We start from the raw sequence: 56,946 nt of genomic DNA on the forward strand, positions 1-56,946 counted from the left end.
GTCTCATCCTGTGAAATCAATGCGTGCTGAGCACGCCGTGGCCTTCGGCTACGGCAGGTTGTTCAGACCATCCTTAGGGTGCAGCACGATCTTGAGCTTGCCGCCAGTCGCCTTGTCGACGTCGTTGGCCATCTGCTGCAGGTTTTCGGTATGCAGGTTGCTCGCCGGGTAGCCGGTGGGCAGGTCCCACTTGGTATCCGCCTGTACCGTTATGGCGGCCAGCGCCAGGCCAGCCGCAACGATTGCCTTGACTCGCATCTCGATCTCTCCTGGTGTGCGCGCGGGGCGCGGTTGTACAGCTGTCTGCGTACTACCTGGTGCCTTCCGCGGCGTGGGCCGCGGTCAGCGCAAGATCAACGGCGCGGCGGCGGTCTCAGTCGTCGCGCGAAGACGGTTGCACGATCCGTTCCAACGCAAGGGCCGTGCCCAGCAGTTCGGCATCGCGCATCGGGCCGTGCGACAGCATCAACCCGACCGGCAGCTCGTCCTGCGCGTGGCAGGGCAGCGAAATCGAGCAGCCGTCGAAGAAGTTGAAGGCCGAGGTGTTGCGCAGCAGCAGGGCATTGACGCGGAAGAATTGCGCGTCATCGGTGAGCAGCGGCGCGATCTCGGGAGCGACCATCGGCACGGTCGGGCACACCACCGCGTCGAAGCTGGCCAGGCGCGCTTCCATGCGGGCGATCCAGTCGAGGCGGGCGCGGCCCAGGTCGATATAGTCGGCGGCGCTGACCGTTGCGCCGCGGTCGATGCGCGATGCCACGCGCGGGTCGTACAGCTCGCGCTTGCCGGCCAGCACATGGCGGTGGATGGCATAAGCCTCGGGCGCGCTGAAGCCGCCCTGTGCGTTCAGGGCGGCGAGTTCGCCAAGCTCGGGCAGGTCGACATGTTCCAGCTGCACGCCGGCGGCGGACAGCCGGCCGAGTGCGCGGTCGAAGGCGTGGGCAACGACGGGGTCGAGGTCGTCCAGCAGGTACTGGCGGGGAATTGCCAGCCGCGTGGCCGACGGGCCGGTGACGCGCGGCAGCACCGCCTGGTCGGCGATCACGGCATCGACCGTGACGCAGTCGCCGACCGTGCGCGCCATGGCGCACGCGGTGTCGAGGGTGTACGACAGCGGGAAGGCACCGGTCAGCGGCACGCGCCGGGCAGTCGGCTTGAAGCCCGTGATACCGCACAGCGCGGCCGGGATGCGGATCGAGCCGCCGGTATCGCTGCCAAGCGCCGCGACCGCCAGCCCGAGCGCCACCGACACTGCCGCGCCCGACGACGAGCCGCCGGGAATGCGCGGAGTGCCGGGCTCGCTGGCCGGGTTGACCGGCGTGCCGTAGTGTGGGTTGATGCCGACGCCGGAAAAGGCGAACTCCGTCATATTGGTGCGGCCGACGATGGCTGCGCCCGCCTGGCGCAGGCGCGCCACCACGGTCGCGTCCATTGTCGCCGGGGCGGCATCCTGGCGTACGACCGAGGCCGCGCGCGTGACTTCGCCCGCGACGTCATAGAGGTCTTTCACCGAGACTGGCAGGCCGGCCAGCGGGTGCAGCGTCTTGCCGGCGCCGCCGGCGGCATCGGCGGCGCGAGCGACCTGCGCGGCGGCCTCGAAGGTGCTGTGCAGGAACACGGCTTCGGCGGCGGGCGCGGCTGCCGCGGCGGCGACCTGCTCAAGGACCGCTGCGCGGCTGGTGGCGCCCTCGCGCAGGCGGGTGTTCAGGGTGTCGAGATCGGGAAGCATGGATGGCATTGGGCGCGGTGGTGCGGTACCGGGGGTGGTGACCATGCTCATAATTCGCGAATCAAGTGTCAAGCTAAAAATGCCGAATGACGCGCATAAGCGTTGACGGCAGCGCACTGCGGTGGTCGACGCCCGCAGTAACCGAGAACATCACTCGGGCGATAAATTGCGCAAAGTGATGCATAAGCATTATCACGAATCCCTGTAACACGGCGCCGCCGTGATGGCGCAATGCAAAATCCCCCGCCCGGCAAGGTACAATAGCGGTTTCCCGCCAGCCGGACGCCCCATGCAGCGGTGCCGGCCAAGCAGCAGCCATTACCCAGGCCCGTTACCCAGGCCTTTGTTAGCCTTTACCCAGGCCTTACCTCCACGCCTCCCTGACCGCTACGATCATGGCGCATTTCTCGTGCTTCCCCGGCGCTTTGGCGCTTTCCGCCTTCCGTCAGCAACGCCTGCTCACCGCCCTGCGGCAAATCGATGCCGATATCGAATCGGTGCACGGCCAGTTCCTGCATTTTGTTGACGCGCAGATGCCGCTGTCGGCCGACGACCAGTCGCGCGTGGCGGCGCTGCTGACCTATGGCGCACCCTTCGCCGAGCAGCCCGAGGGCGACCGCTTCGTCGTGATCCCGCGCTTCGGCACGATCTCGCCGTGGGCCAGCAAGGCGACCGACATCGCCCACAACTGCGGCCTGACGCATATCCACCGCATCGAGCGCGGCATCGAGATCACCGTGGTCTGCAAGAAGGGCCTGCTGCGCGGCCGCAAGTCGCTGGATGCGGACACCCGCGCCGCCGTCGCCGCGCACCTGTTCGACCGCATGACCGAGACCGTGGTCGCCTCGCGTGACGATGCCGCCGGCCTGTTCCAGGAACTGCCGGCCAAGCCGCTGCGCTTTATCGACATCGCCGCCGGCCGCAGCGCGCTGGCCGCGGCCAACGTCGAGATGGGCCTGGCGCTGTCCGAGGACGAGATCGACTACCTGGTCGATGCCTACGCAAAGCTGGAGCGCAACCCGACCGACGTCGAGCTGATGATGTTCGCGCAGGCCAACAGCGAACACTGCCGCCACAAGATCTTCAACGCCACCTGGACCATCGACGGCGTGCAGCAGGACAAGTCGCTGTTCGCGATGATCCGCAATACGCACCAGCTCAATCCGCAAGGCTCGATCGTGGCCTACTCGGACAATTCGGCGGTGATGGAAGGCGACGTGGCCGAGCGCTGGTTCCCGCGCGGCGATGACCACAAGTACGGCCGCCACGAGGCGCTGACGCACACGCTGATGAAGGTGGAGACGCACAACCACCCGACCGCGATCTCGCCGTTCCCGGGCGCTTCGACCGGCGCCGGCGGTGAAATCCGCGACGAAGGCGCGACCGGCCGCGGCGCCAAGCCCAAGGCCGGGCTGACCGGCTTCACGGTGTCCAACCTGATGCTGCCCGACGCCGTCGAATCGTGGGAAAACGACCGCGACGCCGCCCAGCCGGTGGCGCACCGCAACCCCGACGACAAGCCCGGCGTCACCGGCAAGCCGGACCGCATCGCCTCGCCGCTGCAGATCATGATCGACGGCCCGCTGGGTGGCGCCGCGTTCAACAACGAATTCGGCCGCGCCAACCTGGGCGGCTACTTCCGCGTCTACGAGCAGAACGTCGGCGGCACCGTGCGCGGCTACCACAAGCCGATCATGATCGCGGGCGGCATCGGCAATATCGACGCCTCGCACACGCACAAGAACCCGCTGCCGGCCGGCACGCTGCTGATCCAGCTGGGCGGCCCGGGCATGCGCATCGGCATGGGCGGCGGCGCCGCCAGCTCGATGGCGACCGGCACCAATACCGCCGACCTGGACTTCGATTCGGTCCAGCGCGGCAACCCCGAGATGGAGCGCCGCGCGCAGGAAGTGATCAACGCCTGCTGGCAGCTCGGCGACGCCAACCCGATCCTGTCGATCCACGACGTCGGTGCGGGCGGCATATCCAACGCGTTCCCTGAACTGGTGGACGGCGCCGACCGTGGCGCGCGCTTCGACCTGCGCCAGGTGCACCTGGAAGAGTCCGGCCTGTCGCCGGCGGAGATCTGGTGCAACGAGTCGCAGGAGCGCTATGTGCTGGCGATCGCGCCGGACAGCTTCCCGCAGTTCCAGGCCATGTGCGAGCGCGAGCGTTCGCCGTTCGCGGTGGTCGGCATTGCCACCGAGGAAAAGCAGCTGCAACTGGTCGACGCCAGCGTCGACGCCGCGCTCAAGGAACACTACGCCGTCAACATGCCGATGGACGTGCTGCTGGGCAAGCCGCCGCGCATGCACCGCGACGTCAAGCGCGTCGAGCAGCCGCTGCCGGCCGTGGACGTGACCGGCATCAGCCTGGAGCAGGCCGTGCGCGATGTGCTGCGCCATCCGACCGTGGCCAACAAGTCGTTCCTGATTTCGATCGGCGACCGCACCGTGGGCGGCATGAACGCGCGCGACCAGATGGTCGGGCCGTGGCAGGTGCCGGTGGCCGACGTGGCCGTGACCACGCTGGACTACAAGGGCAATGCCGGCGAGGCGATGACCATGGGCGAGCGCACCCCGCTGGCCGTGATCGATGCCCCGGCTTCGGGCCGCATGGCGATCGGCGAGGCGCTGACCAACCTGGCTGCCGCTCCGGTCAAGGACCTGGGCAAGGTCAAGCTGTCGGCCAACTGGATGGCGGCCTGCGGCGTGGAAGGCGAGGACGCAAAGCTCTATGACACCGTGCATGCGGTCGGCATGGAACTGTGCCCGGCACTGGGCATCAGCATCCCGGTCGGCAAGGATTCGCTGTCGATGCGCACCAAGTGGCAGGACGACGGCGTCAACAAGGAAGTGGTGGCGCCCGTGTCGCTGATCATCTCGGCCTTCGCCGCGGTGGACGACGTCAACCGCACGCTGACGCCCCAGTTGCGCACCGATGCGGGCGACACCGTGCTGATCGCCGTCGACCTGAGCCGCGGCAAGAACCGCATGGCCGGGAGCATCCTGGCGCAGGTCACGCAACAGGTGGGCGACAGCGCACCGGACGTCGACAACGCCGAAGACCTGAAGAACTTCTTCAATGTGATCCAGCGCCTGAACCGCGAGGGCAAGCTGCTAGCCTACCACGATCGTTCCGACGGCGGCTTCATTGCCACGCTGGCCGAAATGGCCTTTGCCGGCCATTGCGGTGTTTCGCTCAACGTTGACATGCTGGCCCTGGATCCGCAGCAGGAACAGGACTACGGCGATGCCAAGAACTGGGCCCAGCAGATCGCCGAGCGGCGAAACGACCAGACGTTGCGCGCGCTGTTCTCGGAAGAGCTGGGTGCGGTGGTGCAAGTGCGCATGCAGGACCGCGACGAAGTCTTCGCGGTGCTGCGCGAGGCCGGCCTGTCTGCATGCAGCCACGTGGTCGGCAAGCCTAACACCACCGACCAGGTCGAGATCTACCGCGATGCCAAGAAGGTGTTCGGTGCGTCGCGTACGGACCTGCAACGCAACTGGAGCGAAGTCAGCTGGCGCATCGCGCGCCTGCGCGACAACCCGGCCTGCGCGGATAGCGAATACGACCGCCTGCTGGATGCTGCCGATCCTGGCATCAGCCCGGTGCTGACGTTCGATCCGGCCGAAGACATCGCCGCGCCGTTCATCGCCACCGGCGCGCGTCCGCGCGTGGCCATCCTGCGCGAGCAGGGCGTCAACTCGCAGATCGAGATGGCTTACAGCATGGACCGTGCGGGTTTCGACACGCACGACGTGCACATGAGTGACCTGATCGCCGGCCGCGCCAACCTGGCTGACTTCAAGGGCTTCGTGGCCTGCGGCGGCTTCAGCTATGGCGACGTGCTCGGCGCTGGTGAAGGCTGGGCCAAGACCATCCTGTTCAACGCCCAGATGGCCGAGCAGTTCGCGGCGTTCTTCAACCGCCAGGACACCTTCGCGCTGGGCGTGTGCAATGGCTGCCAGATGATGAGCAACCTGGCCCCGATCATCCCGGGCGCGGGCGCGTGGCCGCAGTTCACGCGTAACCAGTCGGAGCAGTACGAGGCGCGTTACGTCACGGTGGAGGTGCAGTCGTCGCCGTCGATCTTCTTTGCTGGCATGGAAGGCAGCCGCATTCCTATCGTGGTTGCGCACGGTGAAGGCTTTGCGGATTTCTCGCAGCAGGGGAATATCGGTGAGGCCAACGTCGCGCTGCGGTTCGTCGACAACTACGGCGCGGTGACGCAAACCTATCCGCTGAATCCCAATGGTTCGCCCGAGGGTATCACCTCGGTGACCACTGTCGACGGGCGCTTCACCGTGCTGATGCCGCACCCGGAGCGCGTGTTCCGGGCTGCGACCATGAGCTGGGCGCCGGATGCGTGGAAGCAGGTTGGCGATGGTGCCAGCCCGTGGATGCGGATGTTCCGGAATGCGAGGAAGTGGGTGGGGTGAGGGCCTGCCTCAATGCTTAGTGCCTTCGCGGCTGATGAGATGTTGTTGGCCGTTGAACCGCCCAGGAGGGCGGAACCAGGCGGTTCAACGGCCAACAACATCTCATCAGCTGCGAGGGCCAGACAATCTACGAAAGCCGATTCATCCCAAATCCGGCGCTATCAACCGCGAACTCCACGACGCATATGCATAAGTGAGCATCCGCCCCGCCTCAAATCCAGGAGGCGGCCTGATCTCACCCCGAGCCTCCTTGTACGCCACCACGGCATGCAGGATCTTCTCAGGCGCATAACGGTCACGCAGGGGAAGGTAGGAATGGAGCTGGCGCCAGCCTGGAGCGGCGCCGTCCAAAGACGCCCAGGCCAACGCGCAATAGCACATGCCCCGGGACGTGAGATGCCACAGTTGCCAGTAGGGGGCGGTCGTCTCCACACGCTGCATCGTTCAACCTTGCAGAACCGGTGGGGGCGACCGGTCCGTGATTACTGGATTTTCGCCTTGTCCTTCAGCGACTTCATCATGGCCTGGAACTGCTCGCGTTGCCAGTTCTGGTCGCCCATCAGCATCTGCATCAGCTGCGGCTTGACCTCTTCGAACGACGGGATCTTGGCTTCGCGCACGTCCACCAGCTCGATGATGTGCCAGCCGAACTGGGTCTTGACCGGCGTATCGGTCATCTGGCCCTTCTTCAGGCCGGTCATGGCCGCCGAGAATTCCGGCACGTAGCTGCTGCTGTTGGCCCAGTCCAGGTCGCCACCGTTGGCGGCCGAGCCCGGGTCCTTCGACGCGGCCTTGGCCTGTTCCTCGAACTTGGCGCCGCCCTTGATCTTGGCAATGATCGCCTTGGCGTCGGCTTCCTTCTCCACCAGGATATGGCGGGCATGGTATTCCTTGCCATTGCCGAATTGCGACTTGATCTTGTCGTACTGCTTGCGCAGCTCGGCGTCGCTGGCGCCGTGGGTCTTGACGTAGTCCTCGAACACCGCGCCGGCCAGCACGTTCAGGCGTGCCTGTTCCAGTTGCTCCTGCACGTCGTCGCGCTGGGTGATACCGCGCTTGTTGGCTTCCTGCACGAGCAGTTCGCGGTCGATCAGCATGTCGCGGCCACGCTTGCGCAGCTCCGGGTTGTCGGGCTGGCCGGTGCCGGCGATCAACTTGTCCAGCTTTGTCGACGGAATGGCCTTGCCATTCACGACGGCGGCATTCTGGGCGATGGCCGGCAGGCTGCCAGCTGCAAGCACAGCCGCCAGGCTGAACGAGAGGACGGTGGTCTTCATGGAATCAGGTCTGAGAGTTGCTGGAAGAAGCGCGCTCCTGGGCGCGCGATTGGTACTCTTGGTCGGTGTACGCAGTCACGGCCAGGGCGTGGATCTGCGTGGGGAACAGACTGCGCAGCGCATCATACACCATGCGGTGTCGCGCAACCCGGCTGTGACCTGCAAAGCGCTCGCTGACGATTGTCACGTCGTAATGTCCACCGCCGGATGCGGCGCCGGCGTGTCCGGCATGCAGTGCGCTGTCGTCGCGCACGGCGAGGTGGCTGGGGGCGAGCGCTTCACGCAGCAGCGCCTCGATCGTGGCGGGATTGGCTGCCATCGGTAGTTTCCTTCTCGGAGATAAGACGGCCGGGAGCGTCAGTCCTGGCTGTTCTCAGGCATATGACGCGACAGCCAGACGCTCTGCGCGACGATGAACGCCAGCATCAGCCCCATGCTGCCGAACAGCTTGAAGTTGACCCAGACGTCCGTGGAAAACTGGTAGGCCACGTAGAGATTCAGCACGCCCATGACGGCGAAGAAACCGGCCCAGGCGGCATTCAGGCGCGTCCACACCGGATCGGGCAGCGTGACCTGCTTTTCCATCATCGCGCGGATGAGGTTCTTGCGCCAGACCATTACCGAGCCCAGCAGCGCCACGGCGAACATCCAGTAGAGCACGGTCGGCTTCCACTTGATGAAGGTTTCGTTGTGCAGCACCAGCGTGGCGCCGCCAAAGACCGCGATGATCAGCAGGCTGACCCACTGCATCGGCTCGACCTTGCGGTGGCGAAACCAGACCCAGCCGATCTGCACCACCGTGGCGGCAATGGCCACGGCGGTGGCGGTGTAGATGTCGGCCAGCTTGAAGGCGGCGAAAAACAGGATGACCGGGAACAGGTCGAACAGGAATTTCATGCGGTACCAGGTTGTTGCCGGCGCGATGGCCGGGGCTTGTCAGCGCTGCGGGTCGCGCCGGGGCTCATTGTCGCTGCCGGCGTCGTGGGCATGATCCGCCTCACGCTGCGCCGGGTCGCGATCATCGAATTTTAACGCAGCCGAGTTGATGCAATAGCGCAGGCCGGTCGGGGCCGGTCCGTCCTCGAACACATGGCCCAGGTGGCTGCCGCATTCCTTGCAGCGGACTTCCACCCGCACCATGCCGTGGGTGTGGTCGGCGTGTTCGGCAATGACCTCGCCGTTGATGGGGCGGAAATAGCTGGGCCAGCCGCAGCCGGCGTCAAATTTCGTGGCGGACTCGAACAGCGGCGTGCCGCAGCCGACGCAGTTGTAGATGCCGCGTTCCCAGTGGTCCCAGTAGCGGCCGGTGAAGGGCCGCTCGGTCGCGGCTTCGCGCGTCACGCGATATTCGATGTCGGAGAGATGTTCACGCCATTCGGCGTCGGTCTTGGTGGTGGTCATTGTCGTTTCCTCGCGGTCTTGCCCGGGGTCATGGCCCCGGAACCTTCGTTGGTCGGGGCACTGGCGCGAACCTTACACCGTACTGCGCCGGCGTGCAGGCTCCGGCGCATGCGCAATCCGGTCATGACGAGCAGCTGACTTCCAGCCCGGCTGCCCAGTCGGGCGGCAGCGCAGCGTAGTGCTCCGCCTCGGGCTGCTCGTCGAATGGGCTCGACAGCACCGCCAGCAGGCGCTCGACCTCGCTGAAATCCTTTTCGCGCGCGCGCCGGATCGCGGTTTCGGCAAGGTGGTTGCGCAGCACGTATTTGGGGTTCACCGCCCGCATTTCCAGTTCGCGCGCGGCGTCGTCCGATTGCTCCGCACGCAGCCGCGCGCGGTAGTCGGCGGCCCAGGCGTCGAAGGCGGCGCGGTCCAGGAACAGGTCGCGCACCGGCGCATCGCGCGAGGCATCCTGCGACGAGATGCCGCACAGCTTGCGCCAGAACAGGGTGTAGTCGACACGCTGCCCGTGCAGCAGCTGGAACAGGCTGGTCAGCAGCGGTTCGTCGGCCTTGTCGTTCGCAACCCCGTCGCCGCCGGCCGGCGGGCGCAGGCCCAGCTTGGCGCGGTAGTGGCGGAAGAAGGCGGCGGCATAGCGGTCGCGGAACGGGTCGATGGCTGCGCGCGCCGCCTCGATGGCGGCATCGCGGGCGGCTTCCTTGTCGGCGTCTTCCCGCGGCAGCCACAGCGGCAGCAGCGCCTGCGCCAGGCAGTGCAGGTTCCAGAACGCGACTTGCGGTTGCTGGCTGTAGGCGTAGCGGCCCTGCGTATCGGAGTGGTTGCAGATATGGTTGGCGTCGAATGCATCGAGGAAGCCGAACGGGCCATAGTCGATGGTCAGGCCCAGGATCGACATATTGTCGGTGTTCATCACGCCATGGCAGAAACCGATGGCCTGCCAGTGCGCGACCAGGTCGGCGGTGCGCAGCGAGACTTCGCGCAGCAGCGCCTGGTAGGGCTGTGCATCGTCGCGGCAGGCCGGCATGAAGTTGTCGATGACGAAGTCCGCCAGTTGGCGCAGCGAGGCCACGTCGTCATGCGCGGCGAAATGCTCGAAATGGCCGAAGCGGACAAAGGTCGGCGCCAGGCGCGTGACCACCGCCGAGGTCTCGATGGTTTCGCGCCGCACCGGCGCGTCCGAGCCGACGATGCTGAGTGCGCGCGTGGTCGGCACGCCCAGCGCGGCCATCGCTTCCGAACACAGGTACTCGCGGATCGACGAGCGCAGCACCGCGCGGCCATCGGCCATGCGCGAGTAGGGCGTCAGCCCGGCGCCCTTGAGCTGGATTTCCCAGGGGCCGGCAGCCGTGTCGGCCTGCGCCAGCCGGATCGCGCGGCCGTCGCCGAGTTGCCCGGCCCAGATGCCGAACTGGTGTCCGGAATAGACCGTGGCAATCGGATCGGCCCAGCGGGGCACCTGGTTGCCGACAAAGGTCTCGACAAAGCCTGGCGCGGCACCGGCGCCGGCATCCCAGCCGAGCAGCGCCGCGGCGGCCGGCGCCACGCCGACCAGGTAGGGCGATGGCAACGGCGTTGGCCGCAGGCGCGTAAAGAATTTCTCGCCAAGCATGGAGAAGCCGGGTGTGGTGGAGAAGGGTACGGCGAGCGCCGCGTCACCGTTGGTGTCGGAGTCGTTATCGGAGACGTGCAGGGCGTTGGGCTGGGTCGTGTCTGGCATCGCGAAAGAGGGCGCGCGGCAAGTGCAATCCGCGGGTCGGGCGCGGCGCGCAGGGCCGCTTCCGGGGCGGGGCGACGCCGCATGACGAGGGCACGGGAATGCGTAGATGGCTAGGGAAAACGACATGTTGAGGTGCAACATGCCACGCAGTATTGTACGTCCTCAACGGCTCACATCTGGTGAGACCGCCAGGCACCGCGCAGTTATTTCCCTCCTTCAGTGCGCACATGAATCCGGTGCATGGATTTCGCAGAATTGCGGCCCCGATGACCACGGCTTGACTACGGCTTCACCTCACGGCTTCACCCAGCAGTACGGCAATGCACAACAGAATCGCAGTAACGCTGTTTCGAGGCACGCGGACAACCGCCAAAAAATAGTACGGTTGTTCGTTTTTTAGACGAATCCACCAGACTTCAGGAGGCAGTTTCATGGCATTGATGGGTCAAATGATGAGTGCGCCGCTGCTCATTTCCTCCATCATCAAGCACGCCGCCCGTTATTACGGGTCTACGGAAATCGTTTCGCGCCGCACCGAGGGCGACCTGCACCGCTATACCTACCGCGATTGCGAACTGCGCGCCCGCAAGGTGGCGCAGGCGCTCGGCGCGCTGGGCGTGCAGCAGGGCGAGCGCGTCGGCACGCTGGCGTGGAACGGCTACCGCCACCTCGAGGTCTACTACGGCGTATCGGGCATGGGCGCCGTCTGCCATACCATCAACCCGCGCCTGTTCCCCGAGCAGATCGCCTATATCGTCAACCATGCCGAAGACAGCTACGTCTTTTTCGACCTGACCTTCCTGCCGCTGGTAGAGGGCGTCGCGCCGCATTGCCCCAATGTGAAAGGCTGGGTCGCGATGACCGATCGCGCCCACATGCCGGCCGAGTCCAAGGTGCCGCTGCTGTGCTACGAGGAACTGGTCGAAACGCAGGACGGCAATTACGAATGGCCGCAGTTCGACGAGAACCTCGCGTCGAGCCTGTGCTACACCTCGGGCACCACCGGCAATCCCAAGGGCGCGCTGTATTCACACCGCTCCACCGTGCTGCACTCGTACGCGTCGGCGCTGCCCGACGCGCTCGGCTGCTCGGCACGCGACGTGATCCTGCCCGTGGTGCCGATGTTCCACGTCAACGCCTGGGGCCTGCCGTACTCGGTGCCGCTGGTCGGCGCCAAGCTGGTGTTCCCGGGCGCCAAGCTTGACGGAGCCTCGCTCTATGAGCTGTTCGAGCAGGAGAAGGTGACCTTCTCCGCCGGCGTGCCGACGGTGTGGCTCGGCCTGCTGCAATACGTGCAGTCGAACAACCTGAAGTTCTCCACCTTCCGCCGCACCGTGATTGGCGGGTCGGCCGCGCCGCCGGCCATGATCCGCGCGCTCGAGGCGCTGGACGTGGATGTCATCCACGCCTGGGGCATGACCGAGATGTCGCCGCTGGGCACCTCGTGCAAGTTGCTGGCCAAGCATGATGAACTGTCCGATGCCGACCGCCACAAGATCCAGGAGAAGCAGGGCCGCGTGATTTTCGGCGTCGACATGAAGATCGTCGACGGCGAAGGCAAGGAACTGCCGTGGGACGGCAAGGCCTTCGGCGACCTGATGGTGCGCGGGCCATGGATCATCGACCAGTACTACCGCAACGGCAGCAACCCGCTGGTCGACGGCTGGTTCCCGACCGGCGACGTCGCCACCATCGATGAAGACGGCTTCATGCAGATCACGGACCGCAGCAAGGACGTGATCAAGTCCGGCGGCGAATGGATTTCGTCGATCGACATCGAGAACGTCGCCGCCGCGCACCCCGCGGTGCATATGGCGGCCTGCATCTCGGCCTACCACCCCAAGTGGGACGAGCGTCCGCTGCTGGTGGTGGTGAAGAAGCCCGGCGCAGAGGTCACGCGCGAGGAACTGCTGCAGTTCTTCGAGGGCAAGGTCGCCAAGTGGTGGATCCCGGACGATGTGGCCTTTGTCACCGAGATTCCGCTGACTGCCACCGGCAAGATGCAGAAGCTCAAGCTGCGCGAACAGTTCAAGGACTACAAGCTGCCTGCCGCCTGAGGCGGGCAGGGCAGCAGCCGGTGCGCCGTGCCTGCTTGCGGCACGGCGCTGCCGGGGTCCGGCTGCATGGCGCGAACAGGAGGGCGCCACGCCGCCGGCCGCAATCAATGACAAGCCAACGACAAGAGTGAAGGAGACAGTATGACCAAGATGCGTCCGCTGGTGGCTGGTGTGGCCATGTTCGCCGCAATGGGTTCTGCGCTGGTTTCGGGTTCGGCACTCGCGGATACGGTGAAGATCGCCTTCATCGATCCGCTTTCGGGGCTGATGGCCCCCGTTGGGCAGAACCAGCTCAAGAGCTGGCAGTTCGTGGCCGACGTGGCCAACCAGAAGGGCTGGGCCGGCGCGCACAAGTTCGAGGTGGTGGGCTTCGACAACAAGCTCTCGCCGCAGGAAAGCCTGACCATTTTGAAGCAGGCGATCGACCAGAACATCCGCTATATCGTGCAGGGCAACGGCTCGTCGGTCGGGCTGGCGCTGCAGGATGCGGTGGCCAAGCACAACGAGCGCAACCCCGGCAAGGAAATCATCTACCTGAACTACGCCGCGGTGGACCCGGACATGACCAATGCCAAGTGCAACTACTGGCATTTCCGGCTCGACGCCAACTCGGACATGAAGATGGAGGCGCTGACCACCTTCCTGGCCAAGGATCCCGGCGTCAAGAAGGTTTACCTGATCAACCAGAATTACTCGTTCGGGCACCAGGTGGCCAAGGCGGCCAAGGACTACCTGAAGCGCAAGCGCCCGGACATCCAGATCGTGGGTGAAGACCTGCACCCGCTGGCGCAGGTGAAGGACTTTGCGCCGTATGCGGCCAAGATCAAGGCCTCGGGCGCGGATACCGTGATCACCGGCAACTGGGGCAGCGACCTGGCGCTGCTGATCAAGGCGGGCAAGGACGCCGGCCTGACCACCAACTACTACACCTACTACGCCGGCACCACTGGCGTGCCGACCGCCATGGGCGCGGCCGGTGCCGAGCACGTCAAGTACGTGGGCTACTACAACCCCAACAACAAGGGGTTCAAGGGCTCCGACGTCATCGAGGGCTTCAAGAAGAAGTACAACGATGACTTCTACGTGATGGCGTCCTACACCGGCATCGCCATGCTGTCCAAGGCGTTCAAGGATGCCAACTCGACCGACCCGGTCAAGGTGGCCAAGGCGCTGGAAGGCATCAAGGTCGAGAGCATGAACGGCCTGGTCGAGATGCGCAATACCGACCACCAGGCCCAGCAGCCGCTGGTGGTGGCTACCTGGACCAAGATCGACGGCAAGGAGATCAAGTACGACCAGGAGAACACCGGGTACGGCTGGAAGACCAACGCGCAGATGGACCAGTACGTGTCCGCGCAGCCCACCTCCTGCCAGATGAAGCGGCCGGGCTGATCCTGTCCATGGCGGGCCGGCCACGATGACACGCGGCGTGACAAGGCGTGACAGCGAGCGTGACAGCGTGGCGGCCCGATCCTGCATACTCTCGGTCTTTCTGGATCGATAGCGGTAGCGTCCGGGGCGCCATGCGCCCTGCGGAGGGGGACGCTCACCCCCCATCCAGCCGGACGGATGCCGGCCAAACGTGACTGCGGCCACTGCGGCGGCACCAGCTTGAAGGACACGCTGTGGAATTTTTCGTCATCTCCCTGCTCAACGGCATCAGCTACGGGCTGCTGCTGTTCATGCTGTCGTCGGGCCTGACCCTGATCTTCAGCATGATGGGCGTGCTCAATTTCGCGCACGCCAGCTTCTATATGCTGGGCGCGTATTTCGCCTACACCATCGCCAGCAAGGTCGGCTTCTGGCCGGCGCTGATCTTCGCGCCGCTGCTGGTCGCGGGCGCGGGCGCGCTGGTGGAGCGCTTCGGCCTGCGCACCGTGCACAAGTACGGCCACGTGGCCGAGCTGCTGTTCACCTTCGGCCTGGCCTACCTGATCGAAGAGGGCGTCAAGCTGGTGTGGGGGCTGGCAGCGGTGCCATACCGCATCCCGGCCGAGCTGGAAGGGCCGCTGTTCCAGGTGTTCACCTCGACTTTTCCCAAATACCGCGCCTTCATGATGCTGGTGTCGCTGGGCATGCTGGTGGCGATCTACCTGGTACTGACGCGTACCCGCATCGGTCTGGTGATCCAGGCCGCGCTGACCCATCCGGAAATGGTCGAGGCGCTGGGCCACAATGTGCCGCGCGTGTTCATGATGGTGTTTGGCGGCGGCGCCGCGCTGGCGGGGCTGGCCGGCGTGATCGGCGGCAATGCCTTTGTCACCGAGCCGTCGATGGCGGCGGCGGTGGGGTCGATCGTATTCGTGGTGGCAGTGGTCGGCGGCATGGGGTCGCTGGTGGGGGCCTTCATCGCGTCGATCCTGATTGGTGTGCTGCAGACCTTCGCGGTCACGATCGACGCATCGCTCGCGGGGCTGTTGCGCAGCCTTGGCATGGCAGTCAGCGAAGCCACGCCGTTCTATGCCTTGTGGAAGCTCACGGTGGCCCAGGTGGCGCCAGTGCTGCCATACCTGTTGCTGGTGGTGATGCTGATCTTCCGCCCGCGTGGACTGATGGGAACCCGGGAGAGCTGAGGTCATGGAGCAAGCGATGCAACAACCGCGCGAGCCGGTGTCGACCGGCCGCACCCTGCGCTACCGACCGCTGAACCTGGCGCGCTGGGTTATCTGGAGCCTGACCATTCTCATCATGCTGGTGCTGCCGCTGGTGTTTACCGGGGGCTTCGCCATCACGCTGATGTCGCAGATGGGCATCATGATCATCTTTGCGCTGTCGTACAACATGCTGCTCGGGCAGACCGGCATGCTGTCGTTCGGCCATGCGGTGTATTCCGGACTGGGCGCCTTCATTGCGGTGCACGTGCTGAACATGGTTGGCGCCGGCACGGTATGGCTGCCGGTGTCGATGCTGCCGCTGGTGGGCGGGCTGGCCGGCGCGTTCTTCGGTGTGATCTTCGGCTATGTCACCACCAAGAAGGCCGGCACCACCTTTGCCATGATCACCATGGGCATCGGCGAGATGGTGTTCGCCAGCTCGCTGATGTTCCCCGAGTTCTTCGGCGGCGAGGGCGGTATCTCCACCAACCGCGTGGTCGGCGACCCGTTCCTGGGCCTCACCTTCGGGCCCGGGCGCCAGGTCTACTACCTGATCGCGGTGTGGTGCCTGGTGTCGATGGTGGCCATGTACGCGTGGACGCAGACGCCGCTGGGCCGCATCGCCAACGCGGTGCGCGACAACCCCGAGCGGGTCGAGTTCATCGGCTACAACACCCAGCGCGTGCGCTACCTGGTGCTGGTGCTGTCGGCGTTCTTCGCCGGGATTTCCGGTGCGCTCGCGGCGATCAACTTCGAGATCGTCTCGGCCGAGAACGTCAGCGCGGTGCGCTCCGGCGGCGTGCTGCTGGCGGTGTTCATCGGCGGCGCGGGCGTGTTCTTCGGGCCGATCATCGGCGCGGTGGTGTTCGTGCTGTTCGCGGTGGCGCTGTCGGACCTGACCAAGGCGTGGCTGCTGTACCTGGGCCTGTTCTTCGTGCTGATGGTGATGTTCGTGCCGGGCGGCCTGGCCAGCCTGCTGCTGATGCAGTTGCCGCTGGCGGCGAAGGGCAAGCTGCGCCGCATGCTGCCGTCCTACGCCAGGGCCGGCGCGGCCGGCGTGGTGCTGCTGCTGGCGGTGATCGTGACGGTCGAGCTGGTCTACAAGGTGCAGGTCGACAGCGCCAATGGCACGGCCATGAAGCTGTTCGGCGTCGGCTTCGATGCCGCGACGTGGACGCCATGGGCGGTGGCGGCGCTGCTGTGGGCCGTGGGGCTGGCCGCATGGCGGCTGACGGTGCGCGCATCGCGCGCGGAATGGGACAAGGTGCAGGCGGAGATCGCGGGAGGTACGGCATGACGGCGGCACTGGAACTGACCGAGGTACGCAAGAAGTTCGGCCAGACGGAGATCATCCGCGGTGTGAACCTGAGCATCCCGAAGGGCGAGCGCCACGCGCTGATCGGTCCCAACGGAGCGGGCAAGTCCACCACCTTCAACCTGATCTCGGGCCGCTTTGCGCCCACCAGCGGTACGGTGCGCCTGAACGGGCAGGAGATCGGCGGGCTGCAGCCGTTCGTGATCAACCGCATGGGGCTGTCGCGCAGCTTCCAGATCACCAATATCTTCCATCGGCTGTCGGTGTTCGAGAACCTGCGCTGCGCGGTGCTGTGGTCGCTCGGCTACAAGTATTCGTTCTGGCACCGGCTGACGGGTTTGCGCGATGCGCGCGAGCGGGCCGATGAGGTACTGGAACTGATCGGCATGCAGCACCGGCGCAATACGCAGGCGGGCCTGCTGACCTACGCCGAGCAGCGCGCACTGGAGATCGGCATCACCATCGCCGGCGGGGCCGAGGTGATTCTGCTGGACGAGCCTACCGCGGGCATGAGCCGCTCCGAGTCCGACCATGCGGTCGAGCTGATCCGCAAGGTCACCGTCGGCAAGACGCTGGTGATGGTGGAGCACGACATGAGCGTGGTGTTCGGTCTGGCCGACCGCATTTCGGTGCTGGTCTACGGCGAAGTCATTGCCACCGATACCCCGCAGGCGATCCGCAACAACCGCAAGGTCAAGGAAGCCTACCTGGGGACCACGCTGGACGAAGACGCCACCGAAGGAGCGCACTGATGGGCAAGCGGATGCTGGAAGTCACGGGCCTGCATGCCTACTACGGCAAGAGCCATATCCTGCATGGCGTCGATGCGCATATCGGCGAAGGCGAGATCGTCGCGCTGCTGGGGCGCAATGGTGTCGGGCGCTCGACCATGGCCAAGGCCATCCTCGGCATGGTCAAGGCCGAGGGCTCGGTGAAGTTCCGCGGCGAGGAGATCCTGGGGCGGCGGACGTTCGAGATCGCGCACCTCGGCATCGGCTATGTGCCGGAGAACCGGGACATTTTCCCGACGCTGACGGTGCGGCAGAACCTGCTGCTGGGCGAGAAGCGCAATCCGCGGCAGCCAAAGCCTCGCTGGTCCGTGGAGGACATGTTCAACATGTTCCCCCGGCTCAGGGAACGCGAGAACACCGCGGCGGGCGTGTTGTCCGGCGGCGAGCAGCAGATGCTGACGCTGTGCCGCACGCTGATGGGCGATCCGGATCTGGTGCTGATCGACGAGCCCACCGAAGGGCTGGCGCCGATGATCGTGGCGCTGGTGGGGGACTACCTGAAGACGCTGAAAGAGCGGGGCGTCTCTGTACTGCTGATCGAGCAGAAGCTGGCGATTGCGCTGGATATCTCACAGCGGGTCTATGTCATGGGACACGGGCATATCGTGTTCGAGGGCACGCCCGGCGAGCTCAAGGCGAACTCGCAGATCCGGAAGGAGTGGCTGGAGGTTTGAGCGTTCCGCCGGCGCTGCAGCCCATGTAGCGTCGGCGCGACTTCATGTTCTCATTGCCGCTCAGGGGAAAGCGGCGCCTTCGGCACCCCAAGCCGCTTCGATCCTCTCGATAAAGTTGAGTACTCAACTTTCCTGTCGTTGGCAAGTCTCTTTGTAACACTGTTGTAAATTTGTCTTAATTCCGAAGTGGGAATGATTCGCATTTGTACTTCGATTCCGGCATCCATATAATCGCCCGCCGGGGATGGATGACTTGATTCACGGGCGACGGTGGTTGCGCTTCCTTGGGCTTGTCTTCATGACCACGCTTGTTCGCGTCAAGAACTACAAGACAACACAGGGAAGCAAGACCGTGAAAGGAAACCAGAAGTCGTTTGAATTGACCCCGCTCGCCGCTGCGCTGGCAGGTGCCGTCGCCGCGTTTGCCATGCAGGGCGCATCGGCGCAGGAGAGCCAGCCTGCCGCCACCACCACCGGCAAGGCCGCGCCGGTGACGCTGGAACGGGTCACCGTGACCGGCAAGCGCGAGGACGGCTACAAGGTGGAAGAGGCGCAGTCACCCAAGTTCACCGCGCCGCTGCTCGATACGCCCAAGTCCGTGACCGTGGTGCCGGCCGAGGTGATCCAGCAGTCGGGTTCGAACTCGCTGCAGGATGCGCTGCGCACCACGCCGGGCATCACCTTCGGCGCCGGCGAAGGCGGCAACCCGATCGGCGACCGTCCTTTCATCCGCGGTTTTGACTCGATGTCGAGCATCTATGTCGACGGCGTGCGCGACACCGCTTCGCAGACCCGCGACACCTTCAACATCGAGAACATCGAGGTTATCAAGGGCCCGAGCTCTGCTTTTGGCGGCAAGGGCTCGGCGGGTGGCATGATCAATATCGTGTCGAAGCTGCCGCAGGCGGAGAACTTCGCGCAGGGTTCGATCGGCGTGGGCACGGACTCTTACTTCCGCGCCACGGCCGATGGCAACTACGTGATCAACGACAACACTGCAGTGCGCCTGAACGCGCTGGGCTATACCGCCAACGTGCCGGGCCGCGACGAAGTCGACCAGAACTCCTGGGGCTTTGCGCCGTCGGTGACGTTCGGCATGAAGTCCGATACGAAGGTCACGCTGTCGTACTACCACCTGCAGGGCAACGGCATGCCGGACTACAGCATTCCGTACTCGCGCCCGGCGAGCCAGTCGACCAAGGCCAATCCGTCGCAGCCGGTTGCCGTCGACCGCAACAACTTCTATGGCCTGACCGGTCGCGATTTCCAGAAGACGCAGTCGGATATTGCGACGGCCACGGTCCAGCATGACTTCCGCAACGGCCTGGTATTCAGCAATACCACGCGCTGGGGCCGCGCCAGCAACGATTACATCGTCACCAATCCTGACGACAGCCGCGGCAACGTGCCGCGCGGCTTTGTCTGGCGCAACACCAAGAACCGCGACTCGGCCACCGAGACGCTGACCAACCAGACCGACCTGACCGCCAAGTTCGATACCGGCAGCCTCAAGCACAGCGTGCTGTTCGGCTTCGAGTTCAGCCGCGACGATACCAACAACACGCCTTACAACGTCGTCTCGGCCAATCCCGCGGCCGCCGCCGGCACCTGCAACGCATCGCTGGTGGCCAGCTTCGACTGCGCGCCGCTGGCCAACCCGAACCCGAACGACCCGTGGCGCGGCAACATCACCAAGATGCCGTACACCACCAACACCACCACCAGCACGCGCTCGGTCTACCTGTTCGATACGGTCGAGCTTACCAAGCAGTGGATGGTCAACGGTGGCGTTCGTTACGACAGCTACGATACGCACGCTTTCGCCAACGCCTATACCAACCCGAATACCGGCGCGGCCGTGGCGCAGGTCGATATTCGCAACAAGTCGAATTTCTTTAACTACCAGGCGGGCGTGGTCTACAAGCCGGTCGACTTCGGCAGCATCTACGTGTCGTACGGCACGTCGTCGACGCCGCCGGGTTCGACCAACGGCGATGGCGCCGACAACATCACGGCGGCACAGCGCAACCTGGAGCCGGAAACCGCGCGCTCGGTGGAAATCGGCACCAAGTGGGACCTGCTGGACAAGCGCCTGTCACTGACTGGTGCGATCTTCCAGATCGAGAAGAACAATGCGCGTGTGGCGGTTGATGCCAACACGACGGTCAATGCTGGCAAGCAGCGCGTGAAAGGCTTCGAGTTGGGGTTTGCCGGCAACCTGACTGACAAGTGGGGGTTGTTTGGTGGCTATACGTATCTGAACAGCGAGCTGATCGATAATGGCCCGCAGGCTACCAATGCGGCCAACAATGGGAACCAGTTCCCGAATACACCGAAGAACAGCTTCAGTCTGTGGACTACCTATCAGGTGCTGCCGGCGCTGACGGTTGGCGGTGGTGCGTACTATGTCGACAAGGTCTATGCCAATCCGGCCAACTCGCTGTATGTGCCGTCGTACTGGCGGTTTGACCTGATGGCGGCTTACCGCGTCAACAAGAGCCTGTCGTTGCAGTTGAATGTGCAGAATCTGTTTGACAAGACCTATTACACCAAGGCGCACAACCACTACGGTGCGCTGGGGGCTGGGCGGTTTGGGATGGTGACGGCTAACTTCAAGTTCTAAGCTTTTTGGGATTGGCCTGCGGCCCGGCTCTCGCGATTGGCGGGAGGCGGGCCGTTTTTGTTTTTTGGGGCTTGCTTGGTGACATGCTGTCGGCCGTTGAGCCGCCTGGTTCCGCCCAGGTCCGCGGAACCGGGCGGTTCACAAGCCGACAGCATGTCATCAATGGCGACAACAAAGCTTCAACGGCCGACAGCATGTCACCAACAGCGACGCCAAGACCACCCCAGTTCCGATGCAACTCAACCGCCTCCGCCCGAATTTAACGCCCATACTGACCTTAAACCCAGCTCTCCCAAGATGTGCCCGATGCGCCATCAGCGAACGGGTGGCCCCATCCTCAGCTCAGACCTTCCATGCACCGCAATAAAAGCCCAAATTCACCCCACGCATGCCACCCCAAAACCCCCGAAATTAAAATTGAACGACCGTGCTATTTTGTGTATGCTTGTTTCGCCCAAGCCCCTGAAGGCTTGCGGCAAGCGGGAATCGCGGCGGGTTTACCCTGTGCCAACCGCGCCCCCGCACCTGGCAGCAAAACAATAATTCGAGAATTCGAATCCCGAGACAACCTTTAGCAAAAGGAACCAGCATGACAGCGCAGTATCAGGTTCAGGACGGCGTAGCCGTCATCACGCTCGACAATCCCCCTGTCAACGGCCTGGGTCACAGCACCCGTCTTGGCATCGTCGAAGGCATGACCCGTGCGCTGGACGATGCCGCCGTCAAGGCGATCGTCATCACCGGCGCCGGCAAGGCATTCTCGGGCGGCGCCGATATCCGTGAATTCAATACCCCCAAGGCCATGCAGGAGCCGACGCTGCACTCGGTGATCCGCGTGCTGGAAGCCTCGTCCAAGCCGGTGGTTGCCGCCGTGCATTCGGTGGCCATGGGTGGCGGCCTGGAACTGGCGCTGGGCTGTAACTACCGCGTGGCCTCCAAGGGCGCGCAGATCGCGCTGCCGGAAGTGAAGCTGGGCCTGCTTCCCGGCGCCGGCGGCACGCAGCGCCTGCCGCGTGTGATCGGCCTCGAGGCCGCCGCCAACATGATCGTGTCCGGCACCCCGGTGCTGTCCGAGAAGTTCGCCGGCACCAAGCTGTTCGATGAAATCGTCGAGGGCGACGTGCTGCCCGCGGCGGTCAAGTTCGCGCAGAACGTCGGCGCCGCCAGCGGCCCGCACCCGAAGGTGCGCGACCTGAAGGTGCGCCACGAGAACGCGGAAGGCTACCTCGGCTTTGCCCGCAACACCGTGGCCGCGATGGCCAAGAACTTCCCTGCGCCGCTGAAGTGCCTGGAAGCGGTGGCCGGCTCGCTCAAGCCGTTCGAGCAAGGCCTGAAGGAAGAGCGCGAGGGCTTCCTGTACCTCGTGACCACGCCGGAATCGCGCGCGCTGCGCCACGCCTTCTTTGGCGAGCGTGCCGCCAGCAAGATTCCCGACGTGCCCGAAGGCACCCCCGTGCGCAAGATCGAGAAGGTTGCCGTGATCGGCGCCGGCACGATGGGCGGCGGCATCAGCATGAACTTCCTGAACGCGGGCATCCCGGTCACCATCCTGGAAACCAAGCAGGAAGCGCTGGACCGCGGCGTCGGCATCATCCGCAAGAATTACGAGAACAGCGCCAAGAAGGGCAAGCTCACGCAAGAGAAGGTCGAGCAGCGCATGGGCCTGCTGAGCACCACGCTGTCCTATGACGACATCAAGGATGCCGACATGGTCATCGAGGCCGTGTTCGAAGAAATGGGCGTCAAGGAAATCGTCTTCAAGAAGCTGGACGAAGTGATGAAGCAGGGCGCCATCCTGGCTTCGAATACCTCCACGCTTGACGTGAACAAGATCGCCTCGTTCACCAAACGTCCGCAGGACGTGGTCGGCATGCACTTCTTCAGCCCGGCCAACGTGATGAAGCTGCTGGAAGTGGTGCGCGGCGAGAAGACCGGCAAGGACGTGCTGGCCACGGTCATGCAGATCGGCAAGAAGATCAAGAAGACCGCGGTGGTGTCGGGCGTGTGCGACGGCTTTATCGGCAACCGCATGATCGAGCAGTACAGCCGCCAGGCCGGCTACCTGCTGGACGAAGGCGCGCTGCCGGAGCAGGTCGACAAGGCCATCGAAAAGTTCGGCTTTGCCATGGGCCCGTTCCGCATGGGCGACCTGGCCGGCAACGACATCGGCTGGGCCATCCGCAAGCGCCGCGCGGTGGACAAGCCTGAGATCCAGTACTCCAAGACCGCCGACCTGCTGTGCGAGATGGGCCGTTACGGCCAGAAGACCGGCGCGGGCTGGTACGACTACAAGGCGGGCGACCGCAAGCCGTACCCGAACCAGCAGGTCAACGACATGATCGTGCAGCACTCCAAGGACCTGGGCATCACGCGCCGCAAGATCTCGGACGAAGAGATCGTCGAGCGCCTGGTGTTCGCGCTGGTCAACGAAGGCGCCAAGATCCTGGAAGAGGGCATTGCTTCAAAGGCCTCGGATATCGACATGGTGTACCTGACCGGCTACGGCTTCCCGCTGTTCCGCGGTGGCCCGATGCTGTATGCGGACCAGGTCGGCCTGTACAACGTGGCGCTGGCCATGAAGCGCTACGCCAAGGGCTACCACGGCGAAGCCTGGCAGGTCGCGCCGCTGCTGCAGAAGCTGGCGGACGAAGGCAAGGGCTTCAATGGCTAACGTTAACGCCTAAGACGCCACGAGGGTTCAGCCAGGAGCGGCCATGAACACCACCATCGGACCGGACGATTGCCTGCTGGTGATCGACGTGCAGAACGACTTCATGCCGGGCGGCGCGCTTGCCGTGCCCAACGGCGATGAGGTGGTGCCCGTCATCAACCGGCTGGCGCGCGCGTTCGGGCATGTGGTGGTGACGCAGGACTGGCATCCGGCCGCGCACGTTTCATTCGCGGCCAACCATGCCGGCACGCAGCCGTTCCAGATGCTCACGCTGCCGTATGGCGAGCAGGTGTTGTGGCCGGTGCACTGCGTGCAGGACACCCCCGGCGCCGCGCTGCATGCGGGCCTGCACGTGCCGCACGCCCGGCTGGTGATCCGCAAGGGCCACCATGCCGACGTGGACAGCTACTCCGCCTTCCTTGAAGCGGACCGCACCACGCGCACCGGGCTGGCAGGCTACCTGCGCGAGCATGGCGTGAAGCGCGTGTTCTGCGCCGGGCTGGCGACGGACTACTGCGTGGCCTGGAGCGCGCTCGATGCGCGCGCCGCGGGCTTCGAGGCCGCGGTGATCGAGGATGCGTGCCGCGCCATCGACCTGCAGGGGTCGCTGGCCAGGGCATGGCAGGACCTCGGCGCCGCCGGCGTCGCGCGCGTGATGTCCGCGGATGTGCTCAAGGGCCAGGGCTGAACCAAAACCACCGAACTGAACGACACAAGATTCCGAGGAGCAACACATGAACGAAGCAGTCATCGTATCCACCGCACGGACCGGCCTGGCCAAGAGCTGGAAGGGCGCCTTCAACATGACCCACGGTGCCACGCTGGGTGGCCACGCTGTGCAGCATGCCATCGCCCGCGCCAAGATCGACGCGGCGGAAGTGGAAGACGTGCTGATGGGCTGCGCCAACCCGGAAGGCGCCACCGGTGCCAATATCGCGCGCCAGATCGCGCTGCGCGCCGGTTGCCCGGTCACCGTGCCCGGTGCCACCGTCAACCGCTTCTGCTCGTCGGGCCTGCAGACCATCGCCATGGCCGCACAGCGCGTGATCGCCGATGAGGGCGACATCTTTGTCGCCGGCGGCGTGGAAAGCATCTCCTGCGTGCAGCAGGAAATGAACCGCCACATGGTCCAGGAAAGCTGGCTGGTCAAGAACAAGCCGGAAATCTACTGGAACATGCTGCAGACCGCCGAGAACGTGGCCAAGCGCTACAACGTCTCGAAGGATCGCCAGGACGAGTACGGCGTGCGCAGCCAGCAACGCGCCGCCGCCGCGCAGGAAGCCGGCAAGTTCAAGGACGAGATCGTGCCGATGACGGTGCTTGCCGGCGTCGCCGACAAGTCCACCGGCCAGCTGGTGACGAAGGAAGTCACCATCGACCGCGACGAAGGCATCCGCGCCGACACCACGCTGGAAGGCGTGGCCAAGATCCGCAGCGCGGTGCCGGGTGGCGTGATCACCGCCGGCAATGCCTCGCAGTTCTCGGACGGCGCCTCGGCGGCGGTGGTGATGAACGCGCGCGTTGCCGAGGCCCGCGGCCTGCAGCCGCTGGGCGTATTCCGCGGCTTTGCCGTGGCCGGTTGCGAGCCGGACGAAATGGGCATCGGTCCCGTCTTCGCGGTGCCCAAGCTGCTGAAGAAGGCCGGCCTGAAGGTCGAGGACATCGGCCTGTGGGAGCTGAACGAAGCCTTCGCGGTGCAGGTGCTGTACTGCGCCGACAAGCTGGGCATCCCGATGGACCGCCTCAACGTCAACGGCGGCGCCATCGCGGTGGGCCATCCGTATGGCGTGTCGGGCGCGCGCCTGGTCGGCCATGCGCTGATCGAAGGCAAGCGCCGCGGCGTGAAGTATGTGGTGGTGACCATGTGCATCGGTGGCGGGCAGGGCGCGGCTGGGTTGTTCGAAGTCCTGTAATCGCCAGCGACGCCGGCGCGCTGCCGGTTTGCTCCCCTCTCCCGCTCGCGGGAGAGGGGCAGGGGGTGAGGGCAGGCGGTGGCATGCCGCCGGCCCGGACTTCGTAGTACCGCCCGGCCCTCACCCCAACCCTCTCCCGCAAGCGGGAGAGGGAGCACCCACGGGGTGTATTCCAGGGTTCCGGCGGTTCGGGCAAGAAAGCTACATGAATTCGCGAGCGCTCATGCAGCGCTCCGACTGGAGACACCATGTCGATGATCCTTTCCCGCCGCGACCTGAACTTCATTCTGTACGAATGGCTCAAGGTCGATGAACTGACCCGCATTCCGCGCTACGCCGACCACTCGCGCGAGACCTTCGATGCCGCGCTGGATACCTGCGAGAAGATCGCCACCGACCTGTTCGCGCCGCACAACAAGAAGAACGACCAGCACGAACCCGAATTCGATGGCGAGACCGTCAGCATCATCCCCGAGGTCAGCACCGCGCTGAAGGCTTTCTGCGAGGCCGGCCTGATGGCTGCCGGACAGGACTACGAACTGGGCGGCATGCAGCTGCCGGTGGTGGTCGAGAAAGCCGGCTTCGCCTACTTCAAGGGCGCCAACGTCGGCACCAGCTCCTACCCGTTCCTGACCATCGGCAACGCCAACCTGCTGCTGACGCACGGCACGCCGGCGCAGGTCGAAACCTTCGTCAAGCCGGAGATGGAAGGGCGCTTCTTCGGCACCATGTGCCTGTCGGAGCCGCAGGCCGGCTCGTCGCTGTCGGATATCACGACGCGCGCCGAGTATGAGGGCGAATCGCCGCTGGGCGCGCAATACCGGCTGCGCGGCAACAAGATGTGGATTTCCGCCGGCGAGCACGAGCTGTCGGACAACATCGTCCACCTGGTGCTGGCCAAGATCCCCGGCCCGGACGGCAAGCTGATCCCGGGCGTGAAGGGCATCTCGCTGTTTATCGTGCCCAAGTACCTGGTCAACGAGGATGGCTCGCTCGGCGAGCACAACGACGTGGTGCTGGCCGGCCTGAACCACAAGATGGGCTACCGCGGCACCACCAACTGCCTGCTGAATTTCGGTGAAGGCATGAAGTACAAGCCGGGCGGCAAGGCCGGTGCCATCGGCTACCTGGTGGGCGAGCCGCACAAGGGCCTGGCCTGCATGTTCCACATGATGAATGAGGCGCGCATCGGCGTGGGCCTGGGTGCGGTGATGCTCGGTTATACCGGCTACCTGCATGCGCTGGACTACGCGCGCAACCGTCCGCAAGGCCGCCCCGTCGGCCCCGGCGGGAAGGATGCCGCCAGCCCGCAGGTGAAGCTGGTCGAGCACGCCGATATCCGCCGCATGCTGCTGGCGCAGAAGAGCTATGTCGAGGGCGGCCTGGCGCTGAACCTGTACTGCGCGCGGCTGGTGGACGAGGAAGAAGCCGCTGCCGCCGCCGGCGACCAGGAGGCGCATGCGCGCCTGGCGCTGCTGCTCGACATCCTGACCCCGATCGCCAAGAGCTGGCCGTCGCAATGGTGCCTGGAGGCCAACAACCTGGCGATCCAGGTGCACGGCGGCTACGGCTACACCCGCGAATACAACGTCGAGCAGTTCTACCGGGACAACCGCCTGAACCCGATCCACGAAGGCACGCATGGCATCCAGGGCCTGGACCTGCTGGGCCGCAAGGTGGTGATGAAGGATGGCGCCGCGTTCAGGCTGCTGGGCGAGCGCGTGCAGGACACCATCGGCCGCGCGCTGGCCGCGGACAACGCCGAACTGGCCCAGCAGGCGCGCGCGCTCGGCGCCGCAACGAAGCGCCTTGCCGAAGTGACCCAGACGCTGTGGAGTGCCGGCGATTCCAACGTGACGCTGGCCAACGCCTCGGTCTACCTCGAAGCCTTCGGGCACGTGGTGGTCGCGTGGATCTGGCTGGAGCAGGCACTGCTGGCGCAAGCCGCGCTGGCGCAGGCGAGCGGCAAGGAGGACCAGGACTTCTATCGCGGCAAGCTGGCGGCGGCGGCGTACTTCTTCCGCTTCGAGCTGCCCAGGGTCGGCCCCCAGCTCGACTTGCTGGCATCGCTCGACCGCACCACGCTGGACATGCAGGACGCCTGGTTCTGAGCGCTGGTTCTGACCGCGTACTACATCATTCAAAGACAACCAAGGAAGAGACAACATGCGCACCATCCAGCAACTGTTTGACCTGAAGGGCAAGACCGCGCTGATCACCGGCGGCTCGCGCGGCCTTGGCCTGCAGATCGCCGAAGCACTGGGCGAGCAGGGCGCGCGTATCGTGCTGTCGGCGCGCAAGGCCGACGAGCTGCGCGCGGCGCAGGAACACCTGAAGGGCCTCGGCATCGAGGCCGACTGGATCGCTGCTGACGGCTCGCAGGAGTCCGAGATCGCGCGGCTCGCCGACGAAGCGATCGCAAAGCTTGGCCACGTCGACATCCTCGTCAACAACGCTGGCGCCACCTGGGGCGCGCCGGCCGAAGACCATCCGGTGGAAGCGTGGGACAAGGTGATGAACCTGAATATCCGCGGCCTGTTCCTGCTGAGCCAGCGCATCGGCAAGCTGTCGATGATCCCGCGCCGCTACGGCCGCATCATCAACGTGGCGTCGATCGCGGGCCTGGCCGGCAATCCGCCGGGGTCGATGGAAACCATCGCCTACAACACCTCGAAGGGCGCGGTGGTCAACTTCACCCGCACGCTGGCGGGCGAGTGGGGCGAGCACAACATCACCGTCAACGCGCTGGCGCCGGGCTTCTTCCCGTCGAAGATGACCAAGGGCTCGCTCGAGCGCATGGGCGTCGAAGCGATGTGCGCCGGCGTGCCGCTGCACCGGCTGGGCGACGATGAAGACCTCAAGGGCGCTGCGCTGCTGTTTGCCAGCGATGCCGGCAAGCACATCACTGGGCAGATCCTGGCGGTCGACGGCGGCGTCAGCGCGGTCTGAGCGCGTCTGAGCGCGTCTGAGCGCGGCGTGAGCGACAGCCGGCGTTTGCGGCAATAATGCGGGATCGGCGCCGGCGGGAAAGCTGCCGCCGGCGCCTCTCCAACCCCCACTTCCACTCGCATTGCCATGAACCAGTACACCGGCTCCCTGAGCCATATCCCGTTCCTTTCTGATCTCGGCGTGACCTGCAGCCTCGCGGAAGGCGGGCGCAGCGAGATCGCGCTGCCAGTCGAAAAGCGCCACCAGAACAGCTGGGACATGGCCCACGGCGGCGTGATCATGACGCTGCTCGACGTTGCCATGGCGGTGGCCGGCCGCAGCAGCGATGCCGATGGCCGCGGCGTGGTCACCATCGAGATGAAGAGCAGCTTCATGGCGCCGGGCCGCGGCCACCTGACCGCGCGCGGCACCACCGTGCACCGCACCACTACCATGGTGTTCTGCGAGGCCGAGATCGTCGATGCCGACGGCAAGACCGTGGCGCGCGGCTCGGGCACGTTCAAGTACATCCGGCGCATGCCGCCGCAGCGCCCGGGCGAAACCGATACCGGCGCCGACGGCTGAACGCCGGCACCAGGGCAGGCGGGGCGGCTCGCGCCCCGCATAGCACTTTCCACGCAGTTTCCATCTCCCATTGGAAGGAACCCCACCATGTCCAACACGTTCAAGCGCATCGTCCTGGCCTCGCGTCCCGAGGGCGCGGTGACGCCGGCCAATTTCCGCCTGGAAGAGGTGCCGGTGCCGCAGATTGCCGACGGCCAGGTGCTGGTGCGCAACCATTACCTGTCGCTCGATCCCTACATGCGCGGCCGCATGAACGACAGCAAGTCGTATGCCGCGCCGCAGCCGCTCAATGAGGTGATGATCGGCGGCACCGTCGGCGAAGTGGTGGAAAGCAAGAACAGCAAGTTCAAGCCGGGCGACAAGGTGGTCGGCATGTTCGGCTGGCAGGAAATGGGCGTCAGCGACGGCACCGGCCTGCAGCCGGTCGATACCACGCATATCCCGCTGTCGGCCTACCTCGGCTCGGTCGGCATGCCGGGCGTGACCGCATGGTATGGCCTGAACAAGATCATCCAGCCCAAGGCGGGCAAGACCATTGCGGTCAGCGCCGCGTCGGGCGCGGTCGGCAGCGTGGTGGGACAGCTGGCCAGGCTGGCCGGCTGCCGCGCGGTCGGCTTTGCCGGCGGCAAGGACAAGTGCGACTACGTGGTCAATGAGCTGGGCTTCGACGCCTGTATCGACTACAAGGCGGCGAAAGACCCGAAAGAGCTCTACACCATGCTCAAGGAGGCCACGCCCGACGGCATCGACGGCTATTTCGAGAACGTCGGCGGCGAGATCTTCGACGCCGTGCTGTCGCGCATGAATGCCTTCGGCCGCATCGCCATGTGCGGCATGATCGCCGGCTATGACGGCCAGCCACTGCCGCTGAAGAACCCGCAGCTGATCCTGATCTCGCGCCTGACCATCGAGGGCTTTATCGTCTCAGAGCACATGGACGTGTGGCCGCAGGCGCTGAAGGAGCTGGGCACGGCGGTCGCGCAGGGCAAACTGAAGTTCCGCGAGAGCATTGCCGAAGGCCTGGCGAGCGCGCCTGAAGCCTTCATGGGCCTGCTCAAGGGCAAGAACTTCGGCAAGCAGCTGGTCAAGCTGGTCTGAGCGCAGCACCGGCACGCTGCGTTCCCACGGGGCGTGCCGCGCAGGACAACGCAGGCAAGACAAGAGGAGGAGACACCCATGAATGCCCCGCAAGTTCCGCAAGTTCCGCAAGTCCGGCAAGTTCAGCAAGGCACAGGCGACGAGATCGGCGCCGGCCTGCCTGAAGAGGTCAAGGCCCGCTACCGCAACCTGCCGCGGCCGCCGCAGTTCGCCACCGTGGGCGAGGAGCGCCTGCATCGCAAGCAGCGCCTGGCCGCCGCCTTCCGTCTGTTCTCGAAATTCGGTTTCGACGAGGGCGTTGCCGGACATATCACCGCGCGCGATCCCGAGTTTCCCGACACGTTCTGGGTCAATCCGTTCGGCGTGCATTTCAGCCAGGTCAATGTCTCCAACCTGATCCGCTGCGACCACCACGGCGACGTGGTGGAGGGCGACTACCCGGTCAATGCCGCGGCCTTTGCGATCCATTCGCGCGTGCATCAGACCCGTCCCGACGCGATCGCTGCCGCGCACTCGCACAGCACCTATGGCCGCGCCTGGTCGACACTGGGCCGCCCGCTCGACGCGCTGACGCAGGACGTGTGCGCGTTCTACAACGACCACGCGGTCTATGACGATTTCGGCGGCGTGGTGGTGGAGCTGGACGAGGGCCAGCGCATCGCCAACGCGCTCGGGCAGAACAAGGCCGCGATCCTGCAGAACCACGGCCTGCTGACGGTCGGCAAGACCGTGGATGAAGCGGCGTGGTGGTTCATCACCATGGAACGTTCCTGCCAGGTGCAGCTGCTGGCCGAAGCGGCCGCCGCGCGCACGCAGGCGCCGCTGAAGGTGATTGCCGACGCTGCCGCACGGCAGGCGTATTCGATCGTCGGCACCGCGCAGGCGGGCTGGTTCCAGTTCCAGCCGCTGTATGCGCGCATCGTCAAGGAACAGCCGGACCTGCTGGACTGAGCGGCCGCCGCAAAGCGTTGCAATGCGGCCGCCGCATGGCGGCCATCCCTGCAGTCGATCCACAACCGTGAGGTGGCACGCATGGCAGACATCATCCTTCACCAGTACGCAACCTCGCCGTTCTCGGAAAAAGTACGGCTGCTGCTGGGCGCCAAAGGCCTGGCGTGGCAGGCGGTGGAAATTCCCGCCATCCTGCCCAAACCAGATCTGCTGGCGCTGACCGGCGGCTACCGTCGCACGCCGGTGATGCAGGTCGGCGCCGACATTTACTGCGACACGGCACTGATCTGCGAAGTCATCGACATGCTGGCGCCGTCACCGCCGCTGTATCCGCCCGCGCAGGCCGCGGCGGCGCGAGTGATGGCGGCCTGGTTCGACAGCGCGCTGTTTACCGCTTCGGCGACCTACGTGTTTCAGCCGGCCGGCGTCGCCAGCATGCTGGGCCATCTGTCGCCAGCGCAGATCCAGGCCTTTGTCTCCGACCGCAAGGCCATGCGCGGCGATACCAACGCGCTGCGCATGCCGCTGCCCGAGGCCACCGCGCAGCTGCACGAGACCTTTGGCAGGGTCGAAGCGCAGTTCGCCGCGGGCGTGGAGCATGTCGCCGGACCATTGCTGTCGGTGGCGGACTTCTCGCTGTACCACAACCTCTGGTTTATCCGGCGCGCCGGCGCGCTGGCGCAGATGCTGGAGGCCTATCCCAGGCTGCAGGCCTGGTATGCGCGCATGAATACCTTCGGCCACGGGCGTCCGCGCGTGATCGATGGCGAGCTGGCCATCGGCATGGCGCGCAGCGCGGATCCGGTTGCGCTCGAAGAAGGCGTGCGCGAGGGCGAAGGCCTGCAGCCGGGCGACCCCGTCACGGTCACGCCCACCGACTACGCGCGCGACCCCGTGGCCGGCGTGCTGCTGGCGCTGGGCCCGCACCGCGTCACGCTGCGCCGGCAGGACCCGCGCGCCGGCGCGCTCAACGTGCATTTCCCGCGGCAGGGCTACCAGGTGCAGCGCGCCGCCTGAACCGGCGCTGCGCCGCTGCGCGCGGCAATTCCTCCAATTGATTTCACGCGACAGGACAGACGACATGAAGGATTTTTCTAACAAGGTAGCCGTCATCACCGGCGGTGCTTCGGGGTTCGGCAAGGAATTCGCCCGCATCGGGGCGGATCTCGGCATGAAGCTGGTGCTGGCCGACGTGCAGGAAGACGCCCTGGACGCGACCGTGGCCGAATTCAAGGCGCGCAACGTGCCGGTGATCGGGCTGCGCACCGACGTGTCGCGCGCCGAGCAGGTGCAGGCGCTGGCCGACGCGGCGATGGAGGCGTTCGGGCAGGTCAACCTGCTGTTCAACAATGCCGGCGTGGGCGCCGGCGGACTGCTCTGGGAAAACTCGCTGCAGGACTGGGAATGGGTGCTCGGCGTCAATCTCTACGGCGTGATCCACGGCGTGCGCATTTTCACGCCGCTGATGCTGGCCGCCGCAGAAAAGGACCCGTCGTACCAGGGCCATATCGTCAACACCGCGTCGATGGCGGGCTTGCTCAACCCGCCTGCGATGGGCGTGTACAACGTGTCCAAGCACGCGGTGGTGTCACTGTCGGAATCGCTGTACCAGGACCTCGGCCTGGTCACGGAGCAGGTGCGCTGCTCGGTACTGTGCCCGTACTTCGTGCCCACCGGCATCAGCCAGTCGCAGCGCAACCGGCCCGCGGAGCTGGCCAACCAGGCGCCGCCGACGCGATCGCAGCTGGTGTCGCAGGCGCTGTCCGACAAGGCCGTCGGCTCCGGCAAGGTGACTGCCGCCGAGGTCGCGCACAAAACCTTCGATGCCATCCGCGCCGATAGCTTCTATATTTATTCGCATCCGCAGGCACTGGCGCCGGTGCGCCAGCGCTTCGAGGACATCGTCGGGCCGCGCAACCCCGGCGATCCCTTTGCCGACAAGCCCGAAGTCCGCGCGGGCCTCGTGGCCGCGCTGCGCGGCTGACACGCCAGAGCCACCAACGAGGAGCCACGCACATGGAGACCACCATGGCCGCCCCCGCCGTGATCCGGCATCTGCAATACGCCAGCCTGTCCAACGGCACCCGGTTGCACTACGCCAGCGCAGGCGAGCGCGGCAAGCCGCTGATGCTGTTCGTGCACGGATTTCCCGAGTTCTGGTACGAATGGGAAGCCCAGCTGGCCGAATTCGGGCACACGCACTTCGCCGTCGCGCCCGACCTGCGCGGCTACAACCTTTCGAGCAAACCGGGCGACGTGGAGTCCTACCGGCCGCGCCATATCGTGGAAGACCTGGTGCAGTTCATCGGTGCGCTGGGCTATGACCAGGCCATCGTGGTGGCGCACGACTGGGGCGGCGCGATCTGCTGGAACCTGGCGATCCAGTTCCCGCGACTCGTGCGCCAGCTCGTCATCATCAACTCGCCGCACCCGTACCTGTTCGCGCGCGCGCTGGCCACCGATTCGGAGCAGCAGGCCGCCTCCGCCTACATGAACTGGCTGCGCAAGCCCGGTTCGGAAAAGGCATTGGCCGCCAACGACTTTGCGCTGCTGGACCGCATGCTGGCCGAGGCCGACGGCAAGCCGGCCGCGTGGTACACGCCGGAGACACGCGAGCGCTACCATGCCGCGTGGTCACAGCCTGGCGAAGAGGGCGTGCATCCGCTGACCGGCGGCGTCAATTTCTACCGCGCCTCGCCGATGCGGCCGCCGGGGGACGGCGAGGTGGGGCCGGATCTGTCGCAGCTAGATCCGGCCAGGTTCGTTGTCCGCGTGCCGACGCTGGTGATCTGGGGCGAACGTGACCGCGCCTTGCCGAAATCGCTGCTCAATGGCCTGGAGGACTTTGTCACGGACTTGCGCCTGGAGCGCATCCCGGACGGTACCCACTGGGTCATCCACGAGCAGCCGGAGCATGTCAATCTGCTGATCCGCAGCGCATTGCCAGCGGGTTAGTACCGCCATGGGTGACACAACAAGATCGGAAAGGAGACGGGCCTGCGCCCCAGGTTCTGGCGCAGGCCCCGCCGCACGCCCGCCGCAAGCGTCAGGCCAGGCGCTCGCGGTACAGCCGGTAGTTCTCGTCGTCGAAGCAGACGAAGGTCACCTGTTCGATCTCGGGCGCTGCCGCCAGCGCTTCGCGCACCGCGGCGATGGCGATATCCGCCGCGCGCTCGCGCGGAAAGGCGTAGATGCCCGTGCTGATGTTGGGGAAGGCGAGCGTGCGCAGGTGATGCTGCGCGGCCACGCGGATGCTGTTGCGGTAGGCGTTGGCGAGCTGTTCGTCCTCGCCCTGGCCGCCGCCATGCCAGACCGGGCCAACCGCGTGGATCACGTACGGCGCGGGCAGGCGCCCGCCCGTGGTGATGACCGCCTCGCCGGTGGGGCAGCCGCCCTGCGCGTCGCGGATCGCGCGGCAGGCCTCCATGATGGCGGGGCCGCCGGCCCCGTGGATGGCGCCGTCGACGCCGCCGCCGCCCAGCAGCCCGCTGTTGGCTGCGTTGACGATGGCATCGACTTCCATCCGGGTGATGTCGCCATGGACTACCTGCAGGTGCTCGCCGGTCATGTCGTCTCCTGGTTTGAGAGCGCACCCGCCGCGGTGCCGGCGGGCCACATTGCTGCTATGCACTACATGGATTGCTCAAGCATACGCCGATAATCTGCCGCGCTGGCCTCTTTCGGGTTGGTCTTGTGGCAATGGTCGGCCAGCGCGCCGGCGATGACCTTGTCGAACATGTCCTCCGTGACGCCCATCTGGCGCAGGCCGGTGGGCAGGCCCAGGCGTGCCGTCATGTCGTGCACGGCCTGCGCGATATCGGCGCCGTCGGGCAGATGCATGGCGCGGCGCAGGCGCGCGTAGCGGTCGTCGCGCACGACGGTGGGCGCGTCGGCGTTGAAGCGCAGCACCGCCGGCATCACCACCGCGTTGAGCGTGCCGTGATGCAGGCCGGTGCGGCCGTCGATCTTCAGCCCGCCCAGCGGGTGCGACAGCGAATGCACGCAACCCAGCCCCTTCTGGAAGGCCATCGCGCCCTGCATCGATGCGCTCATCATGTTCAGCCGCGCATCGCGGTCCTGGCCGTCGCGGGTGGCGCGCTCGATATGGGTCCAGCCGCGCTCCAGGCCGTCCAGCGCGATGCCGTCGGCGGGCGGGTTGAAGGCAGGCGCCAGGTAAGTCTCGATGCAGTGCGCGATCGCGTCCATGCCGGTGGCCGCGGTCAATCCGGCAGGCAGGCCCAGCGTCAGCTCCGGATCGCAGATGGCCGACTTGGGCAGCAGGTGCCATGAATGGAAGCCCAGCTTGCGCCCGTCGTCCAGGATGATGATCGCGCCGCGCGCCACTTCGCTGCCGGTGCCCGAGGTGGTCGGCACGGCGATCAGCGGCGCGGCCTGGTCGGTGATCTTGCCGCTGCCGCCTTCGATGGTGGCATAGGCGGTCAGCTCGCCCGGATGCGTGGCGAGGATGGCGATGCCCTTGGCCAGGTCGATCGACGATCCGCCACCAACGGCCACCAGCCCGTCGCAGTTGGCTTCGCGGTATTGCTCCGCGGCCTTGCGCACCATCGCCTCGGTCGGGTTCGACGGGGTCTCGTCGAATACCGCGACCGGCAGGCCCTGCATGGCGTCGATGGCGCGCTGCGCCACGCCGGCGGCAACCACGCCCTTGTCGGTAACCAGCAGCGGACGGCGGATGCCGATGCGCTCGCATTCCGACTTGAGCAGGCTTACCGCGCCGAAATCCAGGTGGATGTGGGTCAGATAGTAGATGAACGCCATATTTGCTTGTCTCCTGCAGGGATCTGCCGCGAACCGGGGTCCGGATAAGGCACTGGCCAGGCGCGCCGCCTTCGGTTTCAATGGGTTGTCGGAGCCCCCGCGCCGCGCGTCAGCCGATCATCGCGCAAAAACTGGCCGCGTGGCAGGCTGACGTGGGGCTGTCGGGGTTATCTCGTACTGCGTCGTCTCAGAAACATCTGGCATCATACTGAAATCGAACGATCGTTCACTATTCGAACTTCCACCGATGCGGGCAGCGTCCACGAGACGCTCGCCATTGCAGCCGAAGCGCAGGTTTAACTGATTTTTCATGTCCGCCGTACCATCCTCCGTCAACCAAACGCCCGGCCTGCCGTCGGCTCCGCTCGACCCGCTGGTGGCACAGCTGCTGGAACTTATCGCCCGTGCCAAGCGGCCGCCGATCCACGCCCTGGACCCGGAGGACGCCAGGATCGCCTACGAGAAGAGCGCGCCGATCCTCGACATCAGCCCGCTCGCCGTGCACGGGACCGAAGACCTGCACGTGCCCGCGCGTGACGGCCATGCCATCCCGGCGCGGCTGTACACGCCGCGCGAGGCCAGCTGGGCCGAGCCGCTGCCGCTGCTGGTGTACTTCCACGGCGGCGGCTTTACGGTCGGCAGCGTCAATTCGCACGATGCGCTGTGCCGGCTGCTGTGCGGCCAGGCCGATTGCATGGTGTTGTCGGTGGATTACCGCCTCGGGCCGCGATGGCGCTTTCCGACCGCGGCCAACGACGCATTCGACGCGTTGCACTGGGTCTTTGCCGAAGCCGGGCGGCTGGGTGCCGACCCGGCCCGCATCGCGCTGGGCGGCGATAGCGCCGGCGGCACGCTGGCCGCTGCCAGCGCCGTGGAGGCGCGCAACGCGGGGCTCGCGCCGGTGCTGCAGATGCTGCTGTATCCCGGCACCTGCGCGCGCCAGGACACGCCATCGCATCGCGCGCTGGCCGAGGGCTACCTGCTGACCGCCGAGATGATCCGCTGGTTCTTCGCCCAGTACCTGGACCAGGAAGCCAGCCGCGACGACTGGCGCTTCGCCCCGCTGGACGGTGGCGGCAGTGGCGCCGACGTGAACAATGTGTGCCCGGCCTGGGTCGCCGTGGCGGGCTACGACCCGCTGCATGACGAAGGCGTCGCCTACGCCGCCAAGCTGCGCGCCGCCGGCGTGCCGGCCATGCTGGCGGACTACCCCGGCATGATCCATGATTTCTTCAAGCTGGGCCGGTTCGTGCCGGCGGTGGCGCAGGCACATGCCGATGCCGTCGCCGCGCTGCGAGCCGCGTTCGGCCTATCCTGACAACACGCAGCACCGATCTTTCCAGCAGTGACTTGCAGCACAAGGAGACCTAGTCAAATGCAACGCCGCCAATTTATCGCCCGCGCGGGCCTCGCCGCCGCCACCGCAGCCATCGGCCTGACCGCCATGCCTGCCCAGGCGCAGGCAGACAAGTTCCCGCAGCGCCCGATCCGCCTGGTGATCGGCTATACCGCCGGCGGCTCCACCGACATCCCGTTCCGCGTCCTGGCCGAGAACGCTTCCAAGATCCTGGGCCAGCCGGTGATCGTCGAGAACAAGCCCGGCGCTGGCGGCGTGCTGCCCGCGCAGATGATGCAGGCCACCGCGCCCGACGGCTACACGCTGGCGCAGGTCGCCATGCCGGTCTATCGCCTGCCGTACACCACCAAGATCAACTGGGACCCGGTCAAGGACCTGAGCTACATCATCAACCTGGCCGGCTATTCGTTCGGCCTGGTGGTGCCGGCCGATTCGCCGATCAAGACCATGCAGGAGTACGTCGCCTACGCCAAGGCCAATCCCGGCAAGCTGACCTACGGCTCGCCGGGCAGCATGACCACGCTGCACCTGACCATGGAAGAGCTGGCGCTGAAGCAGGGCGTGCAGTTCTCGCACATCCCGTACAAGGGCAATGCCGAGTCGATGCAGGCGCTGCTGGGCGGCCACGTGATGTCGGTGGCGGACACGCCGGCCTGGGCGCCGTACGTGGAGCAGGGCAAGCTGCGCCTGCTATCGACCTGGGGCGAAAAGCGCTCGGCGCGCTTCCCCAATGTGCCGACGCTGAAGGAACTGGGCATGGGCATCGTGCAGACCTCGCCGTTCGGCCTGGTCGCGCCCAAGGGCACCGATCCGAAGATCGTGCAGAAGCTGCATGACGCCTTCAAGAAGGCGATGGAAATGCCCAACTACCGCGAATCGCTGGCCAAGTTCGACATGGAGCCGTTCTACATGAACAGCCAGCAGTACTCGCAGTTCGCCGCCGAAACCGTCAAGAAGGAAAAGGCGATCATCGAGAAGCTGGGCCTGGCCAAGCCGCAGTAAGCCAGCGCCAGACGCATTCAACCAGGCCGCCGCGCCTGCCGGCCCTGTGCCGGCGGGACGGCGGCCTGATGCTTTGCATCGCGCCGACAGACAACCAAGGAGACCACGTCAATGGCCAAAGAGGCGTTCCGCCATATCATCCCGCTGCGCGTGCGCTGGTCCGAAGTCGATCCGCAGTCGATCGTCTTCAATGCGCACTACCTGACGTATTGCGATATCTGCGTGACCGAGTACTGGCGCGCGCTGGGAATCCGCTATCCGGAGGATGTACTGCACGCGCACGGCGTCGATATCTTCGTGGTCAAGTCCACGCTGGAGTATCACGCGTCGGCGCGCTTTGACGATGAGCTGGAACTGCGCGGGCGCATGGCGCGGCTGGGGCGGTCCAGCATGTTGTTCCGGGTGGAGATGTACCGGGGCGACGAGCACCTGATCACCGGTGAGATCGTCTATGTGTGCGCGGATCCGGCGACGCAGAAGTCGGCGGCGATCCCGGGGGTGGTGAGGGAGATTATCGAGGGGTATGAGGTGGTGAAGCCGGCGGGGTAGCCCGCCCCGACGAGGCTTCATATCCCGCTTGTTTGCTCCCCTCTCCCACTTCGCGGGAGAGGGGAGCGATTGCAGGGGGTGATGGCAAGCTCCCGCGTCTTTGCGTACGACTAGCTTGCCGCGGCGTCAGCTTACTTCCCCACCCCCGCATCCTCCATATAAGCCCGGATCACCGCATCAAAGCTGGCATCGCTCTCGAACCCCAGCGACAGCGCCCGCTCGGCATTCCACGCCGCCGGCCACGTGCCGACGATCTTCTCGACGCGCTCTTCGCGTTCCCACGTCACGCGATCCGCCACCGCATCGCCGGCCACGCGGCGCAGCGCGTCAACCATGCCAGCTGCCGTCACCGACAGCCCCGGCAGGTTGACCACGCGTCGGTTGCCCAGCCGTTCGCCGGCCAGTTCGATGCCGTTGACCAGCGCCGCCACCGCCGCGCGCGGCGACAGCAGCCACAGCTTCGTTTCCGGCGCCACCGGGCAGTTGGCCGTCACGCCCGCCAGCGGCTCGCGGATGATGCCGCTGGCGAACGACGAGGCCGCCGCATTGGGCTTGCCCGGGCGCACGCTGATGGTCGGCAGGCGCAGCACGCGGCCGTCGACGAAGCCGCGGCGGCTGTAGTCCGACAGCAGCAGTTCGCCGATCGCCTTCTGCACGCCGTACGACGATTGCGGGTTCAGCGCGGTGTCGTCCTGCACCACCGGCGGCAGCTCGCCGCCATAGACCGCGACCGAGCTGGTGAACAGCACGCGCGGCTTGTGGCCCAGCTCGCGGCAGGTTTCGAGCAGCGCGCGCGAGGCGTCGAGGTTGACGCGCATGCCCAGCTCGAAATCCGCCTCGGCCTGGCCGCTGACCACGGCGGCGAGGTGGAACACCGCGCCGGTGTCCTTGTCGATGGCCTGGCGCAGTACCGCGGGATCGGACAGGTCTCCGGTCACCACGCGCACGCGCGCATCGTCAAGACCTTGCGGCGCGACCACGTCGAGCAGCGTCAGGCGGTCGAAGGCGACGGCCTGGCCGTCCAGGTTCAGGGTGCCGCGTTGCAGCAGCCGGGCGAGTTGCAGGCCGAGGAAGCCGGCGCCGCCGGTAATCAGTACGTTCATGGCAAGAGATCGGTAATGGTTGTTGGATCAGCGGCCGAGGTAGGGCTTGAGCCAGCCCAGCCCTTCGGACGTGCCGGCGCGCGGGCGGTATTCGCAGCCGATCCAGCCCTGGTAGCCGAGCGTGTCGAGCAGGTCGAACAGGTACGGATAGTTCAGCTCGCCCAGGTCCGGCTCATGGCGCTCGGGCACGCCGGCGATCTGGATATGGCCGATGCCGGGCATGTCTCGCCTGAGCTTCATGGCGATATCGCCCTCGACGATCTGGCAGTGGTAGCAGTCGAACTGCACCTTCAGGTTGGCCGCGCCGACTTCCTTGCAGATCGCCTGCGCGTCGTCCTGGCGGTTCAGGAAATAGCCCGGCATGTCGCGCGTGTTGATTGGCTCCAGCACGATGGTCACGCCCTGCGCGGCGGCCGCCTTCGCGGCGAACGCGACGTTTTCCAGGTAGGTGGCACGGTAGCGCGCGCGGTCGGCATCGGCCGGCACCAGGCCTGCCATCACGTGCACGCGGTCATTGCCGATCACGCCGGCGTATTCCAGCGCGCGGCCCACGGCGTCGCGGAATTCCGACTCGCGCCCCGGCAGCGATGCCAGGCCACGCTCGCCGGCGGCCCAATCACCCGGCGGGGCATTGAACAGCGCCTGGGTGAGACCGTTCGCGTCCAGGCGCGCGCGCAGCTCGCTGGCGGGGTGCTCGTACGGGAACAGGTACTCCACCGCCTGGAAGCCGTCCGCCGCGGCAGCGGCGAAGCGATCCAGGAAAGCGTGCTCGTTGTACATCATCGAGAGATTTGCGGCGAAGCGCGGCATGGGAACTCCAGGGCGTAGGACGAAGCCGGTCCGGTCGCGGTCAGCGCGACCGGACCGGCCGGATTTCAGCGGTTGACCAGTTTAGCCGGCGTCAGCCACACCAGCACGGCGCCGACCACCAGGATCGCGGACAGCACGTACATCGGCAGCTGTGTGCTGTGCGTCAGGTCCTTGAGCGCGCCGACCATGTACGGCGACACGAAACCCGCCAGGTTGCCGACCGAGTTCACGACGGCGATGCCGGAGGCGGCGGCGATGCCGGACAGGAATGCGGTGGGCAGCGACCAGAACAGCGGCGCGCAGGTCAGCACCCCGGCGGCGGCCAGCGACAGCGCGGCGATGGACACGGTCGTATTGTTGGTGAACGAGGCGGCAATGGCAAAGCCCGCCGCACCCATCAGCGCCGGCACGATCAGGTGCCAGCGGCGTTCCTGGCGCGCATCGGCGCTGTGCCCGAGGATGTTCATGACGATGATGGCGCAGATGAACGGGATTGCCGACAGCAGGCCGATCTTCAGGTTGCCGGTGACGCCGCTGGCCTTGACCAGCGTGGGCATCCAGAAGGTCAGCGCATACTGGCCGGTGACGAAGCAGAAGTAGATCAGGCACATCCACCACACGCGGCGGTCGCTGAACACGGCGCCCAGCGAGTGGCCATGGGCCTGACCGGCGGCGGCGCCGGCCTTCTGCTGGTCTTCTTCAACATTGCGCTTGAGCACGCGCTTTTCATCGGCGCTGAGCCACGGTGCCTTGTCGATGCCGTCGCGCAGAACGAAGATCGTCACTACGCCGATCACCAGCGCGGGCAGGGCTTCCAGCAGGAACATCCATTGCCAGCCGCTCATGCCATGCGTGCCATTGAAGGCATCCATGATCCAGCCCGACAGCGGGTTGCCGAACATGCCGGCGACCGGGATGCCCGACATGAACAGCGCGATCATCTTGGCGCGGCGGTTGGCCGGGTACCAGTAGGTCAGGTACAGGATCACGCCGGGATAGAAGCCCGCCTCGGCCAGGCCGAGCAGGAAGCGCATCACGTAGAACTGGGTCGGCGTCTGCACGAACACGAATAGCGCCGAGATGATGCCCCAGGTGATCATGATGCGCGCGATCCAGATGCGCGCGCCGATCTTGTGCATCAGCAGGTTGCTGGGCACTTCGAACAGGAAGTAGCCGATGAAGAACAGGCCGGCGCCCAGGCCGAACACGGTCTCGGAAAAGGCCAGGTCCTGGCCCATCTGCAGCTTGGCGAAACCCACGTTGACGCGGTCGAGGTAGGCGACCACGTAGCACAGCATCAGGAACGGCATGATGCGCCAGAACACCTTGTTATAGGCGCGTTTCTCGATCTGGGTGTCGGTATCGAGCCGGGCGTTGCCGCCCAGGCTGTCGAAGGCGGGCACGCTGGCCGCCGGTTGGTTGGATGGCATCGGTGGTCTCCGGGTAGGGTGAGTCTGGTCTAGTAATGGGTTGCGGCCACGCGATGCGCAGGCATGCGCGTGCCCCGCACGGTGGCCGCAAGGCAACCGCGCCGGTCAGATCCGTATGGCCGTGGTCAGTCGGAAAAAACGGGTGGCAGTGCTACCAGCGCGCCTGGAAGGCGTCGCGCAACTCAGTCAGTGCGCCGTCGGGCAGCGCCGCGCGGGCGGCGAAGCCCGGCGCGTCCTTCATCATCATCCATAGCTTGGCGGTCTCCTCCAGTTCTTCCAGCGCGAACGCGGCGCGCGAGACGCTGGACTCCCACACCACCGGACCGAGGCGCTCCAGCAGGACGCCGCGCACCTGCGCGGCCAGCGTGGCCACGCGCGCGGCGACCGCGGGATCGCCGGGCCGGTGATAGGGAATCAGCGGGATATGGCCGACCTTCATCACGTAGTACGGCGTGAGCGGCGGCAGTACGTCGTCCGGTTGCCAGACACCGGCCAGCGTCAGGGCCACGAGGTGCGTCGAGTGCGTGTGCACCACGGCGTGCGCCCCGGGGTTGTTGTCGTAGATCGCGCGATGGAGCGTGAGCGTCTTGGACGGCTTGTCGCCCGACACCCAGGTGCCGTCCGTCGCTACCTTGGCGACCGCGGCGGGATCCATCGTGCCCAGGCAGGCGTCGGTCGGTGTGATCAGCCAGCCGTCGTCCAGCCGCGCGCTGATATTGCCGGCCGAGCCGACTGTATAGCCGCGCTGGTAGAGGCTGGCGCCGATGCGGCAGATCTCTTCGCGCAGCTGGCTTTCCGTGGACATCATTGACCTCCCAGCTGCCGCAGCGCTTCGTCGAAGAAGTCGGGGCCGCCGAAATTGCCAGACTTGAGCGCCAGTGCCAGCGGCGTGGCGCCCAGCGTGACCGTGGCCGGCACGCCGGGAGCGATCTGCGCGCCGATGCGCAGCGCGCGCACGCCCAGCGCCTGAACGACGGCGCCGGAGGTTTCGCCGCCGGCGACCACAAAGCGGCGCGTGCCACGTGCGAGCAGCCCGGCGGCAACCGTGGCCAGGCATTGCTCGACCAGGTGGCCGGCACGCTCGATGCCCAGCTCTGCCTGCACGGCCTTGACTTCGTCGGGGCTGGAGGTGGCGTAGACCAGCACCGGCTCGTCGTGCGACGCGGCAAAGTCCAGCGCGGCGTCGGCCACGGCTTCGCCGCGCGCCAGCGCGAGCGGGTCGATGCGCAGCGCCGGGCGGCCTTGCTCCAGCCAGCGGGCCACTTGCCGGTTGGTCGCGCGCGAGGCGCTGCCGGCCAGCACCACGCCCGGGCCATCGATGGCGGGAACCGCGTCGGCATCGCCGCGCTGCGGCAGCAGGCCGGCGCGGCGGAAATTCCCGGGCAGGCCCAGCGCGATGCCGGAGCCGCCGGTGATCAGAGGCAGGCCGGCGCAGGCTTCGCCCAGCGTGAACAGATCGGCGTCAGATACCGCATCGGCAATCGCCAGCCGCACGCCGTCGTGGCGCAGCGCCGCGATGCGCTCGGCCGTGGCCTGCGCGCCGCGCGCCACGGCGTCGTAGCGCAGCAGGCCGACCTTGCTCTGGCTCTGGCTCTGGCGCTGCAGCACGCGCACCAGGCTTGCATCGGTCATCGGCGTCAGCGGATGGTGCTCCATGCCCGACTCATTTAGCAGCGCGTCGCCCACGAACAGGTGGCCGCGGAAGATAGTGCGGCCGTTCTCGGGGAAGGCGGGGCAGGCGATGGTGAAATCGCTGTCCAGCGCGGCCAGCAGCGCTTCGGCGACCGGGCCGATATTGCCGGCATCGGTCGAATCGAAGGTCGAGCAGTACTTGAACACGAACTGGCGGCAGCCCTGCGCGCGCAGCCATTCCAGCGCGGCCAGCGATTGCGCCACGGCTTCTGCGGCGGGAATGGTGCGTGACTTCAGCGCGACCACCAGTGCATCGGCTTCGCCGATATCGGCCACGGACTCAGGCACGCCGATGGTTTGTACGGTGCGCATGCCATTGCGCACCAGCGTGTTGGCGAGGTCGGTGGCGCCGGTAAAGTCGTCGGCGATACAGCCAAGGAGCGCGGTCATCGTCAATGCTCCTTACTCAGCCTTGCCCGGCAGTTCGATGCCCGGGAAGATCTTGATCACGGCCGAATCGTCTTCGCCGCCATGGCCGGCGGTGGAAGCCATCATGAACATCTGGTGCGCGGCGGCCGACAGCGGCAGCGGGAACTTGCTGGTGCGCGCGGTGTCGAGCACCATGCCCAGGTCCTTGACGAAGATGTCGACCGCCGACAGCGGGGTGTAGTCGCCCTTCAGGATATGGGGCACGCGGTTCTCGAACATCCACGAGTTGCCCGCGCTGTGCGTGATCACGTCATAGAGCGCGTCCGGGTCCACGCCTTCGCGCATGCCGAGCGCCATCGCCTCGGCCGCGGCGGCGATATGCACGCCGGCCAGCAGCTGGTTGATGATCTTGACCTTGGAGCCCGCCCCGTGCGTGGCGCCCAGGCGGTATACCTTGCCGGCGATGGCGGCCAGCACGTCCTCGGCCAGTGCGTAGGCTTCGGCGGGGCCCGACGTCATCATGGTCATTTCGCCGCTGGCGGCGCGCGCGGCCCCGCCGGAGACCGGCGCGTCCAGCATCAGCAGGCCCTTTTCAGCGAGGCGGCGGCCCAAAGTCTCGGCAAAGCCCGGCGGCACCGTGGCGCTGGCGATCACCAGCTTGCCCGGCTGCATTTCGGCCACTGCGCCGTTGGCGCCGAACAGCACGGCCTCGGTCTGCTGCGCATTGACGACCAGCGTCAGCACCACGTCGCAGCGGCTGCCCAGCTCGGCGGGCGACGCGCACGGCACGCCGCCTGCATCGGCAAAGCGCTGCAGCACTTCGGGGCGCAGGTCGCAGGCGTGCACGTTGAAACCGGCACGCAGCAGCGACTGCGCGACACCAAAGCCCATGGCACCAAGGCCGATGACGCCGATATTCCTGGACATAGAGGGACTCCTGAATCTGATATGGGAAAGGCTTGAAGGATGCGGACGGCGTCAGTTCGACGCGCCCCGCGTGCCGGCGGCTTCATCGCCGGCGGAGCCGCTACCATCGGCATCCTCGTCGGCACCCAGCTGTGCCAGCCGGCGGGCGGCGTTGTACATGTGGTTCTGCGCGGCATTGCGCGCGGCCAGCGGGTCGCCGGCGCGGATCGCCGCGACGATGGCCTGGTGTTCCTCGCGCACCTGGCGCGAGAAGTCGGCGCGGCGCGCCTCGTTGGTCCGGGTCACGCGGGTGGCCGTTTCCAGGTACTGGCTGAGGAATTCCAGCGTTTTCAGGAAGTAGGGGTTGCCGGTGGCGCCGGCGATGGCGCGATGGAAGGCCACGTCCGCGGCCACGCCGTCGCCGCCTTGCCCGACTTCCTCGCCGATGCGCGCCAGCGCGGCATCGATGGCGGCCATCGACGCATCGGTGCGGCGGCGGGCGGCCTGCGCGGCCACTTCGGCCTCGATCGCGCGGCGTAGCTCGACGATCTGCAGCACAGCTTCCAGCGTGCCGGTGTCGGTGTAGTCGATGCGCAGCGGCCGGATGCCGGCCTGCAGCGTCACGAACACGCCGCTACCCTGGCGCGACTCGACCACGCCTTCGTACTTCAGCCGGGAAATCGCCTCGCGCACCACGGTGCGGCTGACGCCGAACTCTTCGGACAGCACTGCCTCGGTGGGCAGCTTGTCGCCGCGGGCAAAGGCACCGTTCTGGATCTTGTCCAGCAGTTGTTCGGCGACGTTGTCGGTCAGGGCGCGGGCAGGGACTTTCTGGAACATGCGGATTCCCCGGGTTATTGGGTAATAAGGTCATCATACAAATTTGCCGGAGCGATGCCGACCCCGGGCAAACCCTAGCATGGTGCAATTGCAGTTGCCAATGCGCCACTTTGGTGCTTCGCCGCTTGGCCGGGGCTGGCGTATCATGGGCGCCCGTCCCGGGGCCGCAAACCTGGGATACCGGATTTCTGCCTATTACTGCCTTAGTCAGGCCCCAACCACCATGCCAGTCACCGTCCTGATCTGCCCCTGGTCCGAAGCGCGCGAACGTGCCCGTGCGATCCGCTACACCGTGTTCGTCGAAGAGCAGAACGTGCCGGTGGAACTGGAATGGGATGAATGGGACGAGCCCAGCTGGCACGCGCTGGCGCTGGCCGAGGATGGCACGCCGGTGGCCACGGGCCGGCTGCTGCCCGATGGCCATATCGGCCGCATGGCGGTGCTGAAAGGGGCGCGCGGCACCGGTGTCGGCGCGCTGGTGCTGCAGGCGCTGATGGAAAAGGCCGCGCAGCTCGGCTACCCGGAAGTGGTGCTCAATGCTCAGACCCATGCCGCGCCGTTCTATGTGCGCGCCGGGTTTGCCCAGTCGGGGGAGGAGTTCGAAGAAGCCGGCATCCCGCATATCGAGATGCGCAAGCGGCTGGCGGGCTGAGCGCCCGCTGCCACCATTACCGCGGTGCCTGCATGATGCGGGTATCGCGCGGCAGGTTCAGCTTGCCGTGGTATGAGACCTCGCCGATGCGGCCGGTGGCATCGAAGCTGCGCTCGCTCAGGTCGAAGCGGCCGTCGTGCCGCACGCGCAGCACCGTGCTCGCGCGGGTGCCGTATGACTGCGAGCGGATAAACGCCGACGACAGCAATTTCTCCCACTCCGGTGCGACGCCGGTGGAGGGCAGCTCGAAATCCGCAGCCTGCCGCTCGTCGGCCAGCATTTGCAGGTACGGTTCGGCACTGGCATCGGCCCGCCCGCTGTCGGCCGCCAGCACCTCGGCGAGCGCGCCTACGCGGCTGCGCACCTTGGGCCAGGGGGTGTCGAGCAGCGCATTGGACAACCCGTACAGGCCCGGCCGCAGCTTCTGCGGCTGGCGCGTGGCCGAGCGGTTGCTGTACCACCAGAGTTCGCGCAGGTCGCAGGCTAGCAGGTTGAAGCCGTTGTAGCAGCCGTCCTGGCCGGCCAGCCCGTCGAGATAATCGGACGGCGCGTCATGGCCGCGCAGGAAGCCGGCCACCAGCTCGCCGCGTGAGCGGGCGTCGGTGCGCTTCTCGGACGGGGCCCGGTAATTGGTCAGCGCGGCAAAGCGTCCGTCGGCGTTGACGCCCATCCAGGTGCCGGGCTCGCCGATGACGTCCGCCAGGTCGCGTCCGGCCAGCACGTGCGGCGCATCCTGCCACCAGTGCACGGCCGCCGCGGGGCGGACATAGAATTCATCGCGGTTGCCGGCGACGACCAGGGCATAGTCCGGGTGGGATTGCCAGGCAACCAGGATCAGGCACATCGTTCGACTTCCTTTGCCGCCGGGGGCGCTGGGGGCGGTGATTCCAGTACTTCGCGTTTCGGCAGTTCCGGGACGCTACAGCACGTCCAGGTCGATAAAGTGTTCGGCCTGCCGCTCGCCGTCCACCCACTGGTCCAGCCCGCTCTGGCGCCACAGGCCGGCCAGCGTGACATCGAAGGCGGGCGGCACGTCGGCGTAGCATTCCATCCAGGTCTGCACGCCGGCTCGGGTCTCGGGCCTGCGCATCAGCGTACCACCAATTCCGGTCGCCTCGGCAACCGTCTCCATCCAGCGGTGCCAGAGCGGCAGCGCTTCGGCGGCAACAGCCTCTGGCACGCGGAAATAGACGAACAGGTGGTCGCTCATGGCAGGTTCCGCTTCTGAAAAATCAGCCCGCCGCCTGGGCAGCTTCGCCCAGCGGCACGTCGTAGGGCAGGGTGGCGGTCGCCAGCGCCTCGCCTTCGGCGCTGCCCAGCCGCAGCGCGCTGCCGGCGGCGTCGATCTTCAGCTCGGCCAGCCCGGCCCAGCCGCCCTGCGGCGCGGGCGCGGCATTGACGATCATGCCGCACGGCTGGCCGGGGTCTTCCGGCCGGTAGACCTCCGCCGCGGGCACAGGCACCTCGCCCTCGCCCTGCACCAGCCACATGCGGCGCTTGAGCGTGCCGCGGTACTGGCTGCGCGCGACGATTTCCTGGCCCGGGTAGCAGCCCTTGCGGAAATTCACGCCGCCGACCAGCTCGAAATTGATCATCTGCGGCACGAACTGCTCCTGCGTCGCGGCGACGATGCGGGGCAGGCCGGACTGCACTTCCAGCCAGTCCCACAGCGTCGGCGGCGCGTCCTGCAGCTTGCCGGCCAGCGCCGCGCGCACGGCGTCGGCGCGCTCGGCGGGCAGCACCAGTTGCCAGCGCGGCTGGCCGGCGGCGTCCGGCAGGCGGATCACGCTGATGCCGTTGGCCTCGGCCACGGCAAAGGGCGCTTCCGGCGCCGGCAGGTCCGCGGCGGCCAATGCGGCGGCGCCACCGGCACCGGCGACGCCGACGATCGCGCTGGCGGGCGTGATATCGGCCAGCCTGGCCTTGGAGCGCAGCACGAACATCGACAGCCGCTTCTGCACCGCGGCCTGGATATCGGCGGACAACTGCAGCACGATGCCTGCGGCATCGCGCCACATCAGGAAGGAGGCGAGCAGGCGCCCCTTGGGCGAGCAGTAGCCGGCCAGGCGCGCGGTGCCCGGCTCCAGGTCCTCGACCGCATTGGTGAGTTGGGTGTGCAGGAAGCTGGCGGCATCGTCGCCAGCCACGCGGATCAGTCCGAGCCCGGCGGGGGCACAGACGATTCCGCCGGACTGCAAGGATTCAAGGCTGGCGGCGAGTTCCGGGGCTTGGGCATTCATCACTGGCATTGCGAAATCGTGGCGATCGTCGGGACGAATCGGGTTGTGTCGGGTTGTGTCGGGTTGCATAGGCACCGTTGGCGGCGCGCGCGGCCGGGGTGCGCAAGAGGCGCAGGAGCCGCCGCGCATGGTAGGTGCGAGGCTGCCGGTTATTATATGGGGCTACGAGATTTTCGGCCGGGGCGCCGCAGTCTCACCCCCGATCCTGATACATGAAACGTTTTTTCCTTCGCCTGGGCCTGGCGGTCCTGGTACTTGCGCTGGCGGCCGCCGGCGGCTTTGCGTGGTGGGCCAATCACCCGCTGGCGCTGAACCGTTCGCCGGTCGTCGAAGTGGTGATCAAGCCCAATTCCGGCGTGGCCAGCGTCGGCCGCCAGATCCAGCGCGGCGGCGTCGGCATGGACCCGCGGCTGTTCGCGTTGCTGGTGCGCCTGACCGGCCACGGGTCCGACCTGAAGGCCGGCGGCTATGAATTCGAGACCGGCGCCACGCCGCTGTCGGTGATGGGCAAGCTGGTGCGCGGCGAGGTCACGCACTACGTGGTCACAGTGATCGAGGGCTGGGAATTCCGCAAGATGCGCGCGGCGGTCGATGCCAGCCCGGCGCTGCGCCACGATACGCGCGACATGTCCGACGCGGAGCTGATGAAGGCGATCGGCGCCGCCGAGACTTCGCCCGAGGGACTGTTCTTCCCGGACACCTACCTGTTTGCGCGCGGCAGCAGCGATATCGACCTGTACAAGCACGCCTATCGCGCCATGCAGCGCCGCCTCAATGAAGCCTGGAACGCGCGCGCGCCCGACCTGCCGTACAAGTCCGCGTACGAAGCGCTGGTGATGGCATCGATCGTGGAGAAAGAAACCGGGCAGGCCACGGAGCGCCCGATGATCGCCGCGGTGTTTATCAACCGCCTGCGCAAGAACATGATGCTGCAGACCGACCCGACCGTGATCTACGGCCTGGGCCAGACCTTCGACGGCGACCTGCGCAAGCGCGACCTGCAGGCTGACACCCCGTACAATACATACACCCGCACCGGCCTGCCGCCCACGCCGATCGCGCTGCCGGGCCTGGCCTCGCTGGCGGCGGCCACCGCGCCGGCACCGTCCGATGCGCTGTACTTCGTCGCCCGCGGCGACGGCAGCAGCCATTTCTCCAACTCGCTACCCGAACACAACCGCGCGGTCGACAAGTACCAGCGCGGCAAATAGGCATTCCATGCGCGGAAAATTCATCACCTTCGAAGGCATCGACGGCGCCGGCAAGAGCACCCATATCGAATGGGTGGCGGGGCGGCTGCGCGCGCGCCCCGGCATTCCCGCCGTGGTCACCACCCGCGAGCCGGGCGGCACGCCGCTGGGCGAAGACCTGCGCCAGCTGCTGCTGCACCGGAAAATGCACCTCGAGACCGAGGCGCTGCTGATGTTCGCGGCGCGGCGCGAGCATATCGCCGAGGTCATCGCGCCCGCACTGGCGCGCGGCGAATGGGTCATCTCGGACCGGTTTACCGATGCCACCTTCGCCTACCAGGGCGGGGGCCGGGGCCTGCCGAGGCAGCGGCTCGAAGTCCTGGAAGACTGGGTGCAGGACGGCCTGCAGCCGGACCTGACGCTGCTGTTCGACGTGCCGCTGGAAACCGCCAGCGAGCGGCTGGCCGGGGCGCGTGAACCTGACAAGTTCGAGGCGGAATCGCGCGCGTTCTTCCAGCGCACCCGCGATGAGTACTTGCGCCGTGCTGCCGCGGCGCCGGGGCGCTTCCGCGTGATCGACGCCACGCGCAGCATCGAGGCGATCCGCGAGGAACTTGGGCAAATCATCGCAACCCTTTAATCGATCTGGCAGCACTATGTGCGGATGATGATGGCGAAGCCCATGCGCTGCCATAACCCGATTTTCTAAGCCAACACGTCAAAGATCGCGGCTAACCCACTGATTCACATGCTCTATCCCTGGCAGAAGGAAGACTGGCAACGGCTCGGCATCCTGCGCGAACGGCTCCCGCATGCATTGCTGATCCATGGCCAGCAAGGCATCGGCAAGCGCGACCTGGCGCTGCATTTCGCGCAAGGGCTGCTGTGCGAGGCACCGCGTCCCGACGGCCAGCCCTGCGGCCAGTGTTCGGCGTGCCACTGGTTCAGCCAGGGAAACCACCCCGATTTCACTGTCGTGCGCCCCGAGGCGCTGGATGCCTCGGCCGAGCCCGATACCGACGAAGGCGGCAAGAAAAAGGCGCCGAGCAAGATCATCCGCATGGAGCAGGTGCGTGCGCTGATCGATGCGGTGGGCGTCGGCACGCACCGCGCGGGCCTGCGTGTGGTGGTCGTGTATCCGCTCGATGCGCTGCAGACCGAGGGCGCCAACGCGCTGCTGAAGACGCTGGAGGAACCGCCGCCGTCGACCGTATTCCTGCTGGTGACCGACCGGCTCGACCGTATCCTGCCGACCATCCTGTCGCGCTGCCGCCAGTTTTCGGCGCAACGCCCGACGCCGGAGGCGGCGCTCGGATGGCTGCAAGGCCAGGGGGTTGCCGATGCCGAGGCCCAGCTGGCGCAGGCCGGTGGTTCGCCGCTGACCGCGCTGCACGCGGCCGAGGCCGAGGAGCAGCCGCTGCAACGCCTGCTGGTCAGCCAGCTGGGTGCGGGTGCCGCGTTCGACGCCTCCGCAGTCGCCGAACAACTGCAGAAGCTGCCCGTGCCCGCCGTGCTTGGCATCCTGCAGCGCTGGACGTACGATCTGCTGAAGCTGCGGCTGGATGCCGCCGGCGGCACCGCGCCGCGCTACTTCCCCAAGGAGCGCGCCGCGCTGGCGCGCTGCGCCGGGGCCACCGACGCGCACCGGCTGCAGGCCTATGCGACGCGGCTGACCGCGCATCGCCGCAGCGAGAACCATCCGCTGGCGGCAAGGCTGGTGATGGAGGCAGTATTCCTGGAGTACCGGCAGCTGTTCCGATAAGGCAGCGCCATTGCAGCACAAACCCATAACAACAAGCAGCATCGTCATTCAGGGGGGTCAACCATGAACACTGCAGCGACCGGGGCGCCACCGACCGCCCCGCTGGGCGCGCCGACCGGCAGCGGGGCGGCATCGCGTCCCAATGTGCTGTCGTTGTCCATCAAGGACCAGGCCGGTCTGTACGCGGCCTATATGCCGTTCCTGGCACGCGGGGGCATTTTCGTGCCGTCGAACCGGCCGTTCCGGCTGGGCGAGCAGGTGTTCCTGGTGCTGTCGCTGCTGGACCGGCCGCAGAAATACCAGATCGCGGGCCAGGTGGCCTGGATCACTCCGGCGGGCACGCCGATGAAGACCCCCGGCGTCGGCGTACACTTGCCCGACGACGACAACGGGCGCAACCTGCGCCGCGCGGTGGAGGAAATCCTGGGCAAGCTGCTGGAGTCCGGGCGCCCCACACAAACCTTATGAAGATTGCGAAAACAGTTTCGCAATCCATTGATTGTTAATGAATTCTTCCCGTTTTTCGCTGCGTATTGCCGAGCCCCGCGACCTGCCGGGCATCGTCGCGATCTATAACAGCACCGTGCCCTCGCGCATGGTCACCGCCGATACCGAACCCGTTACCGTGGCCTCGCGCCAGGCGTGGTTCGACGCCCACCAGCCCGGGCGCCGCCCGCTCTGGGTGTGCGAGGATGCCGACGGCCGCATGGCCGGCTGGATGAGCTTTTCCGATTTCTACGGCCGCCCGGCCTATGGCGGCACCGCCGAGGTCTCGATCTACCTGGACGCAGAACGCCGCGGCCAGGGGCTGGGCCGCTACCTGCTGCAGCAGGCCATCGACCACGCGCCCACGGTCGGCGTGAATACACTGCTCGGCTTCATCTTTGGCCACAACGCCCCCAGCCTGGGCCTGTTCGCCGCGATGGGCTTTACCCGCTGGGGCGACCTGCCGCGCGTGGCGGTGCTGGACGGCGTCGAGCGCGACCTGATCATCCTCGGCCTCCGCGTGGATGACGGGCAGCAGGCCTGAACGGCCGAAGATTAGTGCCGAGGACAAGAGATTTCCCATGTTTGTTGATTCCCACTGCCATATCGATTTCCCCGAGCTGGCCGCGCGCCTGCCCGAACTGCTGGAAAACATGCGCGCCAACCAGGTCACGCATGCGCTGTGCATCTCGGTGACGCTGGAGGACTTCCCGCGCGTGCTGGCGCTGGCCGAGCAGCATCCCAACCTGTATGCCTCGGTCGGCGTGCATCCCGACTATGAAGAGGGGGAAGACCCATCCGTCGAGCGTCTGGTTGAGTTGTCGGCGCACCCGCGCGTGGTCGGCACCGGCGAGACCGGGCTGGACTACTACCGACTCAACGGCCGCAGCATCGCCGACATGGAATGGCAGCGCGAACGCTTCCGCAACCATATCCGCGCGGCGCGCCAGACCGGCAAGCCGCTGATCATCCATACCCGCTCGTCCGCAGACGATACGCTGCGCCTCATGCGTGAGGAGAACGCGGGCGAAGCCGGCGGCGTGATGCATTGCTTTACCGAGACCTGGGACGTCGCCCGGCAGGCGCTGGACCAGGGCTTCCATATCTCGTTTTCCGGCATCGTCACCTTCAAGAGCGCCGCCGATTTGCAGGAGACCGCGCGCAAGGTGCCGCTCGACCGCATGCTGATCGAGACCGATTCACCCTACCTGGCACCCGTGCCGTACCGCGGCAAGACCAACGAGCCGGCCTGGGTGCGCCACGTAGGCGAGTTCATTGCGCAACTGAGAGGGGTGCCGGTGGCGCAGGTGGCTGAGCAGACGACGGAGAATTTCTTCAACCTATTCAGGCATATCGACAGGAATGCTCATGTTTGACCTGAAGTTTTTCCGCCGCGCCGCCGGCGCGGTGGTGCTGGCCGCGGCCACGCTGGCGCAGGCCGCGCCCGCCGATGACATGCGCAAGGCGGTCGAGTTCGACGACGCCAATACCGTCAAGAAGCTGCTGGCCAAGGGCGTCGATCCCAATATCGCCGACAGCCGCGGCAACCCGGTGCTGGTGCTGGCGCTGCGCGAGAAGTCGCTCAAGGCGGCAACGGTGCTGATCCGCGCCAAGGACATCGACTTCGACAAGGCCAACCCCGCCGGGGAGACCCCGCTGATGATGGCGGCGCTGCAGGGCCAGCTCGATATGGTCAAGCTGATGGTCGACGAGATGGAAGCCGAGATCAACAAGACCGGCTGGACCCCGCTGCACTATGCCGCCACCAATGGCCATGACAACGTGGTCAAGTACCTGGTCGACCATGCCGCGTATATCGACGCGGAGTCGCCCAACGGCACCACGCCGCTGATGATGGCCGCGCGCGCGGGGCATATCGAGACCGTCAAGCTGCTGCTGGACGAAGGCGCCGACATGCGCCTGAAGAACCAGCAGGGCATGACCGTGATCGACTTTGCCGAGCGCTACAACCAGGCCGAGATCGCCAATGGCCTGAAGACGCGCTGGCAGAAGCTCTATCCGCAGACGCCGATCGTGCCGGCGCCGCCGCTGAAGGCGCCCACGGGAACGCCGGGCGGCCAGCGTCCCGCCAACGCCCCGGCCGCGCCGCAGACCAAGGGCTGGTAAGGAGCGCCCCGGCATGGATGCTGCGCCAGCCCCGGCCGCGCCGGGCCGCCTGCGCCAGTGGGCACGGCGGCTCAAGGCCAGCTTGCTGACACTGTGGTTCTGCAGCCGCCACCCCGGCACGCCGCGGGGCGCGCGGCTGCTGGCGGTGCTGGTGGTCGGCTATGCCTTTAGCCCGATCGACCTGATTCCCGATTTCATCCCGGTGCTGGGCTACCTCGACGATGTCGTGCTCGTGCCGCTGGGCATCTGGCTCGCTTTGCGGATGATTCCGCCCGTGGTCACCGAGGAATGCCGCGGCCGCGCCGAGGCCTGGCAGGCCACCCATGCGCAACGGCCGCGCAATCGCGCGGCCGCCGTGGTCATCGTGCTGCTGTGGGTCTTGCTGGCATGGCTGGCGTGGCGCTGGCTGGCGCCGCGCTGACACCGCGCTGACACCGCGCTAGAACGCAGGGCAGCGCCTAGACGTCGTCCGCCAGCCGCACGCCCGTGAACTGCCAGCGCTGGTGCGGGTAGAAGAAGTTGCGGTAGGTTGCCCGGATATGCGATTCGGGCGTGACGCACGACCCGCCGCGCAGCACCATCTGGCTGCTCATGAACTTGCCGTTGTACTCGCCGAGTGCGCCGGGGTTCGGGCGGAAGCCGGGATAAGGAAGGAAGGCGCTGCCGGTCCATTCCCAGACATCGCCGAACATCTGGCGCAGCACGCCCGAGGTGTTCTGCCGGTCCGGCAGCGGCCGCAGCGCGCGGCCTTCGGCAAAATTCCCGGTCGCCGGCAGGCTGCGCGCGGCGTGCTCCCATTCCGCCTCGGTCGGCAGCCTCCGCTCGGCCCAGCGTGCAAAGGCTTCGGCCTCGTAGAAGCTGATATGGGTGACCGGGCTGTCCGGATCGACCGGATGCATGCCGCGCAGCGTCATCTGCCACCACGTGCCTTCGCGCGCTTCCCAGTACAGCGGCGCCTGGATGCCTTGCTCGCAGGCCCAGCGCCAGCCGTCGGACAGCCACAGGCCGGCGGTCTGGTAGCCGCCGTCATCGATGAACTCGAACCACTGGCGGTTGGTGACCGGGTGCGAGCACAGCGTGAACGGCTGCAGGTAAACCTTGTGGCACGGCCCCTCGCAGTCGAAGGCAAAGCTCTCGCCGCGATGGCCGATCTCGACCACGCCGCCGTCGAAGCCGATCCAGTCGGGCGCCGGGCGCGGGTCCGCGATTACCGGCTCGGGCAGCTCCGGCGCGAAGGCCGGCCGCAGCGGATTCTGCGCGAACAGGTGCAGGATGTCGGTCAGCAGGAGTTCCTGGTGCTGCTGCTCGTGCTGCAGGCCGAGCGTGATCAGCGCGGCCTCGGCGTCGGTCTGGGCGCTGCCGAGCAGCGCCATCATCGACTCGTCCACGGCCTCGCGGTACGCCAGCACCTCGTCCAGCGACGGGCGCGTCAGCAGACCGCGCTGCGGGCGTGGATGGCGCGGGCCGACTGCCTCGTAATAGGAGTTGAACAGGTAGCGGTAGTCCGGATCCACCGGCTCATAGTCGGGGAGGCGCGCGGCCAGCACGAATTCCTCGAAGAACCAGGTGGTGTGCGCCAGGTGCCATTTTGCCGGGCTGGCGTCGTCCATCGATTGCACGGTGGCATCGGCATCGGACAGGTCGGCCACCAGCGTCTCGGTGCTGGCGCGGACGTGGCGATACTGTGAAAGGAGGGCAGGTTCGTGCGGGGGATGGAGGGCGGCGGCGGGCAACAGGGCTGAAGTCATGCGGGCTCCCGGGGATGGATCGATCGATGACTGCAGGCGGCCGGCCGGCGCGTCCTTGCTGGCTGCGCCAGTGCCGCCAATGGCACGCGGGGCGCCGTAGCGCCCCGAACCATCATAGACCCGATCCGTTGCCGGGGCGAGCAGGCGCCGTCCTACACGGTGCGCCGCGGCCCGCTGGCTTCAGTCAGCCATTGCGGCAAGCCATTCAGGCAGCCAGCCGGGTGGCGTCGTTCAGCGCCGCGACTTCGGTACGGGCGCTGGCCAGCCCGGCTTCGCGGAACTCCGGACCCATGGCCAGGCCGTGGGCACGCACGTAAGTGATGTCGGTGATGCCGAGGAAGCGCAGCACCACGTCGACGGTGACTTCGTGCAGGTCCAGCGCATTCGCATCCTGGCGCACGCCGCCGCGCGACGACACCACGATCACGCGCTTGCCGCCTGCCAGGCCGATCGGGCCGTTCTCGGTGTACTTGAAGGTGCGGCCAGCCTGTGCGATGCGGTCGAACCAGGCCTTGAGCTGGCTCGGGATGCCGAAGTTGTACTGCGGCACGCCCAGCACCAGCACGTCGGCGGCGAGGAATTCGGCCAGCAACTGCTCGGTGCGCTCCAGTTCGGCTTGCTGCACGGCGCTCAGGCCATCCTTGGGACCGCCCAGCACCGGGAGCAGGTTGCCCGACAGGTGCGCCGGCGCATCCTGCTCCAAGTCGCGCACGGTGACCTTGGCCTCCGGGTTGGCTGCGACCAGGTCGGCCACCACGCTGGCGGTCAGGTTGCGGGAAACGGAGTTGCCGCCGAGGACGCTGGAATCGATCTGCAGGATGTTCATGTCTATCTCCACGAAGGGGCGGTTGCGATGGAGGAAAGATACTGGCTGGCCATTGGTATCGGTAGTGAGGCAAAATGCAAATGATTGTTCTATCGATGCAACGCCACGCCAAACCGTCATGCAAGACCTCAACGACTTGTCCCTGTTCGCGCAGGTGGTGGAACACGGCAGCTTCTCGGCCGCCAGCCGCGCCACCGGCGTGCCCAAGTCGCGCCTGAGCCGGCGCATCGCCCAGCTGGAGCGCGACCTGGGTGTGCAGCTGCTGCGGCGGACCACGCGGCAGGTGCGCGTGACGCCGCTCGGCGAGTCGTT

Annotated in this window: 52 protein-coding genes and 1 pseudogene (1 of these 53 only partly in view); 32 read left to right on the plus strand and 21 right to left on the minus strand. The window is 66.5% G+C overall.

Annotated features, from left to right (window positions below):
• Positions 1-63: 63 nt before the first annotated feature.
• Together J8I34_RS15590 and J8I34_RS15595 are read right to left on the minus strand one after the other, a co-directional pair.
• Positions 64-258 (minus strand): annotated as a pseudogene (locus tag J8I34_RS15590) (C4-dicarboxylate ABC transporter substrate-binding protein); the annotation flags it as partial.
• Positions 259-373: 115 nt separating this feature from the next.
• The gene (locus tag J8I34_RS15595) at positions 374-1,738 is read right to left on the minus strand and encodes an amidase (RefSeq protein WP_209806386.1); all 1,365 of its coding nucleotides are present in this window, start codon (positions 1,736-1,738) and stop codon (positions 374-376) included.
• A 386-nt stretch (positions 1,739-2,124) separates the two neighbouring features.
• On the opposite strand from J8I34_RS15595, the gene purL reads away from it, so the two are divergent.
• A complete protein-coding gene (gene purL, locus J8I34_RS15600) occupies positions 2,125-6,171 on the plus strand; it encodes a phosphoribosylformylglycinamidine synthase (protein WP_209806387.1) in 4,047 nt (1,348 codons plus the stop codon).
• A gap of 482 nt (positions 6,172-6,653) precedes the next feature.
• Here purL and J8I34_RS15605 read toward each other — a convergent pair whose 3' ends face one another.
• From J8I34_RS15605 to J8I34_RS15625, 5 genes are all read right to left on the minus strand, one after another.
• The gene (locus J8I34_RS15605) at positions 6,654-7,448 is read right to left on the minus strand and encodes a peptidylprolyl isomerase (RefSeq protein WP_209806388.1); all 795 of its coding nucleotides are present in this window, start codon (positions 7,446-7,448) and stop codon (positions 6,654-6,656) included.
• 4 nt (positions 7,449-7,452) lie between these two features.
• Positions 7,453-7,767, minus strand: a complete 315-nt coding sequence (locus J8I34_RS15610) for a BolA family protein (RefSeq protein ID WP_029048180.1) — start codon at positions 7,765-7,767, stop codon at positions 7,453-7,455.
• Positions 7,768-7,805: 38 nt separating this feature from the next.
• On the minus strand, positions 7,806-8,345 hold the full coding sequence (locus J8I34_RS15615; protein WP_029048181.1) for a septation protein A: 540 nt from the start codon (positions 8,343-8,345) through the stop codon (positions 7,806-7,808).
• Between the two features lie 39 nt (positions 8,346-8,384).
• Positions 8,385-8,849, minus strand: coding sequence for a peptide-methionine (R)-S-oxide reductase MsrB (gene msrB, locus J8I34_RS15620; RefSeq protein ID WP_209806389.1), 465 nt, complete (start codon positions 8,847-8,849; stop codon positions 8,385-8,387).
• A gap of 121 nt (positions 8,850-8,970) precedes the next feature.
• The gene (locus tag J8I34_RS15625; RefSeq protein ID WP_256441806.1) at positions 8,971-10,566 is read right to left on the minus strand and encodes a protein adenylyltransferase SelO; all 1,596 of its coding nucleotides are present in this window, start codon (positions 10,564-10,566) and stop codon (positions 8,971-8,973) included.
• Positions 10,567-10,997: 431 nt separating this feature from the next.
• Here J8I34_RS15625 and J8I34_RS15630 point away from each other — a divergent pair, with 431 nt between their 5' ends.
• The 18 genes from J8I34_RS15630 (at position 10,998) to J8I34_RS15715 (ending at position 33,721) form a co-directional block, all read left to right on the plus strand.
• Positions 10,998-12,623: a 3-(methylthio)propionyl-CoA ligase gene (locus J8I34_RS15630; RefSeq protein ID WP_209806390.1), complete on the plus strand. Its 1,626-nt coding sequence runs from the start codon at positions 10,998-11,000 to the stop codon at positions 12,621-12,623.
• Between the two features lie 141 nt (positions 12,624-12,764).
• Entirely contained in the window at positions 12,765-14,015 is a 1,251-nt protein-coding gene (locus tag J8I34_RS15635) for a branched-chain amino acid ABC transporter substrate-binding protein (RefSeq protein ID WP_029048185.1), read from the plus strand.
• Between the two features lie 233 nt (positions 14,016-14,248).
• Positions 14,249-15,196, plus strand: a complete 948-nt coding sequence (locus J8I34_RS15640) for a branched-chain amino acid ABC transporter permease (RefSeq protein ID WP_029048186.1) — start codon at positions 14,249-14,251, stop codon at positions 15,194-15,196.
• A 4-nt stretch (positions 15,197-15,200) separates the two neighbouring features.
• A complete protein-coding gene (locus J8I34_RS15645) occupies positions 15,201-16,514 on the plus strand; it encodes a branched-chain amino acid ABC transporter permease (RefSeq protein WP_209806391.1) in 1,314 nt (437 codons plus the stop codon).
• Positions 16,511-17,284, plus strand: coding sequence for an ABC transporter ATP-binding protein (locus J8I34_RS15650; RefSeq protein ID WP_029048188.1), 774 nt, complete (start codon positions 16,511-16,513; stop codon positions 17,282-17,284). Before J8I34_RS15645 ends, J8I34_RS15650 begins: the two co-directional genes overlap by 4 nt.
• Positions 17,284-17,997, plus strand: a complete 714-nt coding sequence (locus J8I34_RS15655) for an ABC transporter ATP-binding protein (protein ID WP_029048189.1) — start codon at positions 17,284-17,286, stop codon at positions 17,995-17,997. Before J8I34_RS15650 ends, J8I34_RS15655 begins: the two co-directional genes overlap by 1 nt.
• Positions 17,998-18,295: 298 nt before the next feature.
• Positions 18,296-20,620: a TonB-dependent receptor gene (locus J8I34_RS15660; RefSeq protein WP_209806392.1), complete on the plus strand. Its 2,325-nt coding sequence runs from the start codon at positions 18,296-18,298 to the stop codon at positions 20,618-20,620.
• Positions 20,621-21,209: 589 nt separating this feature from the next.
• Positions 21,210-23,291, plus strand: coding sequence for a 3-hydroxyacyl-CoA dehydrogenase NAD-binding domain-containing protein (locus J8I34_RS15665; protein ID WP_029048191.1), 2,082 nt, complete (start codon positions 21,210-21,212; stop codon positions 23,289-23,291).
• A 43-nt stretch (positions 23,292-23,334) separates the two neighbouring features.
• On the plus strand, positions 23,335-23,979 hold the full coding sequence (gene pncA / locus J8I34_RS15670) for a bifunctional nicotinamidase/pyrazinamidase (RefSeq protein ID WP_029048192.1): 645 nt from the start codon (positions 23,335-23,337) through the stop codon (positions 23,977-23,979).
• 46 nt (positions 23,980-24,025) lie between these two features.
• Positions 24,026-25,204 (plus strand): acetyl-CoA C-acyltransferase, encoded by a 1,179-nt coding sequence (locus tag J8I34_RS15675; RefSeq protein ID WP_029048193.1) that lies wholly within the window; start codon positions 24,026-24,028, stop codon positions 25,202-25,204.
• A 248-nt stretch (positions 25,205-25,452) separates the two neighbouring features.
• Positions 25,453-27,315, plus strand: coding sequence for an acyl-CoA dehydrogenase (locus J8I34_RS15680; protein WP_209806393.1), 1,863 nt, complete (start codon positions 25,453-25,455; stop codon positions 27,313-27,315).
• A gap of 55 nt (positions 27,316-27,370) precedes the next feature.
• Positions 27,371-28,153, plus strand: a complete 783-nt coding sequence (locus J8I34_RS15685) for an SDR family oxidoreductase (RefSeq protein ID WP_209776043.1) — start codon at positions 27,371-27,373, stop codon at positions 28,151-28,153.
• Between the two features lie 126 nt (positions 28,154-28,279).
• On the plus strand, positions 28,280-28,717 hold the full coding sequence (locus J8I34_RS15690) for a PaaI family thioesterase (RefSeq protein WP_029048196.1): 438 nt from the start codon (positions 28,280-28,282) through the stop codon (positions 28,715-28,717).
• A gap of 87 nt (positions 28,718-28,804) precedes the next feature.
• Entirely contained in the window at positions 28,805-29,815 is a 1,011-nt protein-coding gene (locus J8I34_RS15695) for an NADP-dependent oxidoreductase (RefSeq protein WP_209776042.1), read from the plus strand.
• Positions 29,816-29,893: 78 nt separating this feature from the next.
• The gene (locus J8I34_RS15700) at positions 29,894-30,766 is read left to right on the plus strand and encodes a class II aldolase/adducin family protein (RefSeq protein ID WP_209806394.1); all 873 of its coding nucleotides are present in this window, start codon (positions 29,894-29,896) and stop codon (positions 30,764-30,766) included.
• 81 nt (positions 30,767-30,847) lie between these two features.
• The gene (locus J8I34_RS15705; protein WP_209806395.1) at positions 30,848-31,783 is read left to right on the plus strand and encodes a glutathione S-transferase family protein; all 936 of its coding nucleotides are present in this window, start codon (positions 30,848-30,850) and stop codon (positions 31,781-31,783) included.
• A gap of 64 nt (positions 31,784-31,847) precedes the next feature.
• On the plus strand, positions 31,848-32,750 hold the full coding sequence (locus J8I34_RS15710; RefSeq protein WP_029048200.1) for an SDR family oxidoreductase: 903 nt from the start codon (positions 31,848-31,850) through the stop codon (positions 32,748-32,750).
• Positions 32,751-32,782: 32 nt separating this feature from the next.
• Positions 32,783-33,721: an alpha/beta fold hydrolase gene (locus J8I34_RS15715; RefSeq protein WP_209806396.1), complete on the plus strand. Its 939-nt coding sequence runs from the start codon at positions 32,783-32,785 to the stop codon at positions 33,719-33,721.
• A 91-nt stretch (positions 33,722-33,812) separates the two neighbouring features.
• Here J8I34_RS15715 and J8I34_RS15720 read toward each other — a convergent pair whose 3' ends face one another.
• Positions 33,813-34,334, minus strand: coding sequence for an O-acetyl-ADP-ribose deacetylase (locus J8I34_RS15720; RefSeq protein WP_029048202.1), 522 nt, complete (start codon positions 34,332-34,334; stop codon positions 33,813-33,815).
• 62 nt (positions 34,335-34,396) lie between these two features.
• Positions 34,397-35,545, minus strand: a complete 1,149-nt coding sequence (gene gbd, locus J8I34_RS15725) for a 4-hydroxybutyrate dehydrogenase (protein ID WP_209806397.1) — start codon at positions 35,543-35,545, stop codon at positions 34,397-34,399.
• Positions 35,546-35,855: 310 nt separating this feature from the next.
• Between gbd and J8I34_RS15730 the strand changes: the two genes are divergently transcribed.
• The 3 genes from J8I34_RS15730 to J8I34_RS15740 all read left to right on the plus strand — a co-directional run bounded on the left by J8I34_RS15730 (position 35,856) and on the right by J8I34_RS15740 (position 38,453).
• Entirely contained in the window at positions 35,856-36,863 is a 1,008-nt protein-coding gene (locus J8I34_RS15730) for an alpha/beta hydrolase (RefSeq protein ID WP_209776038.1), read from the plus strand.
• A 57-nt stretch (positions 36,864-36,920) separates the two neighbouring features.
• Positions 36,921-37,904, plus strand: coding sequence for a tripartite tricarboxylate transporter substrate binding protein (locus J8I34_RS15735; RefSeq protein WP_209806398.1), 984 nt, complete (start codon positions 36,921-36,923; stop codon positions 37,902-37,904).
• Between the two features lie 111 nt (positions 37,905-38,015).
• Positions 38,016-38,453 carry a YbgC/FadM family acyl-CoA thioesterase gene (locus tag J8I34_RS15740; protein WP_209806399.1) on the plus strand — a complete coding sequence of 146 codons (438 nt, stop codon included), beginning with the start codon at positions 38,016-38,018 and terminating at the stop codon, positions 38,451-38,453.
• Positions 38,454-38,584: 131 nt separating this feature from the next.
• On the opposite strand, the gene denD is transcribed toward J8I34_RS15740, so the two are convergent.
• The 7 genes from denD to J8I34_RS15775 form a co-directional block, all read right to left on the minus strand.
• Complete coding sequence (gene denD, locus J8I34_RS15745; protein ID WP_209806400.1) at positions 38,585-39,556, minus strand: D-erythronate dehydrogenase; 972 nt, start codon at positions 39,554-39,556, stop codon at positions 38,585-38,587.
• A 27-nt stretch (positions 39,557-39,583) separates the two neighbouring features.
• Positions 39,584-40,366, minus strand: a complete 783-nt coding sequence (gene otnI / locus J8I34_RS15750; protein WP_209806401.1) for a 2-oxo-tetronate isomerase — start codon at positions 40,364-40,366, stop codon at positions 39,584-39,586.
• A gap of 65 nt (positions 40,367-40,431) precedes the next feature.
• Entirely contained in the window at positions 40,432-41,796 is a 1,365-nt protein-coding gene (locus J8I34_RS15755) for an MFS transporter (protein WP_029048209.1), read from the minus strand.
• Positions 41,797-41,947: 151 nt separating this feature from the next.
• Positions 41,948-42,601 carry a 3-oxo-tetronate 4-phosphate decarboxylase gene (gene otnC / locus J8I34_RS15760; RefSeq protein WP_209806402.1) on the minus strand — a complete coding sequence of 218 codons (654 nt, stop codon included), beginning with the start codon at positions 42,599-42,601 and terminating at the stop codon, positions 41,948-41,950.
• A complete protein-coding gene (gene otnK, locus J8I34_RS15765; protein WP_209806403.1) occupies positions 42,601-43,878 on the minus strand; it encodes a 3-oxo-tetronate kinase in 1,278 nt (425 codons plus the stop codon). The genes otnC and otnK overlap by 1 nt, the downstream gene beginning before the upstream one ends.
• 12 nt (positions 43,879-43,890) lie before the next feature.
• Positions 43,891-44,784 (minus strand): L-threonate dehydrogenase, encoded by an 894-nt coding sequence (gene ltnD / locus J8I34_RS15770; protein ID WP_209806404.1) that lies wholly within the window; start codon positions 44,782-44,784, stop codon positions 43,891-43,893.
• A 51-nt stretch (positions 44,785-44,835) separates the two neighbouring features.
• A complete protein-coding gene (locus J8I34_RS15775; protein WP_245175951.1) occupies positions 44,836-45,603 on the minus strand; it encodes a FadR/GntR family transcriptional regulator in 768 nt (255 codons plus the stop codon).
• Between the two features lie 223 nt (positions 45,604-45,826).
• Between J8I34_RS15775 and J8I34_RS15780 the strand changes: the two genes are divergently transcribed.
• The gene (locus tag J8I34_RS15780; RefSeq protein WP_209806405.1) at positions 45,827-46,255 is read left to right on the plus strand and encodes a GNAT family N-acetyltransferase; all 429 of its coding nucleotides are present in this window, start codon (positions 45,827-45,829) and stop codon (positions 46,253-46,255) included.
• A 16-nt stretch (positions 46,256-46,271) separates the two neighbouring features.
• Here the strand turns inward: J8I34_RS15780 and J8I34_RS15785 are convergent, their stop codons facing one another.
• From J8I34_RS15785 to ygfZ, 3 genes are all read right to left on the minus strand, one after another.
• A complete protein-coding gene (locus tag J8I34_RS15785) occupies positions 46,272-47,099 on the minus strand; it encodes an NRDE family protein (RefSeq protein WP_029048214.1) in 828 nt (275 codons plus the stop codon).
• Between the two features lie 75 nt (positions 47,100-47,174).
• Positions 47,175-47,465: a DUF4936 family protein gene (locus tag J8I34_RS15790; protein WP_029048215.1), complete on the minus strand. Its 291-nt coding sequence runs from the start codon at positions 47,463-47,465 to the stop codon at positions 47,175-47,177.
• A gap of 22 nt (positions 47,466-47,487) precedes the next feature.
• On the minus strand, positions 47,488-48,504 hold the full coding sequence (gene ygfZ / locus J8I34_RS15795) for a CAF17-like 4Fe-4S cluster assembly/insertion protein YgfZ (protein WP_209806406.1): 1,017 nt from the start codon (positions 48,502-48,504) through the stop codon (positions 47,488-47,490).
• 203 nt (positions 48,505-48,707) lie between these two features.
• On the opposite strand from ygfZ, the gene mltG reads away from it, so the two are divergent.
• The 8 genes from mltG (at position 48,708) to J8I34_RS15835 (ending at position 54,481) form a co-directional block, all read left to right on the plus strand.
• A complete protein-coding gene (mltG, locus tag J8I34_RS15800) occupies positions 48,708-49,706 on the plus strand; it encodes an endolytic transglycosylase MltG (RefSeq protein ID WP_029048217.1) in 999 nt (332 codons plus the stop codon).
• 7 nt (positions 49,707-49,713) lie between these two features.
• Positions 49,714-50,325 (plus strand): dTMP kinase, encoded by a 612-nt coding sequence (gene tmk, locus J8I34_RS15805; RefSeq protein ID WP_029048218.1) that lies wholly within the window; start codon positions 49,714-49,716, stop codon positions 50,323-50,325.
• Between the two features lie 108 nt (positions 50,326-50,433).
• On the plus strand, positions 50,434-51,447 hold the full coding sequence (locus J8I34_RS15810) for a DNA polymerase III subunit delta' (RefSeq protein WP_209806407.1): 1,014 nt from the start codon (positions 50,434-50,436) through the stop codon (positions 51,445-51,447).
• 63 nt (positions 51,448-51,510) lie between these two features.
• Positions 51,511-51,915 carry a PilZ domain-containing protein gene (locus J8I34_RS15815; protein ID WP_029048220.1) on the plus strand — a complete coding sequence of 135 codons (405 nt, stop codon included), beginning with the start codon at positions 51,511-51,513 and terminating at the stop codon, positions 51,913-51,915.
• Between the two features lie 37 nt (positions 51,916-51,952).
• Positions 51,953-52,477 (plus strand): GNAT family N-acetyltransferase, encoded by a 525-nt coding sequence (locus tag J8I34_RS15820; protein WP_209776028.1) that lies wholly within the window; start codon positions 51,953-51,955, stop codon positions 52,475-52,477.
• Between the two features lie 37 nt (positions 52,478-52,514).
• Positions 52,515-53,309: a TatD family hydrolase gene (locus J8I34_RS15825; protein ID WP_209776027.1), complete on the plus strand. Its 795-nt coding sequence runs from the start codon at positions 52,515-52,517 to the stop codon at positions 53,307-53,309.
• The gene (locus tag J8I34_RS15830) at positions 53,302-54,060 is read left to right on the plus strand and encodes an ankyrin repeat domain-containing protein (protein ID WP_209806408.1); all 759 of its coding nucleotides are present in this window, start codon (positions 53,302-53,304) and stop codon (positions 54,058-54,060) included. Before J8I34_RS15825 ends, J8I34_RS15830 begins: the two co-directional genes overlap by 8 nt.
• Before the next feature lie 13 nt (positions 54,061-54,073).
• On the plus strand, positions 54,074-54,481 hold the full coding sequence (locus tag J8I34_RS15835) for a YkvA family protein (protein ID WP_035878006.1): 408 nt from the start codon (positions 54,074-54,076) through the stop codon (positions 54,479-54,481).
• Positions 54,482-54,518: 37 nt separating this feature from the next.
• Here the strand turns inward: J8I34_RS15835 and egtB are convergent, their stop codons facing one another.
• Together egtB and J8I34_RS15845 are read right to left on the minus strand one after the other, a co-directional pair.
• Positions 54,519-55,808, minus strand: coding sequence for an ergothioneine biosynthesis protein EgtB (egtB, locus tag J8I34_RS15840; protein WP_029048225.1), 1,290 nt, complete (start codon positions 55,806-55,808; stop codon positions 54,519-54,521).
• 205 nt (positions 55,809-56,013) lie between these two features.
• The gene (locus J8I34_RS15845) at positions 56,014-56,634 is read right to left on the minus strand and encodes an FMN-dependent NADH-azoreductase (protein ID WP_209806409.1); all 621 of its coding nucleotides are present in this window, start codon (positions 56,632-56,634) and stop codon (positions 56,014-56,016) included.
• A gap of 118 nt (positions 56,635-56,752) precedes the next feature.
• Between J8I34_RS15845 and J8I34_RS15850 the strand changes: the two genes are divergently transcribed.
• Positions 56,753-56,946 carry the 5' portion of a LysR family transcriptional regulator gene (locus tag J8I34_RS15850; RefSeq protein WP_209776025.1) on the plus strand. Its footprint extends 754 nt past the window's final position, so the window shows 194 of its 948 coding nt (coding positions 1-194); the start codon lies at positions 56,753-56,755; its stop codon lies beyond the right edge, outside the window.

The organism is Cupriavidus phytohabitans, assembly GCF_017815025.1.
Lineage (GTDB): Bacteria > Pseudomonadota > Gammaproteobacteria > Burkholderiales > Burkholderiaceae > Cupriavidus.

Coding starts and splice junctions, on each gene's coding strand:
- J8I34_RS15665 (WP_029048191.1), top strand. CDS start 21,210: ATGACAGCGCAGTATCAGGTTCAGGACGGCGTAGCCGTCATCACGCTC.
- gbd (WP_209806397.1), bottom strand. CDS start 35,545: ATGGCGTTCATCTACTATCTGACCCACATCCACCTGGATTTCGGCGCG.
- purL (WP_209806387.1), top strand. CDS start 2,125: ATGGCGCATTTCTCGTGCTTCCCCGGCGCTTTGGCGCTTTCCGCCTTC.
- J8I34_RS15595 (WP_209806386.1), bottom strand. CDS start 1,738: ATGCCATCCATGCTTCCCGATCTCGACACCCTGAACACCCGCCTGCGC.
- otnC (WP_209806402.1), bottom strand. CDS start 42,601: ATGTCCACGGAAAGCCAGCTGCGCGAAGAGATCTGCCGCATCGGCGCC.
- otnI (WP_209806401.1), bottom strand. CDS start 40,366: ATGCCGCGCTTCGCCGCAAATCTCTCGATGATGTACAACGAGCACGCT.
- J8I34_RS15830 (WP_209806408.1), top strand. CDS start 53,302: ATGTTTGACCTGAAGTTTTTCCGCCGCGCCGCCGGCGCGGTGGTGCTG.
- J8I34_RS15735 (WP_209806398.1), top strand. CDS start 36,921: ATGCAACGCCGCCAATTTATCGCCCGCGCGGGCCTCGCCGCCGCCACC.
- J8I34_RS15845 (WP_209806409.1), bottom strand. CDS start 56,634: ATGAACATCCTGCAGATCGATTCCAGCGTCCTCGGCGGCAACTCCGTT.
- J8I34_RS15690 (WP_029048196.1), top strand. CDS start 28,280: ATGAACCAGTACACCGGCTCCCTGAGCCATATCCCGTTCCTTTCTGAT.
- J8I34_RS15625 (WP_256441806.1), bottom strand. CDS start 10,566: ATGCCAGACACGACCCAGCCCAACGCCCTGCACGTCTCCGATAACGAC.
- J8I34_RS15755 (WP_029048209.1), bottom strand. CDS start 41,796: ATGCCATCCAACCAACCGGCGGCCAGCGTGCCCGCCTTCGACAGCCTG.
- J8I34_RS15660 (WP_209806392.1), top strand. CDS start 18,296: ATGACCACGCTTGTTCGCGTCAAGAACTACAAGACAACACAGGGAAGC.
- J8I34_RS15710 (WP_029048200.1), top strand. CDS start 31,848: ATGAAGGATTTTTCTAACAAGGTAGCCGTCATCACCGGCGGTGCTTCG.
- J8I34_RS15695 (WP_209776042.1), top strand. CDS start 28,805: ATGTCCAACACGTTCAAGCGCATCGTCCTGGCCTCGCGTCCCGAGGGC.
- denD (WP_209806400.1), bottom strand. CDS start 39,556: ATGAACGTACTGATTACCGGCGGCGCCGGCTTCCTCGGCCTGCAACTC.
- pncA (WP_029048192.1), top strand. CDS start 23,335: ATGAACACCACCATCGGACCGGACGATTGCCTGCTGGTGATCGACGTG.
- msrB (WP_209806389.1), bottom strand. CDS start 8,849: ATGACCACCACCAAGACCGACGCCGAATGGCGTGAACATCTCTCCGAC.
- J8I34_RS15700 (WP_209806394.1), top strand. CDS start 29,894: ATGAATGCCCCGCAAGTTCCGCAAGTTCCGCAAGTCCGGCAAGTTCAG.
- ltnD (WP_209806404.1), bottom strand. CDS start 44,784: ATGTCCAGGAATATCGGCGTCATCGGCCTTGGTGCCATGGGCTTTGGT.
- J8I34_RS15740 (WP_209806399.1), top strand. CDS start 38,016: ATGGCCAAAGAGGCGTTCCGCCATATCATCCCGCTGCGCGTGCGCTGG.
- J8I34_RS15610 (WP_029048180.1), bottom strand. CDS start 7,767: ATGGCAGCCAATCCCGCCACGATCGAGGCGCTGCTGCGTGAAGCGCTC.
- J8I34_RS15785 (WP_029048214.1), bottom strand. CDS start 47,099: ATGTGCCTGATCCTGGTTGCCTGGCAATCCCACCCGGACTATGCCCTG.
- J8I34_RS15810 (WP_209806407.1), top strand. CDS start 50,434: ATGCTCTATCCCTGGCAGAAGGAAGACTGGCAACGGCTCGGCATCCTG.
- J8I34_RS15630 (WP_209806390.1), top strand. CDS start 10,998: ATGGCATTGATGGGTCAAATGATGAGTGCGCCGCTGCTCATTTCCTCC.
- J8I34_RS15775 (WP_245175951.1), bottom strand. CDS start 45,603: ATGTTCCAGAAAGTCCCTGCCCGCGCCCTGACCGACAACGTCGCCGAA.
- J8I34_RS15645 (WP_209806391.1), top strand. CDS start 15,201: ATGGAGCAAGCGATGCAACAACCGCGCGAGCCGGTGTCGACCGGCCGC.
- J8I34_RS15635 (WP_029048185.1), top strand. CDS start 12,765: ATGACCAAGATGCGTCCGCTGGTGGCTGGTGTGGCCATGTTCGCCGCA.
- J8I34_RS15680 (WP_209806393.1), top strand. CDS start 25,453: ATGTCGATGATCCTTTCCCGCCGCGACCTGAACTTCATTCTGTACGAA.
- J8I34_RS15675 (WP_029048193.1), top strand. CDS start 24,026: ATGAACGAAGCAGTCATCGTATCCACCGCACGGACCGGCCTGGCCAAG.
- J8I34_RS15655 (WP_029048189.1), top strand. CDS start 17,284: ATGGGCAAGCGGATGCTGGAAGTCACGGGCCTGCATGCCTACTACGGC.
- J8I34_RS15825 (WP_209776027.1), top strand. CDS start 52,515: ATGTTTGTTGATTCCCACTGCCATATCGATTTCCCCGAGCTGGCCGCG.
- J8I34_RS15815 (WP_029048220.1), top strand. CDS start 51,511: ATGAACACTGCAGCGACCGGGGCGCCACCGACCGCCCCGCTGGGCGCG.
- J8I34_RS15615 (WP_029048181.1), bottom strand. CDS start 8,345: ATGAAATTCCTGTTCGACCTGTTCCCGGTCATCCTGTTTTTCGCCGCC.
- J8I34_RS15715 (WP_209806396.1), top strand. CDS start 32,783: ATGGAGACCACCATGGCCGCCCCCGCCGTGATCCGGCATCTGCAATAC.
- J8I34_RS15730 (WP_209776038.1), top strand. CDS start 35,856: ATGTCCGCCGTACCATCCTCCGTCAACCAAACGCCCGGCCTGCCGTCG.
- egtB (WP_029048225.1), bottom strand. CDS start 55,808: ATGACTTCAGCCCTGTTGCCCGCCGCCGCCCTCCATCCCCCGCACGAA.
- tmk (WP_029048218.1), top strand. CDS start 49,714: ATGCGCGGAAAATTCATCACCTTCGAAGGCATCGACGGCGCCGGCAAG.
- J8I34_RS15605 (WP_209806388.1), bottom strand. CDS start 7,448: ATGAAGACCACCGTCCTCTCGTTCAGCCTGGCGGCTGTGCTTGCAGCT.
- otnK (WP_209806403.1), bottom strand. CDS start 43,878: ATGACCGCGCTCCTTGGCTGTATCGCCGACGACTTTACCGGCGCCACC.
- mltG (WP_029048217.1), top strand. CDS start 48,708: ATGAAACGTTTTTTCCTTCGCCTGGGCCTGGCGGTCCTGGTACTTGCG.
- J8I34_RS15790 (WP_029048215.1), bottom strand. CDS start 47,465: ATGAGCGACCACCTGTTCGTCTATTTCCGCGTGCCAGAGGCTGTTGCC.
- J8I34_RS15835 (WP_035878006.1), top strand. CDS start 54,074: ATGGATGCTGCGCCAGCCCCGGCCGCGCCGGGCCGCCTGCGCCAGTGG.
- J8I34_RS15685 (WP_209776043.1), top strand. CDS start 27,371: ATGCGCACCATCCAGCAACTGTTTGACCTGAAGGGCAAGACCGCGCTG.
- ygfZ (WP_209806406.1), bottom strand. CDS start 48,504: ATGCCAGTGATGAATGCCCAAGCCCCGGAACTCGCCGCCAGCCTTGAA.
- J8I34_RS15720 (WP_029048202.1), bottom strand. CDS start 34,334: ATGACCGGCGAGCACCTGCAGGTAGTCCATGGCGACATCACCCGGATG.
- J8I34_RS15650 (WP_029048188.1), top strand. CDS start 16,511: ATGACGGCGGCACTGGAACTGACCGAGGTACGCAAGAAGTTCGGCCAG.
- J8I34_RS15780 (WP_209806405.1), top strand. CDS start 45,827: ATGCCAGTCACCGTCCTGATCTGCCCCTGGTCCGAAGCGCGCGAACGT.
- J8I34_RS15820 (WP_209776028.1), top strand. CDS start 51,953: ATGAATTCTTCCCGTTTTTCGCTGCGTATTGCCGAGCCCCGCGACCTG.
- J8I34_RS15705 (WP_209806395.1), top strand. CDS start 30,848: ATGGCAGACATCATCCTTCACCAGTACGCAACCTCGCCGTTCTCGGAA.